Below are 57,671 nucleotides of genomic sequence, written 5' to 3'. Positions count from 1 at the left end.
ACCGCCCCACCGTTCGCGGCGCCAACGGCAGCACCGTCACCATCACCGGCACCGCATCTCCCGTGGTGGGCGCACCGGTGTGCAAGTCGGGGCAGTCGTCGTCGTTCACCTGCGGCATCGTCGCTGCCGATCGTGTCGAGACTCAGCTGTACATGGAAGACGGCAGCAGCCGAGCTGTCCGCGGATTCGCCAGCACGGCATGCACTCTCGCGGGCGACAGCGGCGGCGCCATCGTCACCGGCACCCTTGCACTCGGTATCACCAGCGGCTCCAACAGCGGTGGCGCACCGGACTGCACCGAAGCCAACCTGGCTCTCGCGCAGTACGGCGGCACAGCAAGCCTCGGCATCCCCATCGACCAGGTCGCCTCGGAAACCGGAACAACCGTGCGCACCTCGCCGGTCACGTAGTCTCTGCACACCTGTCGCCGCATCTCCTACGAGGTGCGGCGACATTTTCGTCCGAAGAACAAACTTCAGGTTCTATCGAGGGCTTTTCTTCGAACCGAAGGTATGCTTCCTCGGTCAACGTCTACGTAGCAGGGGGAGCGGAAAGTGTCTGCATTCAACGGAATTTGGCTGGATCTCGCGCAGTATCTCGTGACGCTGTGGCAAACCGCCATCGATTTCCTGCCGGCGCCGCCGCGCTGATCATCGAGCTTCGGCCCGCTCGGCCGCTCTGTGCAGCGTCGAGCGGGTTCGAGCCAGGATCGACGGAAGCGTACGGAGAGCCGACTTCATGCACCCAGAGAGCCACCAGGCCCTCGGAACTGCTGTCACCCGTAGTACGTCGTACCCCGCGTTGGCCCACACGCTCTTGATCTTGTTGACTCCGACGCCTTGATCCAGCTCGGCGACGCCCAGTCTGTCGTGCGCATCGGCGAACCACTCGATCAGCTGATGTCCCGGCTGAAGCTTGCCGATCGACGGGTCGTAGTGGGTGAGCCACCCCTCCATCCGACGATGCGTGCGAACGCCGATCTCGTGCGCCACCCATCGTCCGTCGACGACCAGCCCGGCAATGCACAGTCGGCCGGCCCGAGCTTCGCTCCGAAGAAAGTCACGCGCGAACTCCCCGTGCGGGGCCACGAGGTAGTTGACCTTGTCGGTCCCTTCGACGGAATCGGCGGCGAGCGAGACGATGTCGTTCCAGCGCGCGTCGAGATGGGCGACATCTCTGATCTGCTCGACCCGATACTCGGATTGCCGCTCGATCTTCGATCGATACTGACGGAGCCGCTTCAACGACTTGGCACTGCGGATACTCGACGCCGTGTCGCCGGGCCGCAGCACGACGATCGGGACCCTCTCGCGCACGAGTGCGTCCGCGTCCCATGCGCCGTGCCGCCCCAGTCGCACCACCGTCGGGTCGTTCGCGATCATCGAGTCACCCGTGAGCATCCACCCCTGGTCGGCGATGGCACCGAGGAGGACGTCCGAGGCTTCCTCGTCGTCACTCAGAAACTCGAGGGGAACCCCCAACGTGCTGCCGACGACCTTCGCCAGGACGAACGGTCCACGCCTGACCGTATCGAGGGGAGCCAGAGCAACCACGCGGCAACCGCGACGCACGACGACGAACCTGACGTTCAGCCGCAGCGCGCCGGCGACGTTGAGCACGAAACTCGGTCGGGACGAGAACACCGTGCCTGCCCGTGACGCCAGATCCTCCCAGTCGTCGAGAATCGACTCGGCACTCGACAAGACTTCTACCGTAACCGTCGCGATGCCCGTTTCCACCCCTCCAAAGTACCAAGAGTTCGTAAAGAGAGCTACAAACTACATCCGTTCGCATGACACCGATCGGCGCCTCCGACGCGGCCGTCGGCACCTCTCGCGGAGGGACTTCGCATCGTATGATCGACCCGGAAATTCGGTACACCAGTACCGATAGACGTTCGCCCCTTCAACGAAAGGCCCCCTCATGCTCGGCATTCTCGGCGTCGGCCTGGATCTCCTCGGTTACGCATTCACCATCGCAGCCGAAGCGATCAAACTGACTTCGCCCGGAGTCTTCGTCTGATTGCTCGTCCATACGAAAGAGCCCGCCACCTGATTACAGGTGACGGGCTCTTTACGTTCGAGCGGAAGCTCAGTTGGCGAACTTGGTGGTTCCCGGAGGCGCGTTCAGCGTGTTGATCAGGTCGATGCCTGCTACAACGAGGGTGGGCCCACCCGCAACGATGGTGCCGATGATCCCACCGATGGTGGCGAACGTCGGGACCGTGGCCAGTCCCGGCAAACCGCCGGCAAGGAAGCCGATAGCACCGATTCCGAAGCCGATTGCCGTACCGGTGAAGCCACCGATGGCAGTAGCGAGGCCGAGCTGCGACGAGAACGTCTGCTGCGCCTTGAGGTTCTCCTCCGGCGAAGCAACAGGCGTTGCACCGATGCTGCGGGAGTTGGCCGACGCCTTGGTCAGGTCCAACTGCGGGACGAGACGCAGGGTCTTGCCGTCGTTGTCGACGTTCTGCTCGTACGGGAAGTTCAGACCACCGAGGTTGAACGACAGCGGCAGGGTGACGACGACCTTGTCGGTCGAGTCGAGAACGTCGACGGTCTTGCCGTCGTCGGCGACCTTGAAGACTCCGGCGTCGATCGTCGTGACGATCGTGCGGTCCTCGAGGTTGGATTCGAAGCCGATGTTCTCGCCTGCGGTGCCCTCTTCCGAGGGTGCGGGGGCATCGGTTGCCGGCTGTGCATAGGCAGTGCCGCTGGCAAGACCGATTGCGGAAGCGACGAACGCTGCCGTAACGACCAGTTTGCTGAGTTTCATGTGGAGATTGTTCCGTTTCTATGCAATCGAGCCTGGCAGTACCGAACAGAGGTAGCCCGTCAGACGCAGATACACCCCAGACTGAATCCGCGAGTAAGTCGGTGCGCGCTGCAGCATATCTCACAACTCCGACCGAACGTTATCCTCTTGGCGCCTATGCGAGTCCCATTGGTTATCACCCGTCACAAGATGTCGACCCGAAATCGGTGAGACCAGTGAAAACAGGGCAATTCAGCCAATTCGAATCTCCGTGCCCCCAATTTTCGGGGCACCTCGACGGGGCACTTAGGGCTGCCTTCTCTGCGGACCCTTGCTTGGCTAGGCATAACGTGACCTACAGAACACACCCTACTGACCGGTTCAGCCCGTCGGCCGGTAGGGGAAAACCCGCGGTCACCAGCAGCCGCATCTAAGCCGCCCCTAAGTTACCAGCCGGTAACAACAAACTTGTTACCGACGGGTAGCGCCGCTACTCTTAGGCTGATCGGGCTGACCCGAGGTAGCACAGCCCCGCTACCACTGAACGAAAGGCCGCTTCATGAACGCCCTGACGATCACGTTGGGCACGGTCGGTTTCCTCCTCAGCCTTGTCTGTTGGGCCTACTTCTTCCGAGGGATCTGGAAGATGGTTGCCGCCATCGCACAAGGCCAGCCGGACAAAACCCGCTTGCGCCCGTTCATCCCGCGCTTCAAGCAGATGATGATCGAGTTCATCGCGCACACGCGCATGACGAAGTTCAGAACGGTCGGATGGGCTCACTGGCTCGTCATGGTCGGCTTCCTCGGTGGCTTCCTGCTCTGGTTCGAGGCGTACGGCCAGACGTTCAACCCCGAGTTCCACTGGCCCCTCTTCGGCAACACGTTCGCCTGGCATCTGTGGGACGAACTGCTCGGCATCGGAACCGTCGTCGGCATCGTCACCCTCATCGTGATCCGTCAGCTCAACCATCCGCGCAAGCCCGAGCGTCAGTCACGCTTCAGCGGCTCGCGCATGAAGGTCGCGTACGTCATCGAGGGCATCGTTCTGCTCGAGGGTCTCGGCATGATCCTCGTCAAGGCCGGCAAGATCGCCACCTACGGTCACGCCAACGCCTACTCGGACTTCTTCACGATGCAGGTCGCCAAGCTGCTGCCCGCAAGTCCCGAAATGGTCTCCGTGTTCGCCTTCGTCAAGTTGATGACCGGCATGATCTGGCTCCTGATCGTCGGCCGCAACATCAACTGGGGCGTAGCGTGGCACCGCTTCACCGCATTCCCCAACATCTACTTCAAGCGTGAGGCCGACGGCGGCGTCGCACTGGGTGCCGCCAAGCCCATGATGTCCGGCGGCAAGGTCCTCGTGATGGAGGACGCCGACCCCGACGTCGACGCATTCGGTGCGGGCAAGATCGAGGACTTCACGTGGAAGGGCTGGCTCGACTTCACCACGTGCACCGAGTGCGGCCGCTGCCAGTCGCAGTGCCCCGCCTGGAACACCGGCAAGCCGTTGTCGCCGAAGCTGCTCATCATGTCGCTTCGCGATCACGGAAACGAGAAGGCTCCGTACCTCCTCGCCGGCGGTAAGAAAGACATGGCCGGTGACGAGGTCGGTCTCGTCGACGCCGACGGCAACCCCGATCAGGCGAAGTTGGACAAGATCCCGCAGTCTGCCCGCGACGAGGCGGATCGCAAGCTCGTCGCCGACGCCGTCGAGGGCGGCATCATCGATCCCGAGGTTCTCTGGAGCTGCACCACCTGCGGTGCCTGCGTCGAACAATGCCCCGTGGACATCGAGCACGTCGACCACATCATCGACATGCGTCGCTACCAGGTGCTGATCGAGTCGGAGTTCCCGTCCGAGCTGGCAGGACTGTTCAAGAACCTCGAGAACAAGGGCAACCCTTGGGGGCAGAACTCCAAGGACCGTCTCAACTGGATCAACGAGATGGAATTCGACATCCCGGTGTTCGGCCAGGATGCAGATTCCTTCCGTGACTACGAGTACCTCTTCTGGGTCGGCTGCGCAGGTGCCTACGAGGACCGCGCGAAGAAGACCACCAAGGCCGTAGCGGAACTGCTGGCGACGGCGGGCGTGAAGTTCATGGTGCTCGGAGCGGACGAGACCTGCACCGGCGACTCCGCTCGTCGCGCAGGCAACGAGTTCCTGTTCCAGCAGCTCGCGATGCAGAACATCGAGACGCTCAACAGTGTGTTCGAGGGCGTCGAGCAGAAGAAGCGCAAGATCGTCGTCACCTGTGCGCACTGCTTCAACGCGCTCGGCAACGAGTACCCGCAGGTCGGCGGTGACTACGAGGTGGTGCACCACACCCAGCTCCTCAACCGTCTCGTGCGGCAGAAGAAGCTCATCCCGGTGGCGTCCGTCAGCCAGGACATCACGTACCACGACCCGTGCTACCTGGGTCGCCACAACAAGGTCTACGACGCTCCCCGCGAGCTCATGGCCGCGTCGGGCTCCAACCTGAAGGAAATGCCGCGTCACGGTGAGCGGTCCATGTGCTGTGGTGCCGGTGGTGCTCGCATGTGGATGGAAGAGAACATCGGCAAGCGCATCAACATCGACCGGGTCGACGAAGCGCTGGAGACCTTGGGTGGGAGCGGGGCACCAGCACAGAAGATCGCCACCGGTTGCCCGTTCTGCCGCGTCATGCTCACCGACGGTGTCACCGCGCGTCAGGAGGGCGGCGCTCACGAGGGTGTCGAGGTCGTCGACGTCGCGCAGCTGATGCTCGAGTCGATCACTCGCGTCGAGTCGTCCGTTCTCAGCGAGAACATCAAGGTCATCCCGCGTGAGCTCACTCCAGAGGAGAAGCTGGAGTCCGAGGAAGCCGCCGAGGTCGAGGAAGCCGAGCGGATCGAACCCGTCGAAGAGCCTGCAGAGGCCAAGTCCGCCCCTGCTGCTCCGGCTCCCAAGGCCGGCGGCTTGAAGATGAAGGGTCTCGCGAAGGCTCCGGGAGCGAAAGCACCAGGAGGCGCGAAGCCCGACGCCACCGAGGCAGCTCAGTCGAGCGCCGATGCTCCGGCCAAGCCCAAGGGGCTCGGTATTGCCGGAGGCGCAAAGCCGGGCGGCAAGGGCCTCGCGATCAAGGGCAAAGCACCGGGATCGAAGGCAGCAGCACCGGCACCGGCAGACACGGACGACAATGCAGCGGCACCTGCCGAAGCATCCGAGTCGACGCCGACGGTCAAGCCCAAGGGTCTCGCGGTCAAGTCCGGCTTCAAGAAGCCGGGCGCAAAGGCACCGGGCAAGCCCGCCGAGGCAGCAGAGCCCCAAAGCGCAGCGGAGCCCCAAAGCGCAGCGGAGCCTGAAGCTTCGGACACGACGGCCGAAGCCGCAACGGAAACAGCGGAGTCCAAGCCGACCGTCCAGCCCAAGGGTCTCGCCGTGAAGTCGGGGTTCAAGAAGCCCGGCGCCAAGGCACCCGGCAAGCCTGCTACACCGTCCGAGGCGACAGCACCGTCCGAGCCGGCAGCGGAAGCTACCGAATCGGCTGCGTCCGAGTCGACGGCACCTGTTGCGTCGTCGGAGTCGTTGCCGACGGTCAAGCCCAAGGGTCTGGCCGTGAAATCGGGCTTCAAGAAGCCAGGCGCGAAAACGCCAGGCAAGGCTGCTGCAGCCCCGGACACCGCGACCGAAACGCCTGCGGAACCGCAAGCACCTGCGTCGGAGACGTCGGCACCGGAGCCTCAGGGCACGGACGTCGACAGTTCCGCACCGGTCGAGGAGTCCAAGCCGACGGTCGCACCCAAGGGTCTGGCCGTGAAGTCGGGCTTCAAGAAGCCAGGCGCACGGACACCGGGCAAGGCCGCGACTCCTGCACCAGCCGAATCGCCTGCAGAGGCCCCGGCAGAACCCGAGGACAGCGAACCTCAGGAACCTGCCGAGACGTCGACCAGCGACACGCAGTCCAACGGTGCAGCAGATTCCAACGGCGCAGCGGAATCCAACGGGGAGACCAGGACTCCGCCTCCGGCCAAGCCGGGTGGACTCGGGTTCCGTCCGGGCACCAAGGTTCCGGGACGCAAGAAGTAACCTGACACCCTTTTTACCGACTCCGCACGCCTGTTCACTTCAGAGCAGGCGTGCGGAGTCGTCAGTAGGGGTGCCAGGTCCCTATAGCACGCTCCGCCCTCGACACTCCGCGAATGTGCACGCGAAGGCCCGAGTTATCCACAGCTCCAGGCGTTGTCCACATTTCTGAAACCGCTCTTGTTCCGTGCCGGAGCGGTTGCCACGATTCGGTCATGACGAGAATCGTTTCCAGATCCGATGCCTTGACTCGCGGGGTGTCCGACGCTGAGTTGCAGCGTTTCTGCCGCACGAGGGCCTGGCGACGACTTCGGCCTGGAAGGTTCGTCAGCAGACGCGACTTCGATGCGCTCACCCCCGCCGAGAAGCACCGCGTCGTCGCCGAGGCGGTGCTCGACGCCGCTACTGCAGGCGACGCGATACTGAGCCACACGACGGCTGCGGTCTTCCACGGTCTCGATGTGAACGCGTCGGATCTTCGGTACGTGCACATCACGCGGAACAGGACCGGCGGTGGCCGGCGCAACGGTTATCGCATCGTGCACGGGGCGCCGTACTCCACTTCGGACGTGGCCGTCGTCGACGGGGTTCTGGTGACCGCACTACCTCGGACCGTTGCCGATGTGGCGCGATCGCTGACGTTCGCGGACGCCGTGTGCATCGCCGATCTCGCTGCGCGAACGAAGAATTTGATGCCCAAGGAGGTTGCTGCGGCGCTCGACGCGTGCGCCCACCATCCGAACAATCGACAGGCTCGTCGGGTGGCCGAGTTCATGACCGGGAAGTCCGAGAGCGTCGGCGAATCTCGTTGCCGGGTGGTGCTGCACCAGCTCGGCTACACCCCGAGGCTTCAGGTTCGAGTGTCCGACGGCAACGGTGCCTTTGCCCGCGTCGACTTCTACCTGGACGGCATTTTCACCGTGATCGAGTTCGACGGGTTCGTCAAGTACGGTCGGCTGGTCCCCACGGGCGAAACACCGGCCGACGTCGCATGGAAGGAGAAGGTCCGCGAGGATCGGATCCGTTCAGGCGGAGCGCAGGTGGTCCGGCTGACCTGGGCCGATCTCGACCGGCCGGAGCACATCGACCGGTTGATCCGTGCGGCTGCCGAACGTGCCGGAAATTCCCCGCGCCCCACTCTGCTGTTCGCCTGAGCTAGCACCTTTTTTGCTGACCTGACACGCCGAATCAGGTCCGAGCACGTGTGCGGACCCCACAAAAAGGGTGCTGGCTCCCGAACCGACCAGCACCGCTCACGGTCGCCACAGCTCCAGTTCAGGAATGCCGGGAGGCGTGAAGCCGAGCACCTGACCGTAGAAGGACAGTTCGGACTCTCGTGCGTTCACCTGTGTCTCGAGTTTGCGGAATCCGTGCGATTCGCCCTCGTACGCCAGGTAGGCGTGGGGAATTCCCTTCTTCACCAAAGCATCCCGGAATCGTTCGGCTTGCGACGGTGGAACGATCGGATCCGCCAGGCCCTGCAGCAACAGAACCGGGCACGACAAGCCGTCGACGTTGTTGACCGGTGCGCGCGTGCGGTACAGGTCCAGCGCCTCCGGGAGCGGTCCGATCAGCCCGTCGATGTAGCGGGACTCGAAATCGTGAGTCTCGGCGACGAACATCTCCAGCTCGGCGACGCCGTAATACGATGCACCACAGGCGAAGACATCCGACGACGTCAGCGCCGCCAAGACGGTCCAGCCGCCGGCCGAGCCACCCTCGATGGCCAGACGCGCCGGATCGGCCAGGCCCGCGTCGGCGAGGCCTCGGACAGCGGCGACGGTGTCCTCGACGTCGACGATTCCCCACTGGCCCCGCAGCCTGTTCCGGTATGCACGGCCGTATCCGCTCGAACCGCCGTAGTTGACGTCGACGACGCCGATGCCCCGGCTGGTGAAGTACGCGAACACCGGGTTCAGTGCAGGTGCCACGTGCGCTGTCGGGCCACCGTGAACGAATGCCACGTACGGCGGCAGTTCGCCGTCCAGCCCGGTGTACTCCGGATTGCGAGGTGCGTAGGCGATAGCGTGGACTTCGCGTTCGGGCCCCTGGAACGTGACGGGCTCACCGTGCGGGAGGTAGTCGGCGTCGGGCACGGTTTCGAGTCCGGAACGCACCAGCGTGGTGTCGCCGGATTCGAGGTCCAGCAGTCGCAATCCGCTCGGGCTTTGGGCACCACCGGCTTTGAGCAGGAACGATGTTCCGTTGCGCGCCCCGAGTGTCACCGATGTGAGTCCCGGCAGATCGATGTCCTGCAAGGTGCCCGTCTCCGGGTCCAGTACGGCGAGGGTGTCGGTCCCGAAGGTGCGGACGGTCAGCAGCTTTCCGTCGTCCAGCACCGAGTACCACCGCGCCCCGAGCTGCCACAGCGGCGCTCCGAAATCTGCTTCGGCCTCGTGCAGTGCGGTTACGTTGCCGGACAGATCGGTTCGGTAGATGTTCCACCACCCGGTCCGGTCGCTGATGACGTAGAGCGTGTCCTCGTCGATCCACTCGGGCTGCAGAACGGATTCCTCGTCGCCGCCGAGAACCACGGTGATCTCACCGGTGGACAGATCCGCGACTCGTAGTTCCGTTCCGTCCCAGGGCATCCGAGGGTGATCCCACGCGATCCAGGCCAGTTTGCTGCGGTCGGGAGACAAGCGAGGGAACGCGAGGAAGTGAGATCCGGACACCAGCGAGCGGACACCTGTCCCGTCGAGCCGAATCGCACAGATGTCGCGAGCGACCGCCGTACCGTCGTGCACCTCACGGACCGCGACGACCTCGTCACCGACGACCGTCAATTCGCCGAAACGCACCGACGACGGAGTCTCCGGCTCCGGCGTCAGCGGAACCGGAGTATCGCCGGGCCTGGTGACGTAGACGCGCTGATCGGAGAACTCGGAGAACACGATTCGCCCGTCGGACACGGTGGTCCAGGCTCCGCCCCCGTATTCGTGAACACGGGTGCGGGCGTTGTACGGCTCCGGTATCACGGTCTCGACGTGCCCGTCCCGATGACGGCACACCGTCGTCCTGCCGCCCTCCGTCGGCCGCATCTCGGCCCACCGGATCTCGTCGCCGACGAATCGCCCACCCTCCACCGGATGGCCGCTCGCGGACAGATCCGCAGCGGAAATCGGGGACGGCCAGGAACCGAAGGGCAACGAGGTCGCAGTCATGCGGACCAGCGTAGGCAACCGGACAAGCCAGGTACGAGCTGCGGTCGTTACGCGCCGTTCATCCCCCGGACAAATGTGCTGGACAAAATGGAGTCTCGACCCAAGGGGGAACCGTGCGCAACACGACATCGAACAGCGTCGACGACGCAATCCTGGCATTCGGCCGATCCTGGTACGGATACGGCGGAGGCAGCGACGAGGACATCTACGTCCACTTCGGCCTGCCCGCGCGGTCCTACTTCACCCGTCTCAGCGCCCTGCTCGACGGACCGGCAGGCAAGACCCTCGACGACGAGACCCGCGAGAGCATGCGGGCCGTCTGCGCGCGGCGGCTTCGTTAAGCGACCGGATCCAGCAGTTCGGGGCTGTTGTTGCGCACACTGTTGACGGCGGTCCCCACCTCGTAGGGAAGCAGGCGAGGCTCGGGAACGGTGGCCAGCATCTCCTGCACCGATTCCAGTTTCGTGATGGACGGGCTGAGCCAGTCGTCGCGAAGGCCGTCCGGGATGACCACCGGCGAACGGTCGTGGATGTGCCCCAGCGCATCGGCTGCAGGCGCCGTCAGCACGGTGACGGACCAGACCCAGCGATCCTCGTCGTCGTCGGACTTCGTGGGATCACGCCACAGCTCGTACAGCCCCGCCATGGCCAGGACACCTTCTGCGTGCAGGAAGTACGGAACCTTCGCCCCGTCGCGCTTCTCCCACTCGTAGTAACCGTCGGCGGGGACGATGCACCGACGCTTCGACGCAGCCTTCTTGAACGACGGCTTCTCGGTGATGGTCTCCGATCGCGCGTTGATCATCCGGCTGCCGATCTTGGCGTCCTTGGACCACGACGGAATCAGGCCCCACCTCACCGACCGGAGCTGACGCACGGCGTCGGACTCCGGCTCGTCCTTGGGGGTGCGTTCCAGCACCGTACGAACGGTCTGCGTCGGCGCGATGTTGTAGGACGGGGGAAGCTCGTCCCCCACCGATTCTGCGATGTCGAACACCGCGCGGAGATCACTGTCGCTCTGGGTGCTGGCATAGCGTCCACACATGCCGTCGATTGTCGCACCGATTACCGACAAGTAATCCGCTCGCGGTGAGAGAACTTCACCTGGCACGATAAGGGCGTGAGCAATCCGCAGACGATCCACCAGACGCGCCATCGCACACTGCAACAGTCCACGAAGCTGCAGAACGTGCTGTACGAGATCCGTGGGCCGGTACACGCCCACGCGGCGCGGCTGGAAGCGGAGGGGCACCGCATCCTCAAGCTGAACATCGGCAACCCCGCGCCGTTCGGTTTCGAGGCGCCCGACGTGATCGTTCGCGACATGATCGCTGCCCTCCCCTACGCCCAGGGTTACTCGGAATCGAAGGGCATCCTGTCCGCTCGCCGTGCCATCGTCACCCGGTACGAGCTCGAGCCGGGCTTCCCCGAGGTCGACGTCGACGACATCTATCTGGGCAACGGCGTCTCCGAGCTCATCACCATGACGATGCAGGCTTTGCTCGACGACGGTGACGAGGTGCTGATCCCGGCGCCGGACTACCCACTGTGGACGGCAATGACCACGCTGTCGGGTGGCAAGGCCGTGCACTATCTGTGCGACGAGGAGAACGGGTGGAACCCCGACCTCGCGGACATCGAATCGAAGATCACCCCGAAGACCGTCGCACTGCTGGTGATCAACCCCAACAACCCGACGGGCGCGGTCTACTCGCGAGAAGTTCTGCAGGGCATCGTCGACCTCGCCCGTAAGTACCAGCTGCTGCTGCTGGCCGACGAGATCTACGACCGGATCCTGTACGACGATGCCGAGCACATCTCGTTGGCGAGCCTCGCTCCCGACCTGCTCTGCCTGACCTACAACGGCTTGTCGAAGGCGTATCGCGTCGCGGGCTACCGCTCCGGTTGGCTCGCGATCACCGGGCCGAAGGAACACGCAGCCGGCTTCATCGAGGGCATCGACCTGCTGGCGTCGACTCGCCTGTGCCCGAATGTGCCTGCACAGCACGCGATTCAGGTGGCACTGGGTGGACACCAGAGCATCGAGGACCTGATCCTGCCCGGTGGCCGCCTCCTCGAGCAGCGCGATGTCGCGTGGGAGAAACTCAACGCCATCGACGGCGTCTCGTGTGTGAAGCCCCGCGGCGCACTGTATGCGTTCCCGCGTCTCGACCCCGAGGTGCACGAGATCCACGACGACGAGAAGCTCGTACAGGATCTGTTGCTGCAGGAGAAGATCCTCGTCGTCCAGGGCACCGGCTTCAACTGGCCGGGGCACGACCACCTCCGCATCGTGACGCTGCCGTGGGCTCGCGACTTGTCCGTTGCCATCGAGAGGTTCGGAAACTTCCTGGCGTCGTACAAGCAGTAGGTCGGTTGTTTCGCTTTTCCCTTCGACCCGCCGCGTCAACTGACGGGAAAGTAGGGAAAGTGATTGAAAAGTGACACAAAAAACATCCCCGCTGCCCTACACACGGACCCAAGTTTCTGTAGATTGGCGGTCGGCACCTTGTGTGCCCGAGCACTGGTCGTACCCCACCCCCCCCGGGGCGATCAGGAAGGTGGCGGGGGACGCCCCCCCTGCTCCCCGCCACCGAGCTCCCAAACCTCCCGACCCCCGCGTCGCGCTGGGTCCGACGCGTCGTCACCCACTAGCCTTGCACCGTGGATTCACACGGGCATGGACACGGTCACGGTCACAGCAACGAGCCGGCTCCGCTCGGCCCCGTCGCCGCCCGGATCGTGATCGGCCTGCTGCTGGCCATCGGTCTCGCTGTCGTTGCCGGAGCCGTGCTTCTCTGGCCGAGCAAACAGAGCGTCGAGATCCCGCTTCCCTTCCAGACCTCCGGCGGCGGGGCCGTGAACACCGAAGCCGGGACGGTCGTGTCCCAGGACATTGGCGCCTGCGGCAGCGGTTCCGCCGGACGCGTCTTCACCGGTAATCCGACGCCACCGATCGGCGCCGGATACGAATGCCAGCGCAGCATCGTGACCATCGATTCCGGGCCGAACGCGGGGACACGAACTCTCATCGAGATCGTGCCCGGTCCAGGCCAACCCGACATCCGTACCGGTGAGAGCGTGCGACTGGTCCGGCAGACCGATCCGAACGGAACGACGCAGTATTCGTTCAACGATTTCGCTCGCGGATTGCCGCTGTCGATCATCGTCGCCGTCTTCGCGGTCGTCATCTGCGTCGTGGCCAGGTGGCGCGGCTTCCGTGCGTTGATCGGTTTGATCATCGCCTTCGCCGTTCTCGTCGGCTTCATGTTGCCTGCGTTGCTCGACGGCGCCCCGGCGATACCCGTTGCGTTGGTGGCGGGGTCGATCATCCTGTACGCGGTGCTGTATCTGGCGCACGGAGTGAACCTACGCACGAGCTCCGCCTTGCTCGGGACATTGACCTCGATGGCGCTCGCTGCGGTGTTGTCCTACGTCGCGATCCGAATGACTCATCTGACGGGTCTGTCGGAAGAACAGAACACCGACGTCCAGGCCTACATCCAGCAGGTGAGCATCACCGGGCTGCTGCTCGCCGGCTTCATCATCGGATCGCTCGGTGTGCTGAACGACGTCACCATCACGCAGGCCTCGGCTGCGTTCGAGATCGCGTCCGCCGACGCCACCGCCACCCGACGGCAGATCTTCTCGTCGGCGATGCGCGTCGGCCGCGACCACATCGCGAGCACGGTGTACACCCTCGTGCTCGCGTACGCGGGTGGAGCGCTGCCGTTGCTGTTGTTGTTCAGCGTGGCGGGCAGGTCCATCCAGGACGTGCTGACGGGTGACGCCGTGGCGATCGAGATCGTGCGATCGTCGGTCGGAGGCGTAGCCCTTGCTCTGTCCGTTCCGTTGACGACGGGCATAGCCGCACTGCTCGCTCGACCGGGCGGAGTTGCCGGACCGAAGCGGGCGGCACCGAAGAAGTCCGGTCGCCATTCACGCTGAGTGTCAGGCGAACGCCGCGGCGACGGTCTCGGACAGCAGTTCGCCTGCGTGCGTGCTCAGCCCGGCCTTCAATCCGGAGTCCTGGGCGACTGCGGCTTCCCATCCCCTGTCCGCCAGTGAGATCACGTACGGCAGAGTCGCGTTCGTCAACGCGTAGGTGGAGGTGCGCGGCACGGCGCCCGGCATGTTCGCGACGCAGTAGAACACCGATTCGTGAACGCGGTACGTCGGATCGGCATGCGTCGTGGGACGCGAGTCCGCGAAGCAGCCGCCCTGATCGATTGCGATGTCGACGAGAACCGAGCCCGGCTTCATGCGCTGAACCAGACTGTTGGAGACGAGCTTCGGAGCCTTCGCGCCGGGAACCAGCACTGCGCCGATCACCATGTCCGCATCGAGAACTGCGTGTTCGAGCTCGAGCGCGTTGGACACCACCGTCTTGACGGCGCCCTTGTACTGGTCGTCGATTGCCCTGAGCGCCTTGACGTTCAGATCCAGCACAGTGACGTCGGCGTGCATGCCGTGAGCGATGGCCACCGCGTTACGGCCGGACACACCGGCTCCGATCACGACAACGTTGGCGGGGCGCACTCCGGGGACACCGCCCATCAGAACTCCGCGCCCACCTCCGCTGGCCATCATGTGGTAGGCCCCGGCCTGCGGCGCGAGTCGACCGGCGACCTCGCTCATCGGCGCGAGCAAGGGCAGCGTGCCGTCCGGAGCGGTGACCGTCTCGTAGGCGATCGACGTGGTTCCCGACGCCAGCAGTGCATCCGTGCACTCTTTCGATGCCGCGAGGTGAAGGTACGTGAACAGCACCTGGCCCGAGCGCAGTCGGTGATACTCCTCGGCAATCGGCTCCTTGACCTTCAGGAGTAGATCCGCAGCTTCCCAGACCGCATCCGCGGAGGTGAAGATCTGAGCGCCCGCCGCTTTGAAGTCGGTGTCGCTGAACGACGATCCGGTACCTGCTTCGGTTTCGATGATGACTTCGTGTCCGCGCGAGACCAATTCGTGAACACCGGCCGGGGTGATGGCAACCCGGTACTCGTGGTTCTTGATCTCGCGTGGAATTCCGATTTTCATGACGTGCTCCTAAGCCGAATCGATTGAGCTGGTACGCCAACTCTGAATTATCAGCGGTCAAGCCACAACTGATGTGAACATAATTCTGTACAGTCGCATCATGTCTTCGGAAAATTCATCGGGACGCCCCTCGAAGGGTCGCCCGTCGAACGATGTTCGGCACGTTCGGCTCGACGACATCGACCACATCCTGATCGACGAACTTCGCCGCGACGCGCGTATCCCCAACAACGCTCTGGCTGCGGCCGCAGGAATCGCCCCGTCGACAGCACTCAGCCGAGTCAGGTCACTCGTCGAACGCGGGGTCATCCGCGGGTTTCACGCCGAGATCGACCCCGAGGCACTGGGGCAGGGCATCCAGGCGATGATCTCGGTGCGCCTCCAGGCCGATGCGCGCAAGCGAATCAGCGAGTTCGGAAGCCAGATCGCGGCGTTGGAAGAGGTGCTCAACATCTACTTCATCGCAGGCGCCGACGACTTCCTCGTTCAGATCGCCACCGTGGACACCGCTGCGCTACGCGACTTCGTCGTCGACAATCTCAGCGCACACCCGGCCGTCGCCGCGACGGAGACGATTCTGATCTTCGAGCACGTCAGACCGCGAAACAGCCCGTCCCGTTGAGCTAGGGCGCAGGCGGGAACAGCGGCGGAATCGTCGGCAACGTGAAGTCCGGCAACCCTGGAATCAGCGGCGGCGGCGCGGGCGCAGGTTCGGGAACCTCCTGCGTCGGTGCAGGCGGTGGCGCTTGCTGAGTTTCCGTCACCTGAGTTTCCACGTTCTGCGGCTGCGGAGCGACGGTGGCCTCGGTCGGCGCGGGCGCTTCCGTGGTGGTCGTGACCGGCGGCGGTGGGGCGACCGGCGCGACGGGCGTGCTCGGAACCGTCGAGGGTGGTGTAGTCGCAGCAACACTGGGCGCAGGCGCCTGGGTCACTGCAGTGTCGACCACTGCCGGCTCGCTGCTCGGCCGGGTCAGCAGAAACCCGGATACCGCGATCACCGCGGCCGCGGCGACCCCGACGACGGACCAGGACCGAACGCGACGACGAGTGCGCTCGGACTCGTCCTCACCGTCGTCGTCCTCGTAAGCGGCATCGAGCCAGTAGACGTTCTTCAACGCGAAATGAGACACAGGCTGCTCGGACACGGGACGCTCGGACCCCGGACGCGAGGGCTCTTCCGGCTCCGGTCCCGTGGGCGGTGCCGCTTCGGCAGGAGGTACAGGGGGCGGCACCGACGACGGAGGCGCCACACGGCCTGGAGCCGCGGCAGCGGACAGAGCCGATGCGCTCACCAGAGGCGGCAGGTCGGCGGGAAGGTCGTCACGTGAGATCGAGATCGTCGGTGTCGCATCGGTGGGGCGCGGCGCGACGGGTGCCGCGAACGCTGCAGGATGCGCGGGCACCGGGCGACCGTTCGGGGCGCTGGAGCGTGCCGGGGCCGTGCCCTGCGCCACTGCACCACCCTCCGCAGGCCTGGCCGAGAGCGCTGCGCCGCGGGCGGCGACCGATTCCGGCTCGTTGGGGGTCAACGCCGGAAGGTCGAGCGACGGCCCTACCCTCTTCCGGACGAGCGGGATGCGCGAGCCGCCGCCGACGAGAACCACGGCGTCGATGGGTACGTGCGCGGCGATGAGCACGTCGCGTGCGAACTCGATGGACCGGTCGACCTCGTCGGTGATCAAGGTCTCGTAACTGTCCCGGGAGAGCAGGATCATTCCGCTCTCGTCCGGGAGGCACACGGCGTCGTTGCCGGACAGTCGTTCCTTGGCGACGCGGCAGCGCCTGGTGAACAGATCGATGTCCGGTGCGTCGAGGGGCTTGTGGAGCCGCTGCAGTTGATTGTCGCGCAGGATCTCGTCGAAGCGGTCGCCGCTGAACTCGGTGGTGCGACGGGTCGTGATGACACGGCGAGCGTCGAGATCGACGACGCTGACGTTCAATCCCGAGCTTCCGAGGTCGTAGAGCGCGACGGTGGAGTACCCGGCCGCCTCACCGCTGGCGACCAGATACTCGACGACGGCTTCCACCTCGTGCACCAGGCGGTAGTTGTGCAGGTGCTGGTTGTCGAGAGCCCGCACCAGCGTGTCGGCCTGGTGCTCGTCGCGGTAGGCAACGCCGGTGGACATCGACGGCTCGGACTCGGCTGCGACAGCGCTGATGGACTCGGCGGCGAGGTATTCGACGTCGTCGTCGACGGTGTCGATCACCTGGTTACGGAAGAAGAGTTGCTGCGGAGCTACGAGAACGCGGGGCGGCAGGAGAGCTGTGCCGTTCCGTGGCAGGGCCATACGGACGGCATGGGCGCCCATGGACACCCCCAACAACACGGTCATCGACTGCCTCGTTTCGAAATGCACGGTCGGACGAGAAGGGATCGTCCTCGAAGCGCCACGCTACCGGGTGCACGGAGCCGATGCGGCTCTGGCCCGAGGAGCCGAGCGGTCAGTTTCCGACGTCGAGTCCGGTACCGGAGCCGAAACCGACTTCGGCATACTGCTCCCGCCCCGACTCCGGGTCGACGGTTTCGTTCTGGTCGACGATCCCCGTGTCGCCCGGGAGAGCGCCGGGCAGTTCGGGATCGGGCACCCCGGGTTCGGGCAACTCAGGATCGGGAGCAACCACGGTCGGAATTCCTTCGGCGACGGAGACCTGGCTCGTCGGGCTGTCGACGGGATCGATTCCGATTCCCGGCGGCGGGGGCGTGTCTCCACGAACGAAGACGACTGCCCACACCAGCACCACGACCGCCGCGACGGCCGCCATCCCGGCCGCGTCTCGAACGGACCACCGCAGACGCCGACGGGGTTTCGGGGCGGCGGCCTGCGTCGAGGATTCGTCGGTGTCGGCCGTCGTGCCGTGTCCAGGGCGAGAGGCGTCTTCTCGCTCGCGGACAGGCGCTGCCGGGCCGGGCGCGACGATACGAAGAGGCGTCGTGGCTGCTTCCGTGTCGTCGAGTGTCCGGACTTCCAGTACATCCGTGCCGTCGTCGTTCCGGTCGGCGTCGTTCCGGTCGTCGTCGTTCCGGTCGGCGTCGTTCCGGTCGTCGTCGTTCCGGTCACTGTCGGATTCCTCGAACAGCCCGGGGTACTGCTCTTCGAGGACGTCGTCGAGACCCACTTCCGGCGCGATCGGGAGAGCTTCGAGCGCAGCTCCCTCGACGAACACCGATGCGGGCGACGCCGGGACGACGAGCGGGCAATCCCACTCTTGCTCGACGAGGGCTCCGACCAGAGGAATCTGTGCCTGGCCGCCGACGAGCAGGATCGCGTCGGGATCTTCGGGCGACGCCCACGCGAGAGTCTGGAGAAGCGAGGACGTGATTGCTTCCTCGAACTCCTCGCGGGTGAGGAGCATGGGGCCGTTCCCGGGCGCGCGCACACCGGCCGACGCGGTGATCAGTTCCTTGAGCTCACGGAAGAACGCGCGGTATTCCTGTTCGGCGTCCGCTCCGTGGGCAGGCGGCAGGATGCCCTTGGCCATGACGAGACGTTCGACGACGTCGTCGAGTACCTCGCCGGAGAACGCGGCACGTCGCGAAGTCCGAGTGACTCGACCTGCGGCGACGTCGAGCGTGAACGCCGAGGTGCCGTACCGACCCAGATCGAGAACCAGGAGCGCACGCGCGTTCGCGAGCTGATCGACGGACCGTGCGTAGGCGAGCAGGGCTGCGGACTCGTCGACCATCCGGATCGTCGAGGTGTTCCCCGCGTCGATGGAGGCCAACAGCGTTTCGACTGCATCCGAGTCACGACCGGTGAGAACGACGTCGTCGAATGGTCCGCAGTCGGCCAGTTTGCCGTTCAGGAGCCACTTGGCTCCCTCGGCATCTATCGAGTCCTCGATGCGTTGTCCGTCTCGGAAATAAGAGATGCGGACGGCATCGGACTCCACGGCCACGCCGCAGACTCCACCCATCGGTACGTGTTTCCTTCGAATTTCTGTGGTCCCGACCCCATGACCACTGTACTTTGCGCACGCGGTCGCAGCCGTCGATCGAACTCCGGCAGATGCGACATACACCACAGCACGGGCGGGTTCCCGGCTGGTGGCACGGAGCCGACAAAAGGTTCTTGGAGCAAACTACCCCGACTCGGTAACGCTTCAAAACAATCTAAGATATTGTTTGGGTGGGTCTGGGGAGACTTCTGGGTTGGAACAGCAGTGCAACTTCCTACCCACGGTCGTGAGTCGAGGCCGTCCGGTCTCGGACATCAAACGAGATTCGGTGGAGGTACTCGGGTGGAAACGCTCAATTCTGGTGACGTTGCTCGTGTTCGGGACGTTCTGGACAAGTTCGGAAAGATGCCCGTGTCCGCGGCGGATATCGACACCGACGCAGATTTGTACGACAACGGCCTGACCTCCCATGCGAGCGTCAACGTGATGATCGCGCTCGAGGACGAGTTCGACGTGGAGTTCCCGGACACCATGCTGCAGAAGTCCACGTTCGGCAGCATCGATGCCATCGCTACCGCGCTCGCGCAGCTGACGGACTGATCGCCGATGTCCACCGTCTACCAAACCGACGCCCCGACGCTGTCCGACGTCCTTGCCGTGTTGCGTGAGCACGCGGACTCGGTCGACCGCGACGCACGCTTCCCGACGGAATCCGTCGAGGCCATGCGCGGAGCTGGGCTGCTCGCTGCGGGCATTCCCACGGAGTTCGGCGGCGGTGGGAAGTCCCTGACCGACCTCGCGCACATCGCCCGTTCCCTGGGAGCGGAGTGCGCGTCCTCGGCGATGATCTTCGTGATGCACCAGTCGCAGGTGCTGTCCATCGTTCGCCACGGCAAGTCCGACGCCATGATCGCGCTGTTGCAGCGTCTCGCTGCCGAGCAACCCTTGGTCGCATCGGCCACCACCGAGATCAACATCGGTGGTGACGTCCGAACCAGTGGCTGCGCGGTGGAGTACAACGGGGAGCACATCACACTCTCCAAGACAGCCCCGGTCATCTCCTACGGCGAGTACGCGCAGTTCGTTCTCGCCACCGCACGCCGTTCTCTGGACAGCCCTCCGAGCGATCAGGTGCTGGTCGTCTGCGAGAAGCCGGACGTGGTCCTCACCAGGACGGGCGAGTGGAACACGTTGGGATTCCGTGGAACGTGCAGCCCAGGATTCCAGCTGGAGGCGTCGACGACGTCGTCGAACATTCTGGGTGACAACTACGGAGACATCTCGGCGCAGACGATGCTTCCCGCGGCCCACGTTCTGTGGGGTGCGGCATGGCTCGGCATTGCGGATGCGGCAGTTACCAAGGCACGCAAGTCGGTTCGCAAAGCGGCCAGCCGTACGCCCGGTGTGACACCGCCCGCGGCACTGCGCCTCGCCGAGCTCTACGTGGTGCACGAGCAGTTGGTGGACACGGTGTTCGGAGCCGCGGGGAAGTTCGAAGCGATCTCCGATTCACCCGCAGAACTGGGAGCGATCGGGTTCGCCGTCAGGATCAACAACGTCAAGGTCACTGCGTCGACTCTCGTCATCGACATCGTCGGGAAAGCGATGCAGATCTGCGGCATCTCCGGTTACCGGCAGGACGGCGAGCTCAGCATCGGTCGCCACGTTCGCGATGCGCACGGCTCGGCCATCATGGTCAGCAACGAGCGCATCCTCGGCCACAATTCGCAGCTCGCACTCGTGTACAAGGGGAAATAGATGACTGTCACCCACGAAGCAACCGAACTTGACACCGCGCGCGCACAATTCCGCAACGAACTCGTCGAGGCAGGCCTGCTGGTCCCCAGCTCCGTCGAAGGCCTGTACGGCCGATCCGGCGAGTTCGAGGACATCATCGAGACCATCGACGAGCGAGTGAAGGCTGCGGGTGCATCCGAGCACGGTTACGCCGCACCGAGATTCCGTTTCCCTCCGGTCTTCCCACGGGAGGCCTTCGAGCGCACCGACTACATCGCATCGTTCCCCAATCTCACCGGCGCGATCAACACGTTCGACGGCGACAACAAGGCGCACGCCGCACTCCTCGCCGACCGTTCGGAAGGCAAGGACTGGGATCACCACCTGGAGTCCGCCGGCACCATGCTGGTGTCGGCCGCATGCCATCCCTCGTACTCGATGATGACCGGAACGTTGCCGGAGGACGGTCGTCTGCTCGACATCTACGGCTACTGCTTCCGCCACGAACCTGCTGTCGATCCCGCACGGATGCAGGCCTTCCGGATGCACGAATACGTTCGTGTCGGTACGCCCGACGACGCCATCGCGCACCGCGAGCGTTGGGTCGCCCGGGGACTGGAGGTCCTCGCGGATCTCGGGTTGGAGGCAGAAGCAGTCATCGCCAACGATCCGTTCTTCGGACGCGCCGGCCGAATGCTGGCCGCGAACCAGAGAAACGAGAACCTCAAGACCGAACTCGTCGTGAAGCTCTACGGAGACCTCGACGACGGCACCGCGGTCGTCTCGTGCAACTGCCACCGTGACCACTTCGGGCACACCTTCGGGATTCACACCGTCGACGGCGAGCCCGCGCACAGTGCGTGTGTCGGATTCGGCATGGAGCGTATCGCGTTGGCGATGTTGCGCACCCATGGTCTCGACCGCAGCAAGTGGCCCGCCGCCCTGTCCTGACCCTCACGGCAGGCATCTCTCAGCACGTCTCCCCCCCTCGACCCGTCTCTCGACCTGATTGGAAGGACGCCGAAGTGAACAGTCGAAGTACTGCACTGCACAATGCCGACGTGCCCAGCGCGGCCGATCCGACCGCCGAGGGGAAGTTTTCGACGTGGTTCGGGCCCGAGGACGCCGGACTCTTCGGAACGGTGCACGTTCCCGCCGGTGGTCTCGCGCGAGGCGCAGTCGTCCTCTGCCCGCCGCTCGGCAAGGAACAGGTCGATTCCTACCGCGGCCTGACGCTTCTCGCGCAGAAACTGTGCGCGCGCGGGCTTCTCGTTCTTCGATTCGACTACGCAGGTACCGGTGACTCGTACGGAGCGCAGGATGCGGCGGACAATGTCGCACTGTGGCAGAACAGCATCGCGACGGCCGTCGACTACGTACGCGGATGTGGCGTCACCGACGTCGCCTTGGTGGGACTGCGGGCGGGTGCACTGCTCGCCGCGTCCGTCGCTTCGGAGGTCGGACCTCTCGCCGCGGTCACTCTGTGGGATCCGGTGGTGCGCGGCCGGTCCTATGTCCACGAGCAGAAGGCCCTGTACTCGGTCAGCGTGACCCAGGACTCGGACGTCGACCCCAGGGTCTCGATCATCGGTGCTGTACTGCACCCGGACGCCGCGAAAGCTCTCGGTCGACTGGACACCACCGCCGTGCCGTCGCTCATGGCTCCCGTGTTGGTCGCGACCCGTTCCGAGCGGGGCGATTCCAAGCCGATTCGCACCGTCGTCGCGAACCAGAACGCCGACGAGCACACCCTGTCCCGCCACGACGCGTTTCTCGAACCGAGCGATTTCGAGGTCGAGCTTCCGACGTCGGACATCGCGCACATCGCAGAGTGGGTGGCGGACAAGTTCGGCGACGTCACCTCCGAGGTGTCCGTGCCGCTGCGCACCGTCTCGAACCTCGGCGCGGTCCGCGAGGAGATCGAATCCGTCGGTCCCGATGCGCTGTTCGGTATTCGCACGTACTCGTCGGAGTGCATACCCGGAGGCCCGGCTGTCGTGTTCTATCCGACAGCGAACGAGCACCGCGTCGGTCCCGTCCGCAGCTGGGTCGAACTGTCGAGAGTGCTTGCTGCTCAGGGCGTATCGACATTGCGTTTCGATCGGCGGGGCACCGGCGAAAGCGGTGAGGTCCTCGACGACGAGATCACTCGCCTCTACAGCGACGCGGGGAACGAGGACGCGCTCGCTGCCGTTCGAGCAGCGGGAACTGCGCCGCGGAACGTCATGGTGGCGGGAATGTGCTCCGGCTCGTGGTACTCCAGCTACGCCGCCCGCGAGTTGGGCGTCGGGTCGGCGGTTCTGCTCAACACACTCGACTGGACGACGAAGCGCCTGGAATTCGTCAAACGATCCTCGATGCGCACCGAGGACACCGGCATCGTCGGCAAAGCTCTCGACGCACTCCACGACATCGGGGTCACGGTGAAGAACCGCGCCCAGTCGGCCATGCCGTACCCCCTGTGGTTCTGGCTCGGCAACCGCGGCCTGATTCAGGTGCCGGAGATCTCCCTGCGTCTGCTCGAGGCCGGAAACGTACGTACCACCGTGCTTCTGTCCCCCACCGACACCGAGTGGTTCGTCGACAACCGCGGTCCCGAAGGGATGGAGCGACTGCGCGGCAAGCGTGCGGCGAGGCGTCGACACGGCGGGTCGGTGCGGCCGGCCGTCGTGAAGTCCTTCGACAGTGGTGATCACTCGCTGTACGGTCGAGACCTGCGAGAGACCGTGCGCGCCGAGTTGCTCCAGGCCGCGGCCGAGTCGTTCGACGTCGACATCGTCGCGCCGTCGCCGCCTGTACCGGTCGGGTGGAATCGACTGTGAAGCACCGCGCTCCGAAAATTGCTCCACCCCGGCACGACAATCTGCAACGGCTCGAGTGGTATCCGCTCGAACCGGTTCGCTGGGACATGGGCCTCATGGCTCACACCATGCCGATCCAGAAAGTGCAGGCACCCGAGCCTCACCTCCACGGCACCCCGCTGCTGCAATCCACGAACCTGGACACGTCCGAACAGAACGCGTCGGGCACCGACACCAAGAGCTCCGACCGCAATCTTGCGCTGAACTCGCTGGCCATGATGCTGTCCACCGTCGTGACCGGCGGTCTCGGTCTGCTGTTCTGGGCCGCGGCCGGACGCCTCTATCCGGTTGCGGAGGTCGGCAGCGCATCGGCCGTGATCACGTCCGCGGTGATGCTCTCGACGCTGTCCAATCTGAGCCTCGGGTCGATGTACGAACGCTTTCTACCTGTCTCCGGCCGGCTCGCCAAGTCGTTCGTCGTGCGGGGGTACATCACGGTCACCGCGTTCGCGTTCGTGTTGGGCTGCGGATTTCTCCTCGTGGCACCGGTGGACAAGATGTTCACCTCCACCGCCGAGATCGTCTCGTTCCCACCCTTCGTCGCTGTTCTCGCGGTGTTCGCTCTGCAGGACCAGACGTCCTCCGGGCTGGGAGTCGCGCGGTGGGCGGCCGGAAAGAACGTCTTTCACGCTGTCGTGAAATTCGTTCTCCTGCTTGCTCTGTTCTCGACCGCGCGCAGCACCTCGATCATCGCGGCGTGGGCAGTCCCCGCGATCATCGCGTCGGTCGTCGTCTTCCGAGCAATGTTGAAGAACCTCAGGAACGAGCCGCGCTACAAGTCGGAACCGGATCTTCCTCCGAGGCGCGAGCTGTGGTCCTACTTCGGATCCGCCTACGGCATCACGGCGCTGGGCTCGCTCGCTCCGTTGCTCGTTCCGATGATCGTGGTCGCCACCCTGGGCGCCGAGGACAACGCGTACTTCTCGTTGACCTGGTCGATCGTCAGCGCACTGTACATTCTCATCAGCGTGCTCGTCGGCCCGTTCGTCGCCGAAGTGGCGGCCAACCCCGAGCAGTTCAACCGCCTCACCAAACGCTTCATGACGATGGTGTGCGTCGTGGCCGTCGGCGGTTCCTTCTTCCTCGCCGTCATCGCGCCGTTCGGTCTGGGGATCGTCGGCGAGCAGTACCGCGAGAACGGCACCATCATCGTGCAGTTGGCGGCAGTGACCATTCCGCTGTCGGTCATCGGCTCGCTGTACGACGGTTTGGCCCGTGTGCAGCGCCGGATGCGGCTCGCCGTCGTCGTTCAGGTCGTTGCCACCACGATCATCATCGTCGGTTCACTGACCCTGTCGTCCAGGCTCGGAATCGCCGCTGTCGGGTGGGCCTACCTCGCCGCGGAAGCGTTCGGCGCGCTCGTGTTGATAGTTCCGTTGATCAAGTGGATCCGCGAATTGTCCTCACGTGGCGAAGAGCCGCCCGAGGATCCGTTCCCGCCCAGCGGCCCGTACCCACCACCACCTGCACGCGACAACTCGTCTCGTGAATTCGGTCCATCGACGCACCGCACCCAGGATCGCGAGTTCAGTTCGGCAGGTGCGCATCACCTCCGAACCGCGCACCTCGAAACCACGGACCCGTTACGCGCCCCCTATCGAAAACCTGCACCTGGAAGAAGCGCACCGTGAGCCGAGCACACTACAAAGCCAGCGCGATGGACATGCTGCGCTCCGAGGGCCGCATCGTCTGCGCTCTCGGACCGGCGGACTTCGGCGGCATCGACAGGGTCAAGGAGCGACTCCTGCGGCTCGCGTCGTCCGGCCGCGAGACGCGCCTCGGTTTGCGGGTGGATCCGAACTCGAGGAAGTGGTCCTACCGTCCGGAGTCGGTCTGTGACCACGTCACGACTTCTGCTCCGATCGGTCGCGCCGACGTGGTCGAGCAGTTGGAGCAGCTGTCCGATTCGGTGTCGATCGATGTTCCGATCCGGGTGGTACTCGCCGGTGAATACTTGCTGCTGGATCTGTCGCACGGGTTCAGCGATGCGGTTCTGCCGATCGAATTGTTTGCGTTTCTCGCGGATCCTGTTGCCGTTCCTGCTCTTCCGGGGTGGGCCGAGGCACGTACGCTTCGCAACCCGCTCCCCCGTGCACTGGCGGGCTGGATGGCGCGCAACCCCGGCAAAGTCGTCGACGTTCTCTACGGCAAGTTCGGACAGCCCCCGGCCGAACTCGTGACTCCCGCGCTCGCGCCGATGGAGCAGGCACGGGTGCCGTGGGGCCGCTCGCCTGCGGTGGCAGCAGCGACGTCGGCTGCCGGTGCACCCGCGGCGATCCGTGCGTGGCGACGGGACAATCTCCCCGAGGTGTCCGTCACGTCCATTCTGTGCGCTGCCATCGCGACGGCGCTGTCCACGCGCGGCATCTCGACGTCGTACTCGGCCGGATTCCTGTTCGATTGCAGGCGTTACCTACGTACCGACGGCGTCGCACTCGGCAACTTCGCCGTCGGGATCGATTTCGAGGGGGTCGACCCGACGAACGCGACCGCGTTGCACGAGTCCGTTGCGCACGCCATCGACAAGGGCCGCCCGCTCGCTGCCGGGGCGCTCAGCACGATGACGTACCTGCGCACCCGTTCCGCTCTCCCGGCCATCTCGACGGCGACGGCTCCCGCGACGGCCGATGCGCGGCTCACGTTCTCCGACGTCGGGCGTATTCCGCAATTCGACGGCATCGCGTGGACTGCGGACCCGGAACAGAGCGTCTTCGTGCCGCTCAGCGAACCGAGTGTGCCGGAGTCCATCGTCGTCACCTCCATGCACATTCGCGACGTGTTCCATGTGACCGCGTCGTTCCACGACAATTTCTTCGACCGTGACGCAGTACAGTCCGCGTTGAACCTGGCGATGTCCGATCCCGTTGCTCTACTCAGTGCGCAGGAAGTGTCCCGATGAGCATTCACATGCAGCAGGCCCGCCGGGCGCTGCGCGGCAACCCGACCACCGGACCGGACGCGTCCCTGTGGGCACGCATCGGCTACTGGGCAGGTCTGTCGGTGGTGCAACTGTTCGTGTTCGAGTTCGTCGTCGCGGCGACGTGGCGGGGTCTGTACAGCTACCGGACCAACTTCATCAGCGAACTGGGCGTTCCGTTCTGCGGCCCGACCGGTTCGTGGCCGTGCAGCAAGCTCTACGTGTTGGCCGACGTGTCGATCGCGCTCGTCGGCGTTGCCCTCGTGGTCGCGGCTGTGGCGTGGATGGTCACGGGTGTACTCGACGTCCGCGGCGGTGTCCTCCTTGCTGTCGCCGGGCTGGGTGCCGTCGTCGCCGGGTCGATCAACCAGGGTCTGAACTACAGCGTGCACTCGTTCGGCGCGACGCTGATGTTCGTCGTCGGATCGCTCGGGCTCATCGTGGCGGGTGGGCATCGCTCGCTGCACGGCTCGGTCCGGATCACGGTCACGACGCTCGGGTGGATCGGACTGGCCGCGTCGCTGTGCTTCATCGGCGGACACAACTTCGGGTTGGGAATCGGCACCATCGAGCGCGTCGTCGTGTACGCGATTCTGGTCGCGACGGTGGTGCTCGCCGTCGCACATCGCAGGACTGCGCGCCGGCTGAGGATTCTGGACACCGCAGCGGGCAGTGAGGCGGACGCGTCCGCCGATACGTACAGCCCCGACGAGCGTCCGGTCTACGGCAGCACGAACGCCGACCGGCACCGTGGACCGATCGGCACGAACGATCGATGACCCATCGCTATGATCCGCCGACGGTCGAGGTATCACGACTTCCGTCCTCCGGGACTCCGCCGCGTCCTCCGCATCGGCGGACACGACGGTGGCCGTCGTTCGCAGTCCTTGCTGTGGTTCTGCTTCTGGCTGTCGGGGTGGGTGTCGTTGCGTACCGCGAGTTGTGGCCGCAGTCCGATGCGACGAGTTCACAGGCAGCGGACGCCGAAGCGGTGAACGGTTTCACGGTGTACGACCAGTTCGACGGACCGTCCGGATCCAGGATCGACTCCAGCAACTGGAGTTACGACACCGGCCGGACCGGGTGGGGAAACAACGAGAAACAGAACTACACCGATTCGGTCGACAATGCGTACCAGGACGGGTCCGGCAACATGTCCATCTCCGCGTTGCGCACGCCGGACGGCTACACCTCCGCGCGGGTGACGACGAAGGACAAGTTCGAGTTCACCTACGGCCGCGTGGAAGCGCGTATCAAGATGCCTGCCGGCGCTGGGTTGCATCCTGCTTTCTGGATGCTCGGGACCGACATCGACGACGTCGGCTGGCCGATTTCCGGTGAGATCGATGCGATCGAGACGTTGAACGAGGCGGACAACTTCCACATCGGTGTGCACGCTCCACAGGCGGACAGTCTGAACAGCCAGAAGGTTCAGCTCGCCGGGTACCCAGCCAACAACCTGGCCGACGAGTATCACGTCTATTGGGTCGAGAAAGCGCCCCGGAAGATCGTGATCGGCATGGACGATCAGGTGCTGCAGACGGTCACCCCGGCGCAACTCGACGGCGGCGACGAATACTGGGTGTTCGACAAGCCGTTCTACCTGCTGTTCAACGTCGCGGTCGCCGGCGATTGGCCAGGTCCTACCGACGCCGACACCGAATTCCCGGCGACGATGTCGGTCGACTGGGTCCGATACCGAACCGACTGACTCAGCCTGCTCCAGAACACGTATTTCCCCGTGCAGTATCGAAAGGATCCACCCCGTGTCGACATCATCCGTTCTCCAGCCTGCACTCGTCAGCGCGCAGCCGCCCGAGTGGTCCGGCGCGGTGTGGATCGGAGACGTCGACATCGAAGCCGCGTTGCCCGATCGTCTCGCCCTCGACGGGGCTGAGGGATATTCGCGCGCGCGGCTCCTCGTCCGACGTTCCGCCGACCCGCTCGGATTCGTCGATCTCCCGATCGTCTCGGAAGGCATCGACACCAATGAGCTCGTCGAGGCCGTTCGCAAGCTCGACGTTCACGGCGCCGAATCACTTCCGGAGGGTGACGGCGCGGAGCCGGACATCACGGTCGTGATCTGCACCAGGGACCGGATCGATCACCTGCGCGGTGCGCTGGCCTCGGTGTTGGAGGTGGATTACCCGAGCTTCGAGGTCGTCGTCGTGGACAACGCTTCCGCGACGGACGCGACCACCCGCTACGTCACCGAACTCGGTGATCCTCGCGTGCGCGTCGTGTCGGAACCGGTTGCCGGACTGTCTCGCGCGCGCAACACGGGCCTGCGTGCTGCGCGGCATTCCATCGTCGCGTTCACCGACGACGACGTCGCGGTCGACGCGCGGTGGTTGTCCTCGATCGCTCGCGGCTTCGCCCGGGATGCCCGCGTCGCGTGTGTCTCGGGGATCGTCCCCAGCGGCGAGATCCGCACTCAGGCCCAGGCCTACTTCGACCGGCGTGTCGGGTGGGCGAGCTCGGTGACGCCTCGTATCTTCTCGCTCGCCGAGCCTCCCGCCGACGTTCCGCTGTTTCCATTCCAGGTCGGCATCTACGGGACGGGCGCCAACTTCGCGGTGCGCCGCGACCGAATGTTCGACCTCGGTGGTTTCGACGAGGCTCTCGGTGTCGGTTCTCCCACGAACGGTGGTGAGGATCTCGACATGTTCTTCCGCGTCCTGATGGCCGGAGACAAGTTGGTGTACGAGCCTGCCGCGATCGTGTGGCACCGGCACCGTGCGGATTCCGACGCCTTGGCCGTGCAGGCCAGAGGCTACGGACTGGGCTTGGGTGCGTGGCTGACGACGGTGGCGACGAACAGGCGTTCGGCATTGCTCGCGGCGCGAGTTGCGTTCCGCCGGCTCGGCAGCACGGTCGTGTTGTCCGCACGGATGTCCAAGGTTGCCTCTCCTCCCGAGGATCTCGCGGACGATCTTCCCGAGGGCATCGGCAGAATGGAACTACTGTCCATCGCGAAGGGCCCGGGTGCGCTGCGTCGCAGCCGCAAGGAAGGCCGCAAGCGTCAGCCGTTGTTGGAGGTGAACCGTGCCCCGGTCCTCGGTTGATCGTCGGTTCTCGCTCGATCGGCAACCGTCGATCGCGGTGACGCCTCTGCCTGCACCTCGGCCCGAAATTCGATTCGCCGACGTAGCCGTCGTCGCGTCGGTGTGCGCCGCGGCGGCGATGCTCCCTCTTCCCGGTGTCGTGCGCGCGGTTTTCCTCGCGGTGCTGATCTTCGTCGGACCCGGCGCGACGATTCTGACGTGGGTCTACGTTCCTCCTCGTGCCCGTTTCGCAGCGGTTCCGGTGCTGAGCTTGGCACTGATGACTCTGGTGACGACCGGTGCCATGTGGGGTTATCAGTGGAACCCCCGGTGGATAACCGCGCTCGTGGCTCTCCTGCAGATCGGCTCGTCGCTGTTGTGGTATCGCAAGTACAGGGCGTGGCCCGATGCCTCGGGGTGGTCGACGTGGCTGCGACGGCTGGTCGATCGACGCCAACTCGGTGAACACGCGACGACGCTCGTCGGCAGGGTATGGGATCGAGAGTACTTGCGCCGCAACGTCGCCGGGCTGATGCTCGCGCTCGCCCTCGTACTGTGGCTCCCGTCGTTGCCCGGCCTGGAGAAGGCCGGTTACTCCCAGTTCGGGTTGCTGACTGCCGGTACCGGGCCGGTGCTGGTGGTGTGCATGGCGTTGGTCGTCGGGGCATTTCTGTTGGCGGTCAAGCGTCATCAGTTTCGTTCGGCGGTCGCCGCTGTAGCCGTGGCCATCATCGTGCAGCGTCTGACGGTCACACTCGTCACCGATGCTCCCGTCTACGAGTGGACGTACAAGCACGTCGCTGTCACCGAGTACATCCTGTCGTTCGGCTCGCTGCCGCCGAACGGCATAGACATCTACGCTCAGTGGCCCAGTTTCTTCGTGGTCACTGCATGGTTCAGCGACGTGACCGGGTACGGCATCATGTCGTTGGCGCATGTGTTCGCGCCGCTGGTGCACGTGTTGATCGCATTCTTCGTCTACGCCTTGGCGCGCGTGTTGAAGCTGAAGCCTCGAACAGCCGTGACCGCCGCGATGCTCGCGGAACTGGTCAACTGGGTGGGGCAGGACTATTACGCGCCGCAGTCGCTCGGCTTCGTTCTCGCCATCGGTTTCCTCGTTCTGCTGATGGCCTCGACGCAGCTTCGTGTCGCGGGATTTATTGCGCTCGTTCCTTTCGCGGCGTTGGTACCGACCCACCAGTTGACGCCGTACTGGCTGTTCGCTGTGGCCGGGGTCCTGCTGGTCACTCGCCGCGCGAAGCCGTGGTGGTTGATGTTCCCGCTGGCCTTGATCCTGATCGGGTACCTGATTCCACGGCTGGACATCGTCGCCCCGTACGGCCTGTTGTCCGGGTTCGATCCGGTCGAGAACGCGGCGAGCAACGTGCAGACGCCCGGCATCCTGGGCAAACAGGTGACCTCGCTCATCTGCCGGGCTCTCTCCGCGGGTGTGTTCGGCTTGGCCATGATCTCGATCGTCTATGCCTGGCGGACGAAGAAGCCGTTCTGGGCTCCGATGGTGATGGCATTCGGTTCCATCGGGCTTCTCGCGGGCCAGAGCTACGGCGGCGAGGCCATCTTCCGTGTCTATCTGTACGCGATTCCCGGATGTGTCCTGCTCATCGCGCCGATGCTGATCGCTGCACTCGACGCGGATGTCGCGGGTGCACGCAGCACGGTACGGATGGTGTCGACGCGAGTGGCGGTCGCCTGCGCGTTCGCCGGAACCGTCGGCGCGGCGACGTTCGGACTTCAGGGGTACTTCGGCCTGTGGCCGTTGGTCGTGGAGAACAAGTCCCAGGTCGACAACACACAGGCGTTGGTGGCGAATTCGCCTGCGGGATCGAAGTTCACGATGCTGTATCCGGCCGGCTATCCGATTCGGTCCACGGCCAAGTACGTGGAGCAGGCGGAAGCCAACGAGATGTTCGACGCGCCGCTGAACTACTACGGTCCCGAGTACATGTTGGAGTTCCCGACTCCGGATCAGCTCGAGGCGTTCGAATGGGAAGCGTCACAGCAGGGGGCGCCGTCCTACGTCATTCTCACGCGGCAATCGCTCGAAGCCATGAACTACTACGGTTTCATGAAGAACGGTGCTCCGGAGGCCTTCGAGCGCTGGTTGCGGTCCAATCCTGCGTGGTCGTTGCACTACCAGGACGCCGACACGATCGTGTTCGAGAGACGGAACATCTAAACCACCCGCAGGTATGAGCAATGTCTCTCGAAACCGCCATACGGTTTGTTTATTCGTAGCTTGACAAACTCGTAGCTTCTTTTAAGGTTGTACACAGTCGATGAAAACGAGATCCTGACCCTTAGCGGGGCGCAGGTAACGTCTCTGTGGATCCGCCGGGGGTCGCGTCACAGATCTTCTGAGATCAGTCGGAAACACTGCACTCAACCCGTCTGGAAAAAGGATATGTCGAACTCCCAGAACCCTCGCATCAGCGTTGTCATCCCAACCCTCAACGAGGCCGCCAACCTGCGCCACGTACTGCCGTTGCTGTCCCACGACTACGAACTGGTCTTGGTCGACGGCGGCAGTGTCGACGGCACCATCGACGCTGCGCGTGAAATACGCGGAGACATCCGCATCATCAAGCAGACCCGCAAGGGCAAGGGCAACGCTCTCGCGTGCGGATTCGAAGCTGCTACCGGCGACATCATCGTGATGTTCGACGCGGACGGCTCGGCCGATGCGGACGAGATCCCGCGCTTCGTCGACGCCCTGCTCGCGGGCGCGGACTTCGCCAAGGGCAGCCGCTTCACCGCGGGCGGCGGCAGCCACGACATCACTCCGCTTCGCCGCGCAGGCAACGGCGGGCTCCACCTCGTCGCCAACACATTGTTCGGAACCAAGTTCTCGGACCTGTGCTACGGCTACAACGCTTTCTGGCGCGACCTGGTGCCGGTTCTCGACCTTCCCGTGGTCGATCAGGAGGACGTGGCGCCGGGCGAGATGCTCTGGGGCGACGGCTTCGAGATCGAGACCATCATCAATTGCCGGTTCGCCGAGGCGGACGTCCGGATCCAGGAAGTACCGAGCGTCGAGCTGGCTCGTATCTACGGGCAGAGCAACCTTCGCACGTTCTCCGACGGCTTCCGCGTCCTGCGCACTCTTTTCACCGAGCGTCTGCGCGCACGCAAACTGGCGAAGAACTCCATCCCGCGTCCCGACCGTCGTACCAACGTTGCACGGACGGACATGGACTTGGAGTTCGAGGCCTTCGAGGTGTTCGACGAGCTTCCGTACCAAGAAAAGTCGGCGTGATCGACAGGTCGTCGGGGACTGACACAGCAGGCGAATCCAGGGCATCTCAGCTGGCGAGGCCCACGTGCTCGGTAGTCATCTGCGCGTACACGCTCGATCGCTGGGACGATCTGAGCGCAGCGGTCGATGCTGTGCTCGGCCAGTCGAACCCCGCGTCCGAGCTTCTGGTCGTCATCGACCACAACGATCGTCTGTTGTCTCGCGCGCGTGAGCAGTTCCTTCCCCGCGGGGAAACCGTCGTCGTCACCCCGAACACGCATCCCCGTGGATTGTCCGGAGCTCGAAACACGTCGTTGGACATCGCTACCGGTGATGTCGTCGTATTCCTCGACGACGATGCGACGCCGCGGTCGACGGAGTGGTTGGCGTCGATTCTGGGCCACTACTCCGATCCGTCGGTGTACGCGGTCGGCGGATCTGCCTATCCCGTGTGGCCGACGTCGCGTCCCCCTTTTCTCCCCACCGCTGTAGCGGGTCAACCGGGCGAGCTGGATTGGATCGTGGGCTGTACGTACAGGGGGCAGCCCACGACCACTTCGGCAGTGCGAAATCTGATGGGCGCCAACATGTCCTTCCGACGTGAGCCCGTCGTGGCTCTCGGTGGGTTCGTGTCCGGAATCGGCCGTATCGGTCGAATTCCTCTCGGCTGCGAGGAAACCGAGCTGTGCATCCGGCTCCGACAGACGCATCCGGACGCGGAGATCGTCTTCGACCCGTCCATCGTCGTGGATCACACGGTCAGCGCGGACAGGACCCGCCCGAGATACTTGCTGTCCCGCAGCTACGCCGAGGGCGTGTCCAAGGCAGCGATCGCGCGGCTGATCGGATCGGAGGACGCGTTGTCGTCCGAGCGCGCATATACCGCGAAGATCCTGCCACGTGCCGTCGGGCGTGAAGCCTCTGCCGCGGCCCGTGGAAACCCTGTTCGTGCCTGGGGAGCCATGGCTGTGGTTGCCAGTGTCGGCGCTGCCGGATTCGGTTACGTCCGAGGCCGACTCAGCCGTATCGCGGCTAGCTGATCTGCGCGCGCTTGATCGAATTGAGCGCGCGCACGTGGCCGGACACCTTCGCCTTCGATCCGGTCAGGGTCAGCACCCGCTCCGCCCCAGGTGCAAGGTGGAACCACGAGTCACTGACCTCCATGCCGTCGGTGTCGACGCAGACGTAGTGCGCCGCCCATCGACTCGACACGGTCAGTGACCACTCACCGGGGCCGACGTTGTGTGCCGAGGCGCTCAGACCGACGTCGTTCTGACGAGGGTGCCGCTCGCCGATCAGGTGAGTTGCCTGATCGAGAACCGCTCCGTCTGCGCCGACGAGTTCGACGACCACGGCGGAGTACGTCTGCGCCCCGAACCTGTAGGCATGGTTGGCGTCGGTGAACGATCCCAGAACGCGGTCCAGCGACACACTGTCGGTCGTGTGCGGTCCGAGGTCGATGTGCACCTCGGCGGGCTCCCCCACCGGGCCCGTCGTCCCGTAGAGCACAGCTCTGAGATCTCCCGACACCGATTCACCCGTGTCGTTGGCGACCTGGATCGTCAATCCGTCCAGACCGTCGTCCACGACGAAGACGCAGATCGGGCTACTGAGTCGAGCCAGGCTGTACCACGGGGCTTTCGGTGTGCCCGTGGAGTCTCGCAGGCCCCAGCCCGCACCGGGCACGAGGTCGCGCAGTGTCAACACCAGTGCGCCTGCACACTCGGAATCCGCCCGACGCCAGTGCGAATACGCGGACTGTACTGCCTCGCACACGGCCGCTCGCCCGTAGTCCAGATACAACTCGGAGTCGTCGCGGCGTATAAGGTGTGGATCGACGCCGAATATGTCTCGCACGTAGTGATCGCGGACATCCTCGAAGTCCCACGACGATCCCCGGTCCCTCGGTATCGCCGACTTCCAATCGGGTTGGTGGCCTGCAACATTCGCGCTTCCGAACATCGCGTCGACGGCTCGGCGCTCCGGCGGGACGGCGAAGGCAAGGCACTCGGCAGCAAATCGAACGCGAGCAGTACGGACGTCGGACAACGGCCGCAGATAGCCGCCGACACCGAAGTAGTGAGCGATACCGTCGCCGACGTGAGTGTGGAGCTCACCGGAGGTGGACGACGGGCTGGATGTCACGTACGGCGTTCCAGGAAGTCGACGTTCGAGATGATCGGGAATGACGTTCTCCAACAGCTCCATCCGCTGGTTGTCCGATGGAACACCGAGCATGGTCGGCTGCTGCTGGGTTTCGCTACCGCCACTGACGACGGCCAAGGCGGGATTGCCGCCGACGATCGCGAAGAATGCGTCGAGCTCGCGGCGGACTGCATCGAGGAACTCCGGATCGGCGGGCGGGTCGGTGGTTGCGAACATCACGTCCTGCCACACCAGGATCCCGAGTTCTGCACACAGTGACCAGAATTCAGGTTGCTCGTACACCATGGTGCCGACTACTCGAACCATGTTGAATCCTGCATCGCGGACATCGGTCAATTCCGCTCGGAGAGTGTCGGAATCGACCCACATCCGCACCGGATCGAGCGGTACCCAACACCCACCACGGGCGAACACACGAGTTCCGTTGACCGAGAATGTCACCGACGCACCGGACTGCTCCAGCTCCACCTGCCGAAATCCCAGACTGCCCCGTCCCTCGACACGGCCGTCGACGTCGAGCTCCCATGGATACAGGGCCGGCCGGCCGTGCGTGTGGGGCCACCAGGGTGCCACGTCGGCGACGGTCACGGTGACGTCCAGGTCGCCCTCACCGCCGGGAAGGTCGAAGTCGTGTTCACCGACGCGCAGGGACACCGAGTCCGCCGGCGACGTCAAACGTGCGCGGACCCGGACGGTACCGTCGTCGCCGGACAGCGTCGCGTGCACCCGAATGTTCTCGGCGACACCCCGTTCACGGAGACGGACGGATCGCCACAGACCGACCACAGGGGGCACCTGCCCATACACCGGCGCCCGCCCGAGGAGACTCGTGCGTTCGTGTCGTAGACCTTGCCGATCGATCAGAGACGACCGCCAGCGTCCGCGCGGCGTGCGCTTCTTCAGGCGAGCGTCCATCGAGTCGACGCGGACAGTGACCTGCACGCGCCCGTGCCCGGTAGGGATGTCGACGGACACCGGGACGAACATCGACGTCGTCGTTGCCGATTCGATCCCGTCGACCCAGACGGTGGCGTGGGTCGCGATACCGTCGAACGTCAGGACGAACGCGCTGTCACCGGATGCGGGGACGGTCGTGGTGAACCACCAGTCGACGGAATCGGGTGGCGATGCCACCGTCGACGCCGCCACACCGCCGGGCACCAGAGCAGGGGTCCACACGACATCGTCGTCGAGCTCGTCGGGATGATCCACCGAGCCCGGCGATACCGACGTGACGCTCCACTGCAGTTCAACGGCATGCGCGTCGGACACGCGATTGGGTCTCACAGGCGATGAATACTTCCTTGTCGGCTGGGTCAGAGTACAGCCGAGACGATGTCCATCGCCGCCGACCAGTTCGACGCCATCTCGGCGAGGGGCTCACCGAGTGTCACGGCACGACCGCGTGACGCCCGCGCCATCCGGAATTGCACCGCTTTTGCGCCCTGGGCGACCTGGAGGAAGTGCGGGACGGCGTCGGCGATTCCGGCGACGCCACGGCCGTCGAGGTAACCGACGAGGTCGGCTGCCAGTTCCGCGGTGGCTCCACATTGACGAAGCAGCCCGAAGGACCACAGATGGAACGCATCCGGGCCTGCCGTCTGCACGAGTGGGATGTCGGCGGTGATTCTTTCGGCGAGACGTTCGACCGGATTGCCGTCGGCGCGCCGAGCCAGGTGCGCGCGTGCCACAGCGAGGTCGCGGTCACCGACTCCGTCGGCGATCGTGTTCTTCCGCAGACGAACCTGCTCCACGTAGGGCAGAAGGACCTCGGGGTGCGGCGCGGGAGCCAGATTGAAGACGCCGTCGAAGTCCGCGCCGGACAGCTCGAAGTATCCGCGATTGTGGAAGTAACCGAGCACCTTCTCCGTCTCGTCCAGCATGTTCGGAACGATCGTGGTCTTGGTGTGCTGATTGCGGTAACTCGTTCCGGCAGTGTCCGGGAGGTAGAAGCCGTCGACCTCCACGGTGAGCAGAACGCCGTCCTCCAGTCCTTCGCGGACGTGCTCGACGACGGATCGCCACACGTTCATCTCGCCGACCTCGAGGCCGTAGAGGGTGCGCAGATCTTCCGACTGCATCTTGACGAAATCCCACTGGCGACCGTCGCAATCGGCACTCAGCACGAACGCCAACGCGGGAACTGGATCTGCACCGAGCGAGTGGAGAAGTTCGATCCACAAGTCCACGTAGCAGTTCGTTTCCGTCCAGACGCGGTCGTGTGCGTGGATCGAGTGAGTGAGATAGGACTGCGGCCGAAGGTGCAGCACTCGGTGCGCCGTCGTGGGGACCGCTTCGGCGGACAGAACATCGTCCGCGTCGATGGATACGCTGGTCGGAAGTGTGTAGTTCGACATGCCTGGTGCCTCCTGCCGGATCACAAGCTCACGGTCCCCACGCCGAAATGCCCGTATTGCCTGATTCAAACGCTCATCCTAACCAATCGGTTTGTTTGACGCTTCTTTTTGGTCCGTATGATCGGAAATACGGTGCCGAGCTAACGATTTACCGTTCCGGTGAGGAATGCGAGAATCGGCCGCCTGAAACGGTCGCATTCACAGAGGGAACAGTCGCTTCCGCGCCTGTAATGCTGATGCGCGGTACGCGCATGGCCACACTTGCATACGGGGTCTGAGCTGGGCACATACGGAGTCTAGTCACCGTAGGATCGACCGATTGCCGCTTGCGGCCTGGAAGAAATGGAGGCGTGCGGATGCGCCGCGTCCTACGCACATCAGCCGTCGTCGTCGCCAGCGGAATACTTGCCTTTTCCACGGGAATGCTGGTCGCGCGCGAAGTAGGTGTGACTCAAATCACACTGGTTGCGTTTCTGGTCGGTATGCCATTCGCGGCCATTCCGGCAGCGGTCTCCGGCGGCCTGTTCGCGCTGGCCAAGTCGAGGGTGGGCGTCGCAGTGTCGTTGACCGCGGCCGCTGTATTCGTAGCGATCCAGGTGCCGAGTTTCGTCACGGCCGACCACGTTGCCGACGGCACCGAATTGACCGTTCTCACGATCAACGTGGCCCACGGCGAAGCGGACGCAGCGGCCATCGTCGCCCAGGTCCGGTCGTCGGGCGCTGACGTTCTCGCCGTGCAGGAGCTGACCGACGAGGAAGTGAACGATCTCGTGGCGGCCGGTCTCGAAGAGGTCCTTCCCTACAGTGTCACCGCCCCCCGACCCGTGGCCGACGGAACCGGCCTGTGGAGCAGGACGCCGCTCACCGACGGGGAGGAATTGGCGGACTTCGGGTTCGTGCCCGTTCGCGCTCGCACCGTCGTCGACGGCGTCGGACTCACGCTCGTGTCGTTCCACGCGATGTCGCCCGCGACTCCCCGCCACACCGAACAGTGGGACCGAGATCTCGCTCGCATGCGCGACCTCATGAACAGCTACCCGGGTGTCGTCGTCGTGGCGGGCGACTTCAACGCCACCGGGGACCACCGCCAGTTCCGCACGCTGGCCTCGGACGGCTTCCAGGATGCGGCGGACGCGGCCGGGGCCGGCCTGTTCCGCACCTTCCCTGCGTCGCGGCCGCTCGCGCGGTTGGACCACGTGGTCACCAGCGACGGCGTCGACGCGCTCGAGGTGAACCCGGTGAACATCCCCGATTCGGACCATCTCGGTGTGGTGGCCCATCTACGACTGCCCGCAGCGGAGGATCTATCGCCGACGAGCGCGGATCAGAATCGAGGCAGTTCGATGACCGGCGGCGGCGGAAGCTGAATCTGCGGTAGCTGGAACTCCGGGAGTCCGGGGATCAGCGGCGGAGGCGGCGGGGGCGCTGGAGCCGGTGCGGGCGCCTGGTATTCGGGCTCCTGGTACGTCTCGACCGGCGCCGGTGCGGGGGGTGGCGCTTCGACGGTGGTCGTCGGTGGGATTGTCGTCGTCGTGGGCGCGGCGGTGGTGCTCGGAGCCGACGACGGAGCCGAGGTCAGCGGCTTCTCGTTGTCGGCAGGTGCGCTGGTGGAGTCCTCGGAGCCGCCGTAACCGAGTGTCAGGCCCAGGGCTGCGACGACGGCGAGGCCACCTGCCACGAGGGCTGCTCCGCGAATCTTGCGCTTGGAGGTCGCGGACCGATCCGCCGGATCGGGACTGAGCCAATCCGGCGCGCCGCTCAGCTCCGTGGCACCGTGCTGCGTTCCCGTGCCGTGCTGCGTTCCCGTGCCGTGCTGCGGTCCCGTGCCGTGCTGGTTGCCGGCATCGGTCTGGCCGCTGTACGCGGCGGGTGCCGAGTCGTGGGGAGGCATCGGGGACGCACCGCCGGCGGGGGCAGCTCCGACGGGAGTGGCGAGCAGTGCCGCACCTTTGGCGGCAACCGATTCCGGTTCGACAGGCGTGACGACGTGGAGTCCGGTCCAGGACCGGAGGATTGCCTCGACCAACGGGATCCGTGCACCGCCGCCGACGAGGAACAGTGCGTCGACGTGTTGGGGGGATCGCGAGATGACGTCACGCACCAGTCGCGCGGAGTATTCGATCGGGACGGTCACGAGCGCCTCGAACGATTCGCGGGAAATGAGGATCACGCCGCTCTCTCCCGGCAGGCACACGGCGCCGGAGGTGGAGAGTTGCTCTTTGGCGATGCGGCATCGCGTGATGAACTCGTCGAGACCGACCGAGTCGTTCAGGTCGACGCCTTGCTTGGCGAGCTGGTTGTCGCAGATGAGTCGGTCGAAGTCCGAACCGCTGATGTCGGTGGTGCGCTCGGCGAGAAGCACCTCGCCGGAGGCACGATCGACGACGCTGATGGTGAGGCCGGAACTGCCGAGGTCGTACAGCGCGATGGTGCCGAAGTCGCCGATCTCGCCGGAGGCTTCCAGGTAGGCCAGCGCGGCGCGGGCCTCGGGTACGAGCCGATAGTTGTAGAGCTGCTGGTCCGACATTGCCTGCTGGATGTCGCCGAACTGCTGCTGGTCGCGGTAGGCGACGCCCGTTGCTTCGACGTAGCGGTCACCGTGGTTCTGCGCGAGCATCACTCCGATGGTTTCGGCAGCGACTTCCTCGGCTCTGTCCCAGTGCGCGTCGACCGTGTCGTTCCGGAAGTCGAGTTCGCGGGCACCGGAGCCACGCAGGCGAAGGTCGGGCCGGGCCATGCGAACAGCACTAGCCCCCACCGACACACCGAGAACCTCAGTCATGACCTGCCTCACTTGGACTGCAGGGGACTCGCCGACAAGATTTGTAACGATCCAGTCTCGAACCCCCGCTCGGCCATCACTGTAGCGCGAGACCTTCAGGATTGCGATTACTGGGGAGCCTGCGGAACGGCCGGGGTCTAAGGTGACCGACGTGCATGTCCTTTTCGTTTGTACCGGCAATATCTGTCGATCTCCTACGGCGGAGAGGCTGGCTGCGGCGTATGCGCAGGAGAGTGGCCAGGAGTTGACGACGTCGAGTGCGGGGACGCACGGACTGTCGGGGCATGCGATGGACGAGACGGCGGCGACGGTGTTGCGTCAGCTGGGCGGTGAGTCGGAGGGCTTCGTGGCTCGTCGGATTTCATCACGGATCGCCGACGAGGCGGATGTGATCCTGACGATGACGACGCGGCATCGGGACGAGGTGTTGGCGATTGCTCCGCGGAAGCTTCGGAGGACGTTCACACTTCTCGAAGCGGCTGCGCTGGCGGAGGCGTCGGGGGCGCAGACGATCGACGGTATCGCCGAGGCACGGGCGCGGCACCGGGTGGACGCCGCAGACATCGACGATCCGTATCGCCGTGAACACGAGGTGTACGAGTCGGTCGGTCAGCAGATCGCCGATGTTCTGCCTGCGGTCCTGCGCCTGCTCTGACCGCGCGCGAATTCCTACGCCGAGCGCACCTGCGATGCCCTGCGGTAGCGTTCTCGCAGCACCGCCACAGGTCGATGTGGCGGTCCGAGCGGACAAGGCTTATCGAACATGCGCGACAAAGTCATCGCGATCTCGGCGGTGGCGATCGCCGGAGTTGCCGTCGTCGTCGGTCTGTCGATCGGTGCACTGGGTGGGGCGTTCGACGACACCAGCGACAGGGTCCAACCGCCTGCCCTTCGTTCGGATCTGAGCACGGTGGTCAGCGCGACGACTTCGTCGGTGATCACGGTCCCGCCGTCGCCGACATGGCAGGTCGCTGTTCCCACGACACCGAAGCCGACAACGACCGCGCCGACGACGACCGCGCCGTCGCGAACTCCGGGGTCCGAGACGACGAGCAGGTCTCCGCGTAATCGTGGTACGACCACGACCGAGACCGAGTCGGATTCGGAAGACACCACGACGACGCGGTAAGTCGTACTTTCGGAGGACGTGAATCTCGCTCCGACAGCCGACGCGGCGACGTGCTGTTCTGCGCGACGCTGTCTTCATGACATTCATGGGCTTCGAACGATGATCGCCGCCGTCATCGTCGTCTGCGAGATCGGGTTCTGGGCGTTGATTCTGAGCGGCCTTCTGGTCCGTTACGTGCTGGGGAAGCGTCGAATCGCGACGTGGTTACTTGCGTCGGTTCCGGTGCTGGATGTCGTCTTGATCGTCGCGGTCGCGTTCGACCTCGGTCGCGGCACGCCGGTCGGTTCGGTGCACCACCTTGCTGCCTACTATCTGGGGTTCAGCGTCGGGTTCGGGCCTGCGATGATCGCGTGGCTGGATGTGCGCGTCGCTCATCGCTTTGCCGGTGGCCCGCCGCCGGTGAAGTTGGACAAGGATTCGGAGGCGTACCGCCGTTACCTGTGGGAGGACTGGTTCCGCGCGGTCAAGGCCTGTGCGATCGCGGCGGCAGTGCTGGTGGGCCTGGCGTACACGGTTGCATCGGACGAGCAGGCGGCGACGTTGTTGTCCAGCATTCGTCCGCTCGGCTTGATCCTGGGCATCTGGTTTCTCGCGGGTCCGGCGTTCTCGCGGGTCAAGCAATCGGTCCAGTGATCCGCCGGCGTCGTCACCGTCCGGTGAACCCGATCTCGGCCAGATCGGCCACGAACTGCGTGCCCGACGGTGCCAGCTCGGCCACCCAGATCAGAACCGCACGTAACCCGGTGGGTGCGTCGACGACGATGTCGGTGGCGCCTGCGCCGAGGGTCCCGGCCCCGAGGAGTTGCGTCGACGCGAGGGTTCCGTCCGGTTCCGGTGGGGTTCGGATTTCCACGACGGCTCCGGGCTGCGGCGTCGCGACCCATACTGTCGTCAGGTCGACAGCGTCGGCGAACGCCACGACGACTCCTATCCCGTTGTCGGTGTCTCCGAAGGGTGCGCGATAGAGGTCGGTGGACCACGAGGTCGACGGGTCGGCGTCGACGGCGCGGGTGGCGTCGGCTGCGTTGTCGGGCGCTCGGACGGCCGACCATATTTCGGCACCGGACGGCAGGATCGGAGTGTCGACGGGTGCTGCGGCCACTGGTTGGACCTGCGCGGTAGGCAGCGTGGGCACGGCTACGGCGCCGCGCACGTCGCCGTAGTCTCCGCCTGCGATGCTCGTCGACACCAGCCATCCTCCGCCGCCGAGGACGGCCAGGAACGCCGCAGCCACGGCTGTGAGACCCAATACCTTTGCTGCGCTTGGCTTTTCCCGGCCTGTTTCGTCGCGGTGCGTCGACGGGGCCGCGTAGTCACCGACCACGGCGACGTAGGGCGCCGTGGTCGATGGGTCGACCACGCGGACTCGTCCGACACTGCTCGTTCGTGCCGATTCACAGAACCTGCGGACCGCATCAGGTGAGGGATCCCTCGCGTGGATCGAGTCGACATGGACCAGCGTCAGGGTGGTGTGCCTGCCGGTCGACAGGTCGTCGGCCGTCCAGCGCGTCAGCCACGGTGCGGAATCCTGCCTGTTCAGCAGCCGATAGCGTCGCGCTATTACTTCCCCGGGAACGGGTGACGGAACCATGAGCGCCTCCGTGTGCGGCGCTCCTGCCCGGGTCGTCCCCCAGGCTCCACTCTCGGGCCGACGCCGGAATGGACGAGCCGCTCTCGACGGTTATTGTGCTCCGTCACAAACAGCGCTGTCCGCGCTTTGACCACGCGAAATTATGTGGCGGGATCCCAGACCATATGAACGGTTGTCCCGTCGTGATCGGAGGTGACGGCCGTCGAGTCGGCCAAGGCGTGCATCAACGGCACTCCACGTCCACGGGTGGCGTCGGGGGCGTGTACCGCCCAGGCACCGTGATCGCGCACCGTCACTTCGATACGCCCGGAGTCGGGCGTCCACAGAGCGTACAAATCGAGCGTGCCCGAACTGCCTGAATACGCGTGCTCCACCGAGTTGGCCAACGCCTCGTACGTTGCCAGAACCACGTCGTACACGCGTTCCGGCGCGATCTGCAAGCCCGTCAGCCACTCACCGAGCGCAATGCGCAGCGCGGACGCGCGCTCCGCGACCGCCGACTCTCCGTCGAATTCAAGGCGCATGACGTCCCCTGGAACTTGTGCGGAAGGCGGCTTGGTAGCAGCGGCCACGGCGTCTTCTCCACCGAATGCAATTGCCATCATGATCCCGTCATACCCAGAAGTTCAGGAATTACCCGTCTGTAGCGCAGCCAGCGCTTCGTCGACGGTCGCGTAGATACCGAACACCTCGTGCAGACCGACCAGGGTCAGTGGACGACCGGTGGAGGGACCGTCGGCGACGACGGCGAAGCCCGCCGCACCACCCAACTTCTGGTGGGTGGATGCCAGGAGGGACATGCCTGCCGACGCAAGGAACGACACGTCGGAAAGATCGATCACCACCGACGAAGGGCCCTTCTCCAGGACCAACTCCACCGACTCGGACAATTGTGGGGAAGTCACCAGGTCGAGTTCCCCCGACACGGTCACGATCACGGCGCCGTCGCGCCACTCCACAGCCACATCGAAATGCTGGGGGCCTGGCCCTGCCTCGTCTAGCGTCACAGCCGCCAACATACCCGAGTCCGTCCTGTGATCTCCCTCCGCGGACAGTGCCGACCGACTCGGTGGCCGATAAGGTCTCGTTGTGTGATCCCCACCCGCCCCGCAGTGAGCGCGACGGTGGCATTCGGCGGAGCGGTCGGTGCGGTGGTTCGGTACGAGATCTGGCACTGGCGGGATTCGCCGAAGTGGCTGTTGATCAATACTTTCGGCATCAACGTGGTCGGGTGTCTGTTGCTCGGCGCGACGTTGGGCTACCTGTCGGGACGGAATGCGCCGCTGGCGCGTGCTGCGGCCACGGGCCTTGCCTGCGGATTCACGACGTTCAGTTTCTACGCGCTGCAGGGCATCACTCACGACGGGGCGTGGAAGTCGGTTCTGTACATAGTCGCGACGCCGGTCGCCGCGGTGCTGGCTCTTGCTGCTGGAGCTCTCGTGACAAGGCCTGCGCCGCGATGACTCTGTTGCTGCTCATCGCGGTGGGTGGGGCGTTGGGTGCCCTGGTGCACTATCACGTCACTGCTGCTGTGTCCGATCCGGAACGCGTCGTGATGCTCACGCTGATCACCTGCGGGGTTCTGGGGTTCTTCACGGCCGCTGCACCGCCCGATCTGCTGGTCGGCGTCGCGAGTTTCGGATTTCTTGCTGCACTCGCGCCGATGAGTTCCGTGGCGCTGGTCTTCGTCACGCAGGTCAGGGCGCGGCGGTACAGGCGCGCGGTCGTGGTGCTCGCCGCGACGGTGATCGGCGGTATCGCGTGCGCGATGTTGGGGTTCCTGCTGTACAGCTCGGGGCTGACGCTCTACCGCAAGTTCTGACAGTCGCCCTGCACGGCGGCCTTCGCGAAGCCTGCCAGCTGGTAGAGGTACGTGTACTCCCAGTAGACGAGGGAGAAGTTGTACGTCCGCGGGACGGCCTGCATGGTGACGTCGCCGTCGAAGCACTGTCCGAAGATGTGCTTGGCCCTGGGCAGGTGATAGCGCCAGCTGACCACGATGACGTGGTCCCACCCACGTTCCTCCGCCAGGCGCTGCGTGAAGATCGCCTCGCCCCGAGTCGTGCTGGGGATCGGCTCTTCGCACAGAACGGAGTACTTCTCGGTCGTCACGCCGCAGTACTTCTTCATGTAGGGGTCCGACGGCCCGTAGGGGTCGGAGAGTACGACGGTGTCCGCCACCCCTTGCTCCGCCAGCGACACTCCGTACGCCTCACGGCCGTCGTGCTCGCCACCGAGAACGATGATGGCGTCGGCTTTCGTGATCGGGTCTATTCGGGCTTTGGTGAACGTCAGATAGCCACCGACACCGACGACGGACACCACGAGTACCGGCAGCACCACGGCCAGCACCACGAAGAGATTCCGACGATTCACTCGTCAAGGGTATGCAGGGTGATCCCCAGCGCGCCCGGTCGGCGATGGACATCACGTTCTCGCCGGTGTGTGTGCGCGATCTGCACCAACCTGAACAACGGCGCAGGCTGACCCGGGCCGTTGGTTCGGTGAGCTGGGTTTACTGACTCGGCTCGGGGAGGTTGCAGTCGGTGACCTTTGGGTTGACGCCTGCGTAGTTGAGTGGGCCTGCGACCACGGTCAGTGCGATGGTTCCGACGCCTGCGCAGTTCTCGGGTGCACTGTCGAAGTACCCACGTTGGAAAACGGCGAAGGCGCCGATGACGAGCCAGACTACGACGATCAGAGTGACGAAGCGCATGATTTTCCCCTACCCGTAGCCGTGTCTCGGCTACCGCGAATCGGGCGAGTACCCGAATTCCGGCATGCTAACCGTCGACTACACGGTCACGGGCCGGAACCTGCCACCCTTTGTGCAGAGTCGACACGCCTTGTCACGTCAACGCAGGCGTGCCAGGTCCGCACAAAGGGTGCCAGGTCCATCACCCGAGGTATCACCGTCAGGCCCGTACCGCCTGCGCTCTCGGAGCCGGGGTGAGTGAGGCGTCGGCCAGGCCGAGGTGATCGCGCAGTGTCGTGCCGGTGTAGTCGGTGCGGAACAGTCCGCGTCGCTGCAGCTCGGGCACCACGTATTCGACGAAGTCGACGAAGGTGCCCGGCGCCTGGGCTGCGGACAGGATGTAACCGTCGGCCTCCCCGCCGTGGAAGCCTTCTTCTATCTGGTCGGCGATCTGAGTGGCGGTGCCGACGAACTGTGGCAGCAGAACGCCCTGGGCGTAGAGCTTGCCGATGTCGCGCAGGGTCAGTGCGTCCTTGTCGCTGAGCCGTCGGGCCAGGTCGAACAGGCCTTGACTGCCAGGAACGGCGACTTCGGTGATGGGTGAGTCCAGGTCGTACTGCGAGAAGTCGTGGTCGGTGTGGACCGACAGTGTGATCAGCCCGGAGATCGGGTCGGCCAGTTCGTTGTGGAATGCCTGCTTCTCGCGTGCGATGGCTTCGGTCTCGCCGACGAACGGGACGAACGAGGGGAAGATCTTGATGTCGTCGGGGTTGCGGCCGAAGTTCGACGCCCTCGACTTCACGTCGTCGTAGTAGGCCTTGCGACCTTCTTTCGTGGGGTCGATCTCGAAGATCGCGTCGGCCCAGCGGGCGGCGAAATCGCGACCGGTCGGCGACGAGCCTGCTTGGAAGATGACGGGTCGGCTCTGCGGCGAGTGCGGTGCGGTCAGCGGTCCGCGGGATTTGAAGTAGGTCCCGTCGTGGTCGATGGTGCGTACCTTGTCCGGGTCGGCGAACACTCCGGAGACCTTGTCCTGCACCAGAGCGTCGCGATCCCAGCTGCCCCACAGGTCGTAGGCGACCTCGAGGAATTCGTGGGCGCGGTCGTATCGCTCGTCGTGCGGCAGGTGGTTGTCGATCCCGAAGTTCTGGGCCTCGGCTTGGTTGAGGGAGGTGACCACGTTCCAGCCCGAGCGGCCACGGCTGAGGTGATCGAGCGTGCTGAAGATGCGTGCGACCTCGTACGGGTGGAAGTACGTGGTGGACTTCGTGATTGCCAGACCGATCTTCTCGGTGACGCCGGCGAGTGTTGCGGCGACGAGGGAGGGATCGATCGTCGCCGACGCCTGGGTTCCGCTGCTGAGCGGCACTTTGATGTCGTTGCCGTAGCGCACGGGTGTCGCCAGGAGGTCGGCGAAGAACAGGAAGTCGAACTTGCCGCGTTCGAGGATCTTCGCGACTCGCTCGTAGTAGTCGGGGCCGAGGTAATCGGTTTCCGACGCCGGGTGCCGCCAGGCAGCGTGCGAGTGGGTGACGTGGGATGCGATGAGAAATCCAGCGAGGTGAAGTTCACGAGACATGTGAAAGCCCTTCTCAGAAGTAACCGTTGAACGGCAACGGTTCGCCGTTGAGTACGTAGTTCCCGATCGCCGACGCTTTGTAGGCGGCTGGGTTGTGCAGTGTGATGGTGCGAATGTTTCGCCAGTGTCGGTCGAGGTTCTTGGCGCGTGATGCGGCGGATGCGCCACCGACTTCGAAGAGCACTGTTGCTGCGCGGGTGGCGATCTCGTCGATGTGGACTTTGGCTTCGGAGGCGCGAAGGGAGGCGTTCGCCGCGAGGGCCGCGTCGGGCACCCCGTTGTTCAGCGAGGCGTGGGCGGTGTCGATGGCGTCGGCCGCGGCGAGGGTGGTGGCTTCGGCGGCGAATGCCGTGCTGGCGAGGGTTCCCAATGCGTTCAGCAGGAGTGGGTCTCGGTGGAGTTCTTCGGTGGGTCCGTGTGCGAATCCGCGGGTACGGCTCTGGATCAGGTTCTTGGCGTCGCTGACGACGTTACGGAGAATTCCGCTGACCAGGCCGTGCAGGTAGAGCTGCAGGAAGGCGAATTGGTACGACGGGTCCGGTGCTGCGTCGAGTGGGATGCGCGAGACGATGTCGTCGTCGGTGACGTGCACCTTCTGGAATCGTGTCGTTCCGGTTCCGGTGCGGCGCTGGCCGATACCGTCCCAGTCGTCGACGATCGTGACGCCGTCGCGGTCGGTGGGGACGATGACGGAGGCCACGGCGACACCGTCGACGTCGGCCCAGATGCTGACGTAATCGGAGAACAGTGTGCCGGTGGAGTAGAACTTCTCGCCGTCGAGGAGGTATCCATCCGTGCGTGGGGTGAGGTGGGTTCCGTACTTGAAGTTTCCGACGGCCTGCGCGCCTCGTTCGCTGCTGGCGTTGCCGAAGATCTTGCCCTGCAGGATCAGTTGGATCCATCGGTCACTGTCGTACCCGGCGTAGTCGACGGCGGTTGCTTCACGCAGTCGCTCTTCGACGAACCAGTAGTGCGTGCGGAGGATGTGCGCGACGATGGGGTCCGCTTCGGCGAGATCGATGATGACGCCGAATGTTTCGCGGACGGTCAGTCCTGCTCCGCCGATCTCCTTGGGCAGCCGCAGGGCACCGAATCCGGCGCGTCGGAGGGCGTCGATCTGCTGGTGTGGATTCTCGTCGGCGAGGTCGCGGGCGCTCGCGCCTTCGGCGATGGAGGCGAGCAGTTCTCGGTATCGGGGCGAGCCCGGCTCGACGACCCCGACGGACTCGACTGTGGATGTCATGCAAAAAGCCCTTTCGATCGTGTGCAGTCCGACCGATCAAACTTTCAATATCGAGGGCTCGGTGTCACCAGTTGCGATCACGGTGAGCCTGAGAGTTGACTGTGACCGGGCGTCACTGTCAACGTGTCGAGCTCCTTCCCCTTGGTTTCCGGCGCGGCGTAGGCCATCCACAGCACCGCGAACACGACGAACGCGGTGACGATGGCGAAGGTCAGTGGCAGTCCGAGGATCGGCCACATCACCGACCCGAACAGCAGGGGCGCGAAGCCGGTCGCGATACGGCTGACCGAGGAGGCGTACCCGAATCCCGACGCACGGAGCTCCGTCGGGTAGAGCTCGGAGACGTAGCAGTACAGGACCGGGATGGCGATCTGGATCACGAACCCGAACACTGCGAGCCACACCAGCACGCCGGATCCGACGTCGAGCATCACCGCGAACAGCACCAGCGCGGCGCCTGCCAGTGGCCCGGAGATTCCGATGACCCATTTCCTGCCGACGACCTCGACGAGGTATGCGGACACGGCGACGCCGACGATGCCGACGGCGGTCATCAGCGTCGTTCCGGCGAAGGCCGCGAAATCGTCGTAGCCCTCTCGGCGCAGGATCGACGGCATCCAGCTGAGGGCGGCGTAGTAGAGCAGCATGATCGACACGAACAGCAGCCACGACGCCGAGGTGATCCGTGGGCTGTAGCGCCAGACTGCGGCGAGGCCTCGTTTCGGCGAGGCCTGGGCGACGATCGAATAATCTTGCGACGCAGCGCCTGTGCGGGTGACCATGCCGTCGATGATCGCTCGCGCTTCTGCCTCACGGCCCACCTTGGCGAGGTAGATCGGAGATTCGGGGATCCCGCGCCTGACCCAGAACAGAAGCAGTGCAGGAAGAATCATGAACAGCAGCATGATTCGCCAGCGCACGTCTCCGTCGATCGGCACCAGCAGGGTGGCGACGACGCCGCAGATGGTGGCTCCGATGGGCCACCAACCGTCCATGGCGGACAGTACTTTTCCGCGAATCCGCCGCGGCGAGAATTCACTGACGAGTGCGTAGTCGACGGGGATGCAGCCGCCGAGGCCGAAGCCCGCGAGGAACCGCAGCAGTACGAAGGTCTCGAAGTTGGGCGACAGCGCCCCGAGCACCGAGAACAACGCGAAGATCAGCAGGGTGAGCGCGAAGGCCTTCTTGCGTCCGAGACGGTCCGCAATGGTGCCCCACACGACGGCGCCGACGGCCATTCCGATGAGGTTGCCGGTGGCGACCAGGCCTCGCTCGGCCTGCGACAGGTCCCAGTAGGACCCGAGGAGTGGCGTCAGGAAGCCGTTGAGGGCCACGTCCCAAGCGTCGAACATGAAGCCTAGACCACCGATGACGAAGATGCGGCCTTGCACGCCCCACTTCCACGGAAGTTCCTGGACGATCTGTTCACCGGTTTTCACCGATGCATCCTCTCACTGCTCGGCCGTATAGTGTCATCTCCATGCGAGCTGGGGTGGCGCTGCTGGCGGCGGCGAGCCTGTTTCTTGCCTCGTGCAGCAGTAACGAAGTGCAGTCCGAGACCGAGTCGACCACGGAAGCGACTGCCGTGGATCAGCGGTTGGTGTCGGGTTCCTTCACCGTCGGCAGCCCTGTTCTGGAAACTCCCCCGCCGTTCCACGGGGTGCCGTCGGACTCGACTCCCACCGCTCCCGGTGACGAGTACGGAGATTTCGGGATCGCGGACGTGCAGGTCGACGATGCCCGGGCGGTGTTCACGTTCACCGGCGAGGGCGTGATCAATTACGTGGGCCGGTACGTCGACTCTGCCACCACCTACGCGGGAGGCGACCTCGATGTGCCGGGGACGTCGATTCTGCAGGTCGACCTGATCTCGTCGCCGTCGGCGGATCCGCGGTACGACGTCGAGGTAGCGGCCGACGGCGGCATTCGGTCGCTGCTGACGTCGAGCGCGACGCCCGGGGTCACCCAGGCCTTCGTCGGGACGGGGTCCGAGCGTCCGGATTTCACCGTCACCACCGAATCCGATCCACCGGCACTGATCGTCACTCTCCTCGGTTAGTTCCCCTCGTCAACGGTTTGAGCACTCGGCTGGGCACCCAGTGCGTCACCGTCTCGCATCGATCCTTGGACATGAGTTGGTAGGTGACGCGGCCGATCCAGTCACCGTCGACGGTCATCGACCACTCGGTCAGGTCCCCCGGCACGACTCGTCGGACGTCGAAGCCGTCGGCGGTGAAGGTTCCACTGTGGTGCGGAGGTTGCGGGTACAGGACGGACAGGTCGATCAGGACCTTGACTGCAGGCGTCAGAACCTTGAACGGCCGACGATGCGGATCAACTCCGCCGCTGGAACCGTTCACTCGCATCGTTCGATCATATGTTCGAAGCAAGATCGACTCAATCCAGCGTTGACGTACACTGTACGGCGAGGAAAGGGCGCGCCATGATCTTCACTCTCCCGCCGCTGGAGCAGCAGGCAGCCACGCTGATCGAACTCGGTGTCCACACCTTCGCAGGTTTGACCGAGAACGATGTTGCCAACGCCGTCGCGGACAACACCGACGACGCCCTCCTGGTCCTGAGCCGTGCGCAGCCGTCGCAACTCGCTCCCCTGCTGCGGCGCAGCGGCCGGGCCGGGTTCGTGGTGACCGACATGGTCGACGTCGACCGTTTCGAACCGATCGAGTCGCTGTCCATGCCGCCGGGACCGGCCTATGTCGTCGACAGCCCCGAGCGTGGGGACGAGATGAAGAACTGGAGCCCGGACGAGGCGCTGCCGTCGATCACGGCGGCCGGCCTTAGCCCTCTTACCCTTCTCGAGGGTATTCACTGGCTACTGCAGGTACCCGAGGTACTGGAACGGGGGCACTGCTTCATGACGATCGGCTCGCGGCTGCGTAAGCCCGACGGCGCTCTGGACACCCGTACGCCCGCGGTGTGGATAAGCAACGGCACCGGCCGCGACGGGGTGGACAACCGCAACGCCCCCAAGGTCGGGTGGTGCTGGGCGGGCAACAGGCACACGTGGCTGGGTTTCGCCTCGACTGCAGGCAGGCGTCCGCTGTGACCGTACGTCGGGCGTTGCTCGCGGTAGCCGTACTGGTAATTCTGCCGGTCACTGCATGCGGTGAGGATTCGAATCTTCCTCCGACGGGCGGCTCGTTCGACTATCAACTCGGCGGTGCGTGCGACGGTGATTTCGACATCGTGGCACGAGATTCCACCGCTGAGCCTGCCGAGGGCGCATACTCGATCTGCTATGTCAACGGTTTCCAGACCCAACCCGGCGCCGAGTGGCCGGAGGGCCTACTGCTGCACGACGGCGGCGAGCTCGCCGTGGACCCGGAATGGCCGGGCGAGTACGTTCTGGACACGGGGACGAACGACAACAGGCGCGGCATCCTCGACGTCGTCGGCGGGTCCATCGATCGTTGCGCTGCTTCGGGTTTCGATGCTGTGGAGATCGACAACCTCGACGTGTGGACTCGGTTCCCCGGGTCGGTGAGCGAGGAGTCCACTCTCGACCTCGCCGCGATGTATGCCGAACGAGCGCACGACGCAGGTATGGCCATTGCACAGAAGAATGTTCCCGACGGTGCGGAGAGCATCAGGAACACAGTCGGTTTCGACTTCGCGGTGGCGGAGCAGTGCATCGAGTTCGACGAATGCGCGTTTTACACCGATGTGTACGGCGATGCGGTGTTGGACATCGAGTACGCCGAGGAGTTCTGTTCGGCGTCGGATCGTCCGGCGATGACGATTCTGCGAGATCGAGGGCTGACGACGCCGCCCGATCCGTCCTACGTGTACCGGCGTTGCTGATTGTTACTCGTCACAGCGGCAGAGGAGTCCGAAATTCGACAACCCAGCCCGGAACTGTGACTGTGGAGGACGCAGAATCCGCCGAGAAGTTTGGAGAAGTACCCGCATGAAGGCCTCGTGTCGCTCGATCGCAGTCCTCGCAGCCGCCCTGAGCTTGGGCATCGCCGGTTGCAGCTCCGACGAGGGAACCGACAACGGCGCCGAGGCGTCGGGCGGCGACCTCTGCACGCACCTCGAGGACATCTCGACGTTCGAGATGAACTCACAGACTTCGGCGCAGATCGATCCGGCCGACTGGCCGGGTATGCAGGCGGTACTCCAGGAGTACGGCGACGGACTGTCGGAGCACTACGATCCGGCCATCGCCGCTGCCGATCCGGACATCGCGGCCGATCTGACGACGGTCCGGGACGCGAGCGCCCAGGTGACGAATCTGGTCACCGAGGCATCGACGTTCGAGGAGTACCAGCAGAAGACCGAAGCGACCATCGACGTGGACAGCTTCACCGCGGCCCGCGATGCGAGCGCTCGTATCGATACCTACGCGCAGTCCAACTGCGAGTTCGCGAAACAGATGCAAGAGCAGCAGCAACAACAACCGCAGCAGCCTCAGCTCGAGGAAGTCCCCGCTCAGCCCGGCGGCTGACCCCTACAGCGGAGTCATGCCGAGGACCGTGCCTGCGGAGACGTAGATCCAGTCCTCACCGCGCGGAATGGCTGTGCCCCACCACGAGGTATCGACGTCGGTGTCCACGATTGCGTCGAACGGCGCGCGCCACAGTGTTTCACCGGTGCGCATGTCGAGCGCGAGGAGCGCCTCGCCGTCCTCTCCGACGGCGATGCTGTCGGAGAAGCCTGATGGGTTGAGTGAGCTCGGCTCGTCGCGGCGCCAGAGTTCCTCTCCCGTGCGGAGGTCGATCGCAGACGTCGATGAAGTCGCCGCATCGCGCAGCAGTCCGATGTCACCGATCACGGCGACCAACGCGCTGACAGCTTGACCGCCGACATCCTGGATCAGCGGAGGGTATGTCCACAGCTTCTCGCCGGTTTCGCGGTCGAATCCCGAATCACCCAGTACGACAGGTACGGTCGCATCGGTCGGGCTGTCGACGTATGGATTGTGCGCCGCGCCGGAATCCACCCGCGCCAAGTCCTGGCCTTCGGGCGCGCGCAAGACTTCGGTGACACTGTCGTAGGTGGTGCACTCCACTTGGTTCTGTACCACCACACCGCCGGTGACCAACCTCGACGACGTGATACACAGATCGGGTTCGACACCGGTCAGTTCTTCGCCGGTGCGTGCGTCGAATGTCGCACTCTGCCAGGCTGTCCCGACCAGTCCGATGCCGTCGCGGACGGTCAGGGCTGCGCCGGAGAAGATCTCCTCCCAACCGCCGCCTGCCTCGAATTGTCGAACCCAGGTGGCCGACAGATCGTCGACCGTGCCTGCGTGCACGCGCACGTCGTAGTCTTCGGCGTCGCCCTCCACGACGTAGAGGGTGTCGTCGGCAACGGCAACGGCGAAAACGGATTCGTCGACCGGACGACGTTCGACATCACCGGATTCGGCGTCGAACGTGACGATTTCGTACTTCTCCGCAGCTGCGTAGCACACGATCTTTCCGTCGAGTGGAGTGTCGCTGCACTGCGATACGGCCGCGGCGGGGGTCTGCCAGCGAAGCTCACCGGTGTTCGCGTCGATCCCGATCATGACCGGGTCTTCCAATGAGTAACCGTCTCTGTTCACCCCGGCTGCGGACACAAGAGTGTCGCCTACTTCGATCGCCGACGGTGCGTTGTTCGGGAATACCACTCCGGCACGGGGATCCACCAACTCGGCCCACGGGCGATCGAGTGCGGTGGCGACGTCGAACGACCAGGCCAGCCCGGGCGTTCCGTCGTCGGTTCCGGTGATCTTCTTCGCCGTCGGTGGCGTGTGCTGAAACAGGACCACTCCGGCTGCCGTCACCGTGACAGCAGCGAAGACCGCAGCGGCCGCCAGCGTCCAGGCACTCCGGTCGGCCATCAGGAGACCTCCAGACCAGGCGTCAGGGCGATCGATTCCAGCAGTTCGATCGAAAGCGATTGAGAACCAGCAGAACTGGCCGAGATCTGCACGCGGGTTCCGCCCGGCCGCGTCACGGTGACAGTGTTGGAGGAGCGCTGCTGGTAGTCACCGTCGCCTTCGCCCGTGACACCGTAGTAACCGGCCGACGTCTGCACGACGGTCCCGTCGGCGAGGGAACGGAACGTGTCCTGTGTGCCCGGGTACGGGTCCGGCCGGATCTCGTCCTCGACGGGTACGGCCTGGCCCCCGGCGATGCTCAGCTGCAGTGTCTCGTCGGCGCCGACGACGTTCGACGCCATGCACAGCGTGTCCAAACCCATGTCCGACGGTTGGAGCGTGTCGAGCTTTCGATCGAGAGCTACCGCTCCCAGGTCGACCGATGCGAGTGCGGAGTTCAGTCGTTGCTGGTCTTCACGTGTGAGATCGGGTCCCCCGTTCTCGGTGTAACCGCTGCACCCTTCGCTCGGCGGGGGTGTGCCGGGCGGAACCGGCGTGCTCACTCGTAGTGCGGGTTCTGTTGCGATCAGTTCCAATTCGGGGAGCGTCAACGGGATTTCTCCGCTGTTCGCCGGCTCCGGTGTATTGGTTCTGTCGTCGGCGCTCACGTGAATCCAGGTTCCGTCGGTTGTGTACGCCTGCACGCTGCGACTGATGGTGCGGACGCCGTTGATCTCGGCCCAGGTGTCGAGCAAATCGACGACTGTGCCGTCGGGCAAGGTCTTGCGTTCGTCGAGCGAACCTGCGACGCAGCCCGGCACCGTGTGTGGCCCTTGTTGCACACTGACCTGGACCGAGCCCGACGCGTCGCCGCGGTTTACTGCGCCCCAGGCGTCGGTCGATCCGCTGTAGGGGGGTTCGTCGCCGTCGCCGAAGTCGAAGATCGGGCCGAACAGCAGCGATTGTTGCGGCGCGGCGAAGGCGAGTTCGACGTCGTCGGGAAGCGCCGAGGCGACTGCATCGGACATGGCGGTTGCTTTGGGTCCGTTGAACCATGGGAACCTGGGGTTGTCGTAGGACCGCTCCCCGACGAAGCTCATGCTGAATCTCTCCTCGTCCGCTTCGACGACGGTGTCGCATCCGGGGATGGGCGCGGAGGTATCGACCGGCTCACTCACCCGCACGTATTCTTCGGGTGCGGTCGGCTCGGGTTCGACAGTGGGAGATGTTGCTGCCGTTGTCAGTTCGGGCTCGGCAGGAGCCTGCAGGGCTCCGGCCACGATAATTCCGACCGCGACGATACTGACGACGACGAGACCGTCGGTCCACCGCGCTTTGGCCGATCTTTCGCTCATGATGCTCGCCGCCTACTCGATGTCAGTACGACGGCATTGTCGTTCGTACCGACAGGTTCGTTACGAGAGGCGGGTGATCTGGACAATACCGACAGACCGCGACACCTACAACCGATGTGCTTGCCGAGGCGGTAGCGTCCGACCGATGCGAATTCTTGTTGCTGCCAGCGGCGGTGAAGGCCATCTCGGTCCGCTGCTCCCCTTCGTCGACGCTGCGGCCGAGGCCGGTGACGACGTCACCCTCGTCGTGCCACCGGGGCAGGTGGCCACTGCGCGGTCGACGGGTGCCGATGTACGCGTCGTCGATGCACCGCCTGCCGACGAGGTGGCCCGGGTGCGGCGGGCGTTGGCGTCGAGCGACCGGGAGGTGCGGGTACGTGCTGCCGAGGTCGAGTTGTTCGGCCGCATCAACACTGCGGCGGCACTGGAGAAGACCGTCGCTGCGGTGGCTGATGTCGAGCCTGAGTTGATTCTGCGGGAACCCTGCGATTACGCGAGTGCCATCGCCGCGGTGCGGAGCGCAGTACCTGTGGCCACGGTGGGCATTTCGCCTGGACTTGCCGATATTTCCGGCTTGCGCATGGCGAGCCGAGTCATCGAGGACTACGCACCGGGTGTCACGACGACACTGGAGGCCGCGCCGTATCTGACGCGTTTCCCGGGCGACGATCCGACGGGGTATCCGGATACGCGCCGTTACGGATTCACGATCGATCTCGATGCGCGTACCGAACAGAACCCGCCGTTGGTGTGGCTGACGATGGGCACGGTCAACACGCAGCTCGAGAACATTCGCGGCACGTGGGATGCTGCGGTGACCGCGCTGGCCGACCTCGATGTGCGCGTCCTGGCCAGTACCGGCCGCGGTGGATCGACTGTGCGCTGCACCGATCGCATGGAGGTCGTCGACTGGATCGAGCTGCAGGACATTCTGTCTCGTGCAAGTGTCGTCGTATGTCACGGGGGTTCGGGCACGACGCTGGCAACGCTGGCCGCGGGTGTTCCGTTGGTGACCGTTCCGATGATCGCGGATCAGCCGACCAACGCAGCGATGGTCGAGAGCCTGGGCGCGGGAATCACCGTCGCGCCCAGCTCGCCCGCCGCCGGTCTGACCGTCGAGGATGCTCCGCGGTTGCGTCGCGCGATCCACGATGTCCTGACCGATCCCTCCTACCGTTCCTCGGCACGCCGAGCAGCGACCCGCTTTTCCGAAGTCCCGTCGGTGAGCGAACGCTTGGCCCAACTCCGGCTCACGTGACGAGGCCCTCGCTCCGCAGCCATTCGTAGGCGACGTCGGCGGGATCTTCGCCTTCGATGTCGACCTTGCCGTTGAGTTCCTGCATCAGGTCGTCGGTGAGGCGCTCGGAGATCACCCCGACGAGGTCGGCGATTTCCGGGTGCGCTTCGAGGACGGGTGCGCGGACGACGGCGGTGCCGCTGTAGGGCAGGAAGAACTTTCGGTCGTCCTCGAGCACGGTCAGGTCGAGGTTCTTGATGCGACCGTCGGTGGTGTAGACCATGCCGAAGTTGCAGGGCGAGCTCTGCGCGGTGGAGGTGTACACGACGCCCGCGTCCATACGGGTGACGTTCTTGCCCTCTACGCCGTTCGGTCCGTCGAGGGGAATGTCGTAGGTGTCGAGCATCGGACCGAATCCATCTGCGCGGGAGAAGAATTCGTCGTCGACGCAGAAGGTGCGGTCGTTCGGGGGCAGCGCGGCGACGTCGGACAGGGTTTTCACACCGAGCCGCTCCGCGGTGGCCGAGGAGGCCGCGAAGGCGTAGGTGTCGTTGAAGTTCGCCGGCGGCAACCATTCCAGGTTGTTGGAGCTGAGTTCGAGGTCGTGTACTCGCTGCCACAGCTCGTCGGGATCGGCGATCGTCTCGGTTTCACCGTGGTAGTTGACCCAGCCGGTGCCCGTGTACTCCCAGAGGATGTCCGCGTCTCCGTTCAGCTGGGCCTGGCGTGACGACGCCGATCCTGGTGCCCCGGTGAGGTCGCTGACGTTGGCGCCGGCTGCCGCGAGGTACGTCGCGGTGATCTTGCCGAGTAGTACGCCCTCGGTGAAGCTCTTCGAGGTGACGACGAGAGATGCGCCGTCCAAGGGTTTTTCGCCGTCGGTCAGGCTGGTGGACTGGAAGGTGCCGGACGAGCTGACGAGTCCGCAGCCGGCGGCGACGCTCGCGATGAGCGCGAGGGCTCCGACCCGTAGAGAATGCCGAATCATGCCACTCCTCGTG

At 64.9% G+C, this 57,671-nt stretch carries 53 protein-coding genes (2 of these 53 cut by a window edge); 30 read left to right on the top strand and 23 right to left on the bottom strand.

Annotated elements, in window-relative coordinates; genetic code table 11:
* Window positions 1–410, top strand: the 3' portion of a protein-coding gene (locus tag BH95_RS23965) for a S1 family peptidase (RefSeq protein WP_244165118.1). It extends 916 nt beyond the left edge of the window; 410 of the gene's 1,326 nt are visible here — the last part of the coding sequence; the start codon falls outside the window, past its left edge; the stop codon is at window positions 408–410.
* Between the two features lie 240 nt (window positions 411–650).
* Here the strand turns inward: BH95_RS23965 and BH95_RS23960 are convergent, their stop codons facing one another.
* Window positions 651–1,703, bottom strand: coding sequence for a GNAT family N-acetyltransferase (locus BH95_RS23960; protein WP_157773153.1), 1,053 nt, complete (start codon window positions 1,701–1,703; stop codon window positions 651–653).
* Between the two features lie 388 nt (window positions 1,704–2,091).
* Window positions 2,092–2,775, bottom strand: a complete 684-nt coding sequence (locus tag BH95_RS23955; protein WP_037184616.1) for a hypothetical protein — start codon at window positions 2,773–2,775, stop codon at window positions 2,092–2,094.
* A 538-nt stretch (window positions 2,776–3,313) separates the two neighbouring features.
* On the opposite strand from BH95_RS23955, the gene BH95_RS23950 reads away from it, so the two are divergent.
* Window positions 3,314–6,805 (top strand): (Fe-S)-binding protein, encoded by a 3,492-nt coding sequence (locus BH95_RS23950; RefSeq protein WP_037184614.1) that lies wholly within the window; start codon window positions 3,314–3,316, stop codon window positions 6,803–6,805.
* A 212-nt stretch (window positions 6,806–7,017) separates the two neighbouring features.
* Complete coding sequence (locus BH95_RS23945) at window positions 7,018–7,956, top strand: hypothetical protein (protein WP_037184612.1); 939 nt, start codon at window positions 7,018–7,020, stop codon at window positions 7,954–7,956.
* A 99-nt stretch (window positions 7,957–8,055) separates the two neighbouring features.
* Here BH95_RS23945 and BH95_RS23940 read toward each other — a convergent pair whose 3' ends face one another.
* The gene (locus tag BH95_RS23940) at window positions 8,056–9,966 is read right to left on the bottom strand and encodes a prolyl oligopeptidase family serine peptidase (protein WP_037184610.1); all 1,911 of its coding nucleotides are present in this window, start codon (window positions 9,964–9,966) and stop codon (window positions 8,056–8,058) included.
* 113 nt (window positions 9,967–10,079) lie between these two features.
* Between BH95_RS23940 and BH95_RS23935 the strand changes: the two genes are divergently transcribed.
* Window positions 10,080–10,307 carry a DUF3263 domain-containing protein gene (locus tag BH95_RS23935; RefSeq protein ID WP_033189134.1) on the top strand — a complete coding sequence of 76 codons (228 nt, stop codon included), beginning with the start codon at window positions 10,080–10,082 and terminating at the stop codon, window positions 10,305–10,307.
* Here BH95_RS23935 and BH95_RS23930 read toward each other — a convergent pair.
* Entirely contained in the window at window positions 10,304–11,011 is a 708-nt protein-coding gene (locus tag BH95_RS23930) for an SOS response-associated peptidase (protein ID WP_019663840.1), read from the bottom strand. The genes BH95_RS23935 and BH95_RS23930 overlap by 4 nt on opposite strands.
* Window positions 11,012–11,086: 75 nt before the next feature.
* Here BH95_RS23930 and BH95_RS23925 point away from each other — a divergent pair, with 75 nt between their 5' ends.
* On the top strand, window positions 11,087–12,337 hold the full coding sequence (locus tag BH95_RS23925) for a pyridoxal phosphate-dependent aminotransferase (RefSeq protein ID WP_019663841.1): 1,251 nt from the start codon (window positions 11,087–11,089) through the stop codon (window positions 12,335–12,337).
* A 293-nt stretch (window positions 12,338–12,630) separates the two neighbouring features.
* Window positions 12,631–13,914 (top strand): YibE/F family protein, encoded by a 1,284-nt coding sequence (locus tag BH95_RS23920; RefSeq protein WP_033189133.1) that lies wholly within the window; start codon window positions 12,631–12,633, stop codon window positions 13,912–13,914.
* Between the two features lie 3 nt (window positions 13,915–13,917).
* Here the strand turns inward: BH95_RS23920 and ald are convergent, their stop codons facing one another.
* Window positions 13,918–15,000 carry an alanine dehydrogenase gene (ald, locus tag BH95_RS23915; RefSeq protein WP_037184608.1) on the bottom strand — a complete coding sequence of 361 codons (1,083 nt, stop codon included), beginning with the start codon at window positions 14,998–15,000 and terminating at the stop codon, window positions 13,918–13,920.
* Window positions 15,001–15,100: 100 nt separating this feature from the next.
* Here ald and BH95_RS23910 point away from each other — a divergent pair, with 100 nt between their 5' ends.
* Window positions 15,101–15,622 (top strand): Lrp/AsnC family transcriptional regulator, encoded by a 522-nt coding sequence (locus tag BH95_RS23910; protein ID WP_027498627.1) that lies wholly within the window; start codon window positions 15,101–15,103, stop codon window positions 15,620–15,622.
* Between the two features lies 1 nt (window position 15,623).
* Here the strand turns inward: BH95_RS23910 and BH95_RS23905 are convergent, their stop codons facing one another.
* Both BH95_RS23905 and BH95_RS23900 read right to left on the bottom strand, forming a co-directional pair.
* A complete protein-coding gene (locus BH95_RS23905) occupies window positions 15,624–17,333 on the bottom strand; it encodes an Hsp70 family protein (protein WP_037184606.1) in 1,710 nt (569 codons plus the stop codon).
* 109 nt (window positions 17,334–17,442) lie between these two features.
* Entirely contained in the window at window positions 17,443–18,915 is a 1,473-nt protein-coding gene (locus tag BH95_RS23900) for a hypothetical protein (RefSeq protein WP_037184604.1), read from the bottom strand.
* Between the two features lie 324 nt (window positions 18,916–19,239).
* On the opposite strand from BH95_RS23900, the gene BH95_RS29665 reads away from it, so the two are divergent.
* The 12 genes from BH95_RS29665 (at window position 19,240) to BH95_RS23840 (ending at window position 33,749) form a co-directional block, all read left to right on the top strand.
* The gene (locus BH95_RS29665; protein ID WP_020110747.1) at window positions 19,240–19,497 is read left to right on the top strand and encodes an acyl carrier protein; all 258 of its coding nucleotides are present in this window, start codon (window positions 19,240–19,242) and stop codon (window positions 19,495–19,497) included.
* 6 nt (window positions 19,498–19,503) lie between these two features.
* Window positions 19,504–20,655: an acyl-CoA dehydrogenase family protein gene (locus tag BH95_RS23890; protein WP_037184601.1), complete on the top strand. Its 1,152-nt coding sequence runs from the start codon at window positions 19,504–19,506 to the stop codon at window positions 20,653–20,655.
* A complete protein-coding gene (locus tag BH95_RS23885) occupies window positions 20,656–21,585 on the top strand; it encodes an amino acid--[acyl-carrier-protein] ligase (RefSeq protein ID WP_020110745.1) in 930 nt (309 codons plus the stop codon). It begins immediately after the preceding gene.
* 74 nt (window positions 21,586–21,659) lie between these two features.
* On the top strand, window positions 21,660–23,456 hold the full coding sequence (locus tag BH95_RS23880) for a hypothetical protein (RefSeq protein WP_052060151.1): 1,797 nt from the start codon (window positions 21,660–21,662) through the stop codon (window positions 23,454–23,456).
* Window positions 23,453–25,126, top strand: a complete 1,674-nt coding sequence (locus BH95_RS23875) for a lipopolysaccharide biosynthesis protein (RefSeq protein ID WP_037184598.1) — start codon at window positions 23,453–23,455, stop codon at window positions 25,124–25,126. The genes BH95_RS23880 and BH95_RS23875 overlap by 4 nt, the downstream gene beginning before the upstream one ends.
* On the top strand, window positions 25,123–26,394 hold the full coding sequence (locus BH95_RS23870; RefSeq protein WP_020110742.1) for a hypothetical protein: 1,272 nt from the start codon (window positions 25,123–25,125) through the stop codon (window positions 26,392–26,394). Before BH95_RS23875 ends, BH95_RS23870 begins: the two co-directional genes overlap by 4 nt.
* Window positions 26,391–27,191 carry a DUF998 domain-containing protein gene (locus tag BH95_RS23865; RefSeq protein WP_052060150.1) on the top strand — a complete coding sequence of 267 codons (801 nt, stop codon included), beginning with the start codon at window positions 26,391–26,393 and terminating at the stop codon, window positions 27,189–27,191. Before BH95_RS23870 ends, BH95_RS23865 begins: the two co-directional genes overlap by 4 nt.
* On the top strand, window positions 27,188–28,123 hold the full coding sequence (locus BH95_RS23860; RefSeq protein ID WP_244165117.1) for a glycoside hydrolase family 16 protein: 936 nt from the start codon (window positions 27,188–27,190) through the stop codon (window positions 28,121–28,123). The genes BH95_RS23865 and BH95_RS23860 overlap by 4 nt, the downstream gene beginning before the upstream one ends.
* 55 nt (window positions 28,124–28,178) lie before the next feature.
* Complete coding sequence (locus tag BH95_RS23855) at window positions 28,179–29,477, top strand: glycosyltransferase family 2 protein (RefSeq protein WP_020110739.1); 1,299 nt, start codon at window positions 28,179–28,181, stop codon at window positions 29,475–29,477.
* Window positions 29,458–31,653, top strand: coding sequence for a hypothetical protein (locus BH95_RS23850; protein WP_052060149.1), 2,196 nt, complete (start codon window positions 29,458–29,460; stop codon window positions 31,651–31,653). Before BH95_RS23855 ends, BH95_RS23850 begins: the two co-directional genes overlap by 20 nt.
* A 225-nt stretch (window positions 31,654–31,878) precedes the next feature.
* A complete protein-coding gene (locus BH95_RS23845) occupies window positions 31,879–32,730 on the top strand; it encodes a glycosyltransferase family 2 protein (protein ID WP_037139406.1) in 852 nt (283 codons plus the stop codon).
* Window positions 32,727–33,749, top strand: coding sequence for a glycosyltransferase family 2 protein (locus BH95_RS23840; protein ID WP_052060148.1), 1,023 nt, complete (start codon window positions 32,727–32,729; stop codon window positions 33,747–33,749). Before BH95_RS23845 ends, BH95_RS23840 begins: the two co-directional genes overlap by 4 nt.
* Here BH95_RS23840 and BH95_RS23835 read toward each other — a convergent pair.
* Complete coding sequence (locus BH95_RS23835; protein ID WP_244165116.1) at window positions 33,742–36,162, bottom strand: glycosyl hydrolase 2 galactose-binding domain-containing protein; 2,421 nt, start codon at window positions 36,160–36,162, stop codon at window positions 33,742–33,744. The genes BH95_RS23840 and BH95_RS23835 overlap by 8 nt on opposite strands.
* Before the next feature lie 29 nt (window positions 36,163–36,191).
* The gene (locus BH95_RS23830) at window positions 36,192–37,232 is read right to left on the bottom strand and encodes a DUF1839 family protein (protein WP_230595498.1); all 1,041 of its coding nucleotides are present in this window, start codon (window positions 37,230–37,232) and stop codon (window positions 36,192–36,194) included.
* Window positions 37,233–37,678: 446 nt separating this feature from the next.
* Here BH95_RS23830 and BH95_RS23825 point away from each other — a divergent pair, with 446 nt between their 5' ends.
* The gene (locus tag BH95_RS23825; RefSeq protein WP_230593848.1) at window positions 37,679–38,599 is read left to right on the top strand and encodes an endonuclease/exonuclease/phosphatase family protein; all 921 of its coding nucleotides are present in this window, start codon (window positions 37,679–37,681) and stop codon (window positions 38,597–38,599) included.
* On the opposite strand, the gene BH95_RS23820 is transcribed toward BH95_RS23825, so the two are convergent.
* A complete protein-coding gene (locus tag BH95_RS23820; RefSeq protein WP_244165115.1) occupies window positions 38,557–40,014 on the bottom strand; it encodes an Hsp70 family protein in 1,458 nt (485 codons plus the stop codon). The two genes, BH95_RS23825 and BH95_RS23820, sit on opposite strands and share 43 nt — an antisense overlap.
* Window positions 40,015–40,165: 151 nt before the next feature.
* On the opposite strand from BH95_RS23820, the gene BH95_RS23815 reads away from it, so the two are divergent.
* The 3 genes from BH95_RS23815 to BH95_RS23805 all read left to right on the top strand — a co-directional run bounded on the left by BH95_RS23815 (window position 40,166) and on the right by BH95_RS23805 (window position 41,776).
* Window positions 40,166–40,669 carry an arsenate reductase/protein-tyrosine-phosphatase family protein gene (locus tag BH95_RS23815; protein ID WP_080738123.1) on the top strand — a complete coding sequence of 168 codons (504 nt, stop codon included), beginning with the start codon at window positions 40,166–40,168 and terminating at the stop codon, window positions 40,667–40,669.
* A 108-nt stretch (window positions 40,670–40,777) separates the two neighbouring features.
* Window positions 40,778–41,143 (top strand): hypothetical protein, encoded by a 366-nt coding sequence (locus BH95_RS28435; protein WP_020110730.1) that lies wholly within the window; start codon window positions 40,778–40,780, stop codon window positions 41,141–41,143.
* 99 nt (window positions 41,144–41,242) lie between these two features.
* The gene (locus BH95_RS23805; RefSeq protein ID WP_019663871.1) at window positions 41,243–41,776 is read left to right on the top strand and encodes a hypothetical protein; all 534 of its coding nucleotides are present in this window, start codon (window positions 41,243–41,245) and stop codon (window positions 41,774–41,776) included.
* Window positions 41,777–41,789: 13 nt separating this feature from the next.
* Here the strand turns inward: BH95_RS23805 and BH95_RS27905 are convergent, their stop codons facing one another.
* The 3 genes from BH95_RS27905 to BH95_RS23790 all read right to left on the bottom strand — a co-directional run bounded on the left by BH95_RS27905 (window position 41,790) and on the right by BH95_RS23790 (window position 43,741).
* On the bottom strand, window positions 41,790–42,734 hold the full coding sequence (locus BH95_RS27905; protein ID WP_052060145.1) for a hypothetical protein: 945 nt from the start codon (window positions 42,732–42,734) through the stop codon (window positions 41,790–41,792).
* Window positions 42,735–42,874: 140 nt separating this feature from the next.
* Window positions 42,875–43,258: an ATP-binding protein gene (locus BH95_RS23795; RefSeq protein ID WP_020110728.1), complete on the bottom strand. Its 384-nt coding sequence runs from the start codon at window positions 43,256–43,258 to the stop codon at window positions 42,875–42,877.
* Window positions 43,259–43,360: 102 nt separating this feature from the next.
* On the bottom strand, window positions 43,361–43,741 hold the full coding sequence (locus tag BH95_RS23790) for an STAS domain-containing protein (RefSeq protein WP_230593845.1): 381 nt from the start codon (window positions 43,739–43,741) through the stop codon (window positions 43,361–43,363).
* A gap of 84 nt (window positions 43,742–43,825) precedes the next feature.
* Here BH95_RS23790 and BH95_RS23785 point away from each other — a divergent pair, with 84 nt between their 5' ends.
* Complete coding sequence (locus BH95_RS23785; protein ID WP_244165114.1) at window positions 43,826–44,197, top strand: fluoride efflux transporter FluC; 372 nt, start codon at window positions 43,826–43,828, stop codon at window positions 44,195–44,197.
* On the top strand, window positions 44,194–44,556 hold the full coding sequence (locus BH95_RS23780; protein ID WP_037184584.1) for a CrcB family protein: 363 nt from the start codon (window positions 44,194–44,196) through the stop codon (window positions 44,554–44,556). Before BH95_RS23785 ends, BH95_RS23780 begins: the two co-directional genes overlap by 4 nt.
* Here the strand turns inward: BH95_RS23780 and BH95_RS23775 are convergent.
* The 5 genes from BH95_RS23775 to BH95_RS23755 all read right to left on the bottom strand — a co-directional run bounded on the left by BH95_RS23775 (window position 44,541) and on the right by BH95_RS23755 (window position 49,690).
* On the bottom strand, window positions 44,541–45,110 hold the full coding sequence (locus BH95_RS23775) for a YdcF family protein (RefSeq protein WP_037184581.1): 570 nt from the start codon (window positions 45,108–45,110) through the stop codon (window positions 44,541–44,543). The two genes, BH95_RS23780 and BH95_RS23775, sit on opposite strands and share 16 nt — an antisense overlap.
* 139 nt (window positions 45,111–45,249) lie before the next feature.
* The gene (locus tag BH95_RS23770) at window positions 45,250–45,450 is read right to left on the bottom strand and encodes a hypothetical protein (protein WP_019663878.1); all 201 of its coding nucleotides are present in this window, start codon (window positions 45,448–45,450) and stop codon (window positions 45,250–45,252) included.
* Between the two features lie 199 nt (window positions 45,451–45,649).
* Complete coding sequence (locus tag BH95_RS23765) at window positions 45,650–47,008, bottom strand: LLM class flavin-dependent oxidoreductase (RefSeq protein WP_033189117.1); 1,359 nt, start codon at window positions 47,006–47,008, stop codon at window positions 45,650–45,652.
* Between the two features lie 13 nt (window positions 47,009–47,021).
* A complete protein-coding gene (locus BH95_RS23760) occupies window positions 47,022–48,251 on the bottom strand; it encodes an acyl-CoA dehydrogenase family protein (protein WP_037184578.1) in 1,230 nt (409 codons plus the stop codon).
* Window positions 48,252–48,328: 77 nt separating this feature from the next.
* Window positions 48,329–49,690, bottom strand: a complete 1,362-nt coding sequence (locus tag BH95_RS23755; RefSeq protein ID WP_037184575.1) for an MFS transporter — start codon at window positions 49,688–49,690, stop codon at window positions 48,329–48,331.
* A 41-nt stretch (window positions 49,691–49,731) separates the two neighbouring features.
* Between BH95_RS23755 and BH95_RS23750 the strand changes: the two genes are divergently transcribed.
* Window positions 49,732–50,310 (top strand): AMIN-like domain-containing (lipo)protein, encoded by a 579-nt coding sequence (locus BH95_RS23750; protein WP_244165113.1) that lies wholly within the window; start codon window positions 49,732–49,734, stop codon window positions 50,308–50,310.
* Here the strand turns inward: BH95_RS23750 and BH95_RS23745 are convergent.
* Entirely contained in the window at window positions 50,294–50,617 is a 324-nt protein-coding gene (locus tag BH95_RS23745) for a hypothetical protein (RefSeq protein ID WP_019663884.1), read from the bottom strand. The two genes, BH95_RS23750 and BH95_RS23745, sit on opposite strands and share 17 nt — an antisense overlap.
* A 77-nt stretch (window positions 50,618–50,694) precedes the next feature.
* Here BH95_RS23745 and BH95_RS23740 point away from each other — a divergent pair, with 77 nt between their 5' ends.
* The 3 genes from BH95_RS23740 to BH95_RS23730 all read left to right on the top strand — a co-directional run bounded on the left by BH95_RS23740 (window position 50,695) and on the right by BH95_RS23730 (window position 52,719).
* Window positions 50,695–51,318 carry a DUF5701 family protein gene (locus BH95_RS23740; protein WP_037184569.1) on the top strand — a complete coding sequence of 208 codons (624 nt, stop codon included), beginning with the start codon at window positions 50,695–50,697 and terminating at the stop codon, window positions 51,316–51,318.
* The gene (locus BH95_RS23735) at window positions 51,315–52,073 is read left to right on the top strand and encodes an endo alpha-1,4 polygalactosaminidase (protein ID WP_037184567.1); all 759 of its coding nucleotides are present in this window, start codon (window positions 51,315–51,317) and stop codon (window positions 52,071–52,073) included. The genes BH95_RS23740 and BH95_RS23735 overlap by 4 nt, the downstream gene beginning before the upstream one ends.
* A gap of 106 nt (window positions 52,074–52,179) precedes the next feature.
* On the top strand, window positions 52,180–52,719 hold the full coding sequence (locus BH95_RS23730; protein WP_019663887.1) for a hypothetical protein: 540 nt from the start codon (window positions 52,180–52,182) through the stop codon (window positions 52,717–52,719).
* A 3-nt stretch (window positions 52,720–52,722) separates the two neighbouring features.
* On the opposite strand, the gene BH95_RS23725 is transcribed toward BH95_RS23730, so the two are convergent.
* A complete protein-coding gene (locus tag BH95_RS23725) occupies window positions 52,723–54,099 on the bottom strand; it encodes an outer membrane protein assembly factor BamB family protein (RefSeq protein WP_037184564.1) in 1,377 nt (458 codons plus the stop codon).
* Window positions 54,099–55,433: a hypothetical protein gene (locus BH95_RS23720; RefSeq protein ID WP_037184561.1), complete on the bottom strand. Its 1,335-nt coding sequence runs from the start codon at window positions 55,431–55,433 to the stop codon at window positions 54,099–54,101. The genes BH95_RS23725 and BH95_RS23720 overlap by 1 nt, the downstream gene beginning before the upstream one ends.
* 145 nt (window positions 55,434–55,578) lie before the next feature.
* On the opposite strand from BH95_RS23720, the gene BH95_RS23715 reads away from it, so the two are divergent.
* Window positions 55,579–56,691, top strand: a complete 1,113-nt coding sequence (locus tag BH95_RS23715; RefSeq protein ID WP_037184560.1) for a glycosyltransferase — start codon at window positions 55,579–55,581, stop codon at window positions 56,689–56,691.
* On the opposite strand, the gene BH95_RS23710 is transcribed toward BH95_RS23715, so the two are convergent.
* Window positions 56,684–57,658: a glycine betaine ABC transporter substrate-binding protein gene (locus BH95_RS23710; protein ID WP_037139450.1), complete on the bottom strand. Its 975-nt coding sequence runs from the start codon at window positions 57,656–57,658 to the stop codon at window positions 56,684–56,686. The genes BH95_RS23715 and BH95_RS23710 overlap by 8 nt on opposite strands.
* On the bottom strand, window positions 57,655–57,671 hold the final stretch of the coding sequence (locus tag BH95_RS23705) for an ABC transporter permease (RefSeq protein WP_026347574.1). 721 nt of this gene lie beyond the right edge of the window; the window shows 17 of its 738 coding nt (coding positions 722–738); the start codon falls outside the window, past its right edge; its stop codon occupies window positions 57,655–57,657. The genes BH95_RS23710 and BH95_RS23705 overlap by 4 nt, the downstream gene beginning before the upstream one ends.

The organism is Rhodococcoides fascians A44A (assembly GCF_000760735.1).
GTDB lineage: Bacteria > Actinomycetota > Actinomycetes > Mycobacteriales > Mycobacteriaceae > Rhodococcoides > Rhodococcoides fascians_E.
The sequence above is the reverse complement of the archived record's forward strand: the minus strand, read 5'-3'. Positions and strand labels throughout refer to the sequence as shown.

Coding starts and splice junctions, on each gene's coding strand:
- BH95_RS23795 (WP_020110728.1), bottom strand. CDS start 43,258: ATGCGCCTTGAATTCGACGGAGAGTCGGCGGTCGCGGAGCGCGCGTCC.
- BH95_RS23865 (WP_052060150.1), top strand. CDS start 26,391: ATGAGCATTCACATGCAGCAGGCCCGCCGGGCGCTGCGCGGCAACCCG.
- BH95_RS23900 (WP_037184604.1), bottom strand. CDS start 18,915: ATGGGTGGAGTCTGCGGCGTGGCCGTGGAGTCCGATGCCGTCCGCATC.
- BH95_RS23885 (WP_020110745.1), top strand. CDS start 20,656: ATGACTGTCACCCACGAAGCAACCGAACTTGACACCGCGCGCGCACAA.
- BH95_RS23805 (WP_019663871.1), top strand. CDS start 41,243: ATGATCGCCGCCGTCATCGTCGTCTGCGAGATCGGGTTCTGGGCGTTG.
- BH95_RS23710 (WP_037139450.1), bottom strand. CDS start 57,658: ATGATTCGGCATTCTCTACGGGTCGGAGCCCTCGCGCTCATCGCGAGC.
- BH95_RS23860 (WP_244165117.1), top strand. CDS start 27,188: ATGACCCATCGCTATGATCCGCCGACGGTCGAGGTATCACGACTTCCG.
- BH95_RS23740 (WP_037184569.1), top strand. CDS start 50,695: ATGATCTTCACTCTCCCGCCGCTGGAGCAGCAGGCAGCCACGCTGATC.
- BH95_RS23930 (WP_019663840.1), bottom strand. CDS start 11,011: ATGTGTGGACGCTATGCCAGCACCCAGAGCGACAGTGATCTCCGCGCG.
- BH95_RS23750 (WP_244165113.1), top strand. CDS start 49,732: ATGCGAGCTGGGGTGGCGCTGCTGGCGGCGGCGAGCCTGTTTCTTGCC.
- ald (WP_037184608.1), bottom strand. CDS start 15,000: ATGAAAATCGGAATTCCACGCGAGATCAAGAACCACGAGTACCGGGTT.
- BH95_RS23910 (WP_027498627.1), top strand. CDS start 15,101: ATGTCTTCGGAAAATTCATCGGGACGCCCCTCGAAGGGTCGCCCGTCG.
- BH95_RS23760 (WP_037184578.1), bottom strand. CDS start 48,251: ATGACATCCACAGTCGAGTCCGTCGGGGTCGTCGAGCCGGGCTCGCCC.
- BH95_RS23765 (WP_033189117.1), bottom strand. CDS start 47,008: ATGTCTCGTGAACTTCACCTCGCTGGATTTCTCATCGCATCCCACGTC.
- BH95_RS23715 (WP_037184560.1), top strand. CDS start 55,579: ATGCGAATTCTTGTTGCTGCCAGCGGCGGTGAAGGCCATCTCGGTCCG.
- BH95_RS27905 (WP_052060145.1), bottom strand. CDS start 42,734: ATGGTTCCGTCACCCGTTCCCGGGGAAGTAATAGCGCGACGCTATCGG.
- BH95_RS23720 (WP_037184561.1), bottom strand. CDS start 55,433: ATGAGCGAAAGATCGGCCAAAGCGCGGTGGACCGACGGTCTCGTCGTC.
- BH95_RS23770 (WP_019663878.1), bottom strand. CDS start 45,450: ATGCGCTTCGTCACTCTGATCGTCGTAGTCTGGCTCGTCATCGGCGCC.
- BH95_RS23730 (WP_019663887.1), top strand. CDS start 52,180: ATGAAGGCCTCGTGTCGCTCGATCGCAGTCCTCGCAGCCGCCCTGAGC.
- BH95_RS23940 (WP_037184610.1), bottom strand. CDS start 9,966: ATGACTGCGACCTCGTTGCCCTTCGGTTCCTGGCCGTCCCCGATTTCC.
- BH95_RS23780 (WP_037184584.1), top strand. CDS start 44,194: ATGACTCTGTTGCTGCTCATCGCGGTGGGTGGGGCGTTGGGTGCCCTG.
- BH95_RS23890 (WP_037184601.1), top strand. CDS start 19,504: ATGTCCACCGTCTACCAAACCGACGCCCCGACGCTGTCCGACGTCCTT.
- BH95_RS23725 (WP_037184564.1), bottom strand. CDS start 54,099: ATGGCCGACCGGAGTGCCTGGACGCTGGCGGCCGCTGCGGTCTTCGCT.
- BH95_RS23955 (WP_037184616.1), bottom strand. CDS start 2,775: ATGAAACTCAGCAAACTGGTCGTTACGGCAGCGTTCGTCGCTTCCGCA.
- BH95_RS23905 (WP_037184606.1), bottom strand. CDS start 17,333: ATGACCGTGTTGTTGGGGGTGTCCATGGGCGCCCATGCCGTCCGTATG.
- BH95_RS23945 (WP_037184612.1), top strand. CDS start 7,018: ATGACGAGAATCGTTTCCAGATCCGATGCCTTGACTCGCGGGGTGTCC.
- BH95_RS23745 (WP_019663884.1), bottom strand. CDS start 50,617: ATGCGAGTGAACGGTTCCAGCGGCGGAGTTGATCCGCATCGTCGGCCG.
- BH95_RS23830 (WP_230595498.1), bottom strand. CDS start 37,232: ATGTCGAACTACACACTTCCGACCAGCGTATCCATCGACGCGGACGAT.
- BH95_RS23845 (WP_037139406.1), top strand. CDS start 31,879: ATGTCGAACTCCCAGAACCCTCGCATCAGCGTTGTCATCCCAACCCTC.
- BH95_RS28435 (WP_020110730.1), top strand. CDS start 40,778: ATGCGCGACAAAGTCATCGCGATCTCGGCGGTGGCGATCGCCGGAGTT.
- BH95_RS23820 (WP_244165115.1), bottom strand. CDS start 40,014: ATGACTGAGGTTCTCGGTGTGTCGGTGGGGGCTAGTGCTGTTCGCATG.
- BH95_RS23950 (WP_037184614.1), top strand. CDS start 3,314: ATGAACGCCCTGACGATCACGTTGGGCACGGTCGGTTTCCTCCTCAGC.